The sequence below is a fragment of the Klebsiella sp. GN_Kp190 genome (assembly GCF_040061795.1).
GTDB classification, from domain to species: Bacteria; Pseudomonadota; Gammaproteobacteria; order Enterobacterales; family Enterobacteriaceae; genus Klebsiella; species Klebsiella michiganensis.
The window spans coordinates 1-57671 of record NZ_JBEAFN010000008.1 but is presented as its reverse complement, the minus strand read 5'-3'; the positions used below and the strand labels follow the sequence as shown (position 1 = coordinate 57671).

Sequence of the window (57671 nt, the reverse complement as noted above, 5' to 3'; positions counted from 1 at the left end):
AGTACCAGCGCGGCGGCCGACCCCATCCAGAACACCCACTCGGGGTTAACGCTGAACAGCATCCCCGCCGTGGTGGCGCACAGCGCCCAGCCGAGGCAGCCAAAAGTCCGCGCTTTGCCGTACTCAAACCCGCTATTGCGGCTCACGCGTTCGATATAGGCTTCCATCGCCCCGGCGCCGGCGGAGAACACAAAGCCGATGTAGGCCCCGCCGCTCAGCGCCCCGAGCCAGATATTGGTTTTCAGCAGCGGCGCAAAAACGTAAAGGAAAAAGGGCGCGATCAGCACCAGCAGCACCGTCACGATCCACATCAGATGCTTTTTCAGCCCCAGCTTATCGGAGATCACGCCCAGTATCGGCTGAAAACAGATGGCAAACAGCGACAGGCTGGAGAAAACAATGCCGGTCTCGGTTTTATTCAGGCCGATGACGTCCGATAGCCAGATCGGCAAAAACGGAAAACAGGTGGCCATGATGAAAAAGTAGAGAAAGAAGAACAGCCCGAAAATCCAGAAATTGGGGTTGTTTTTATGGGTACAGACGGTCGGGTTCATGGTGTATTCCTCAAAAAGGGCCGACGCGCGGCCCGTCGTCATCACACGCGTTGCAGGCCAATCAAAATGGCGCTTTCCGGATCGAGGATTGGCAGCGCCAGCCCCGCCTGTTGCAACCACTCACCGCTGACGGTCTGCGGCGTCGTCATCCATTCCGGCAGCTTACGCATGGTATGGCCACCCTCTCCCGTAATCTGAATATCGGGATGGTCGAGCAGCGTCACCTCGTAACGGGCGCCCGCGTCCAGCCCCGCCACGCGCAGCGGCGCCATCAGGGTGTAGTCCGGCATCGCCAGCTGGCTGACGAGGAAAATCGCCCGATGCCGATCCTCGCTCACCACGCCGTGCGCGAGGGTTGTGGCGTCCGGCATATCGATACGCCACTGCACGCCGTGATGAATGACATCGCGCCACTGCTTATGCAGCGCCGCGTATTTGCGATAGCCCGCGCGCTCCTGCTCATCGGCGGTCACCGGGTCCAGCTCAAGCCCCATATGACCGAACAGCGCCGTCAGGCCGCGAAACGCAATGCTGTGCTGGCGGAAGGTGGCGTGGCAGCGGCGGTTGCCAATGTGCGCACCCATCACTTCCGGCGGGAAGAAGTAGCTCATGCCGCGCTGGATGGTGTTGCGCTCAAGGGCATCGTTATTGTCGGAAGCCCAGAAGCGATGGCTGCGCTTCAGCACTTCATAATCGATACGGCCGCCGCCGGAGGAGCAGGATTCAAATTCAATATGCGGGAAGCGGGCCACCAGCGTATCCAGCAGGCGATAGAACTGGCGAGTTTGCGCATCGGCGGCGGCTTTGCCGTTATGGGCAGGCTGCACCAGCTCGCGATTCATATCCCACTTCACATAGTCCACCGCGTGCTCGCCCAGCAGCCAGCTCATCCGTTCCAGCAGATAATCAAAGGCTTCAGGGATATTCAGGTTCAGGACAAACTGATGACGCCCGGGGATCGGCGTATAGCCCGGCAGCGCCAGCAGCCAGTCGGGATGGGCGCGGTATAAATCGGAGTTCGGGTTAATCATCTCTGGCTCAACCCAGATGCCGAACTCCATCCCCAGCGACTTCACATGGTCGATAACCGGGGTCAGACCGTCAGGGTATTTTTCCTCATCAAGATACCAGTCGCCGAGCGCCGCCCAATCGTCGTTGCGCCCTTTAAACCAGCCGTCATCAATGATAAAGCGCTCCACGCCCAGCTCCGCCGCCTCATCCGCCATGCGCATGATGTACTGCGGGTCGTGGTCGAAATAGATCCCTTCCCAGGTATTGAGATGCACCGGGCGCGGCTTGTTGTCCGGGAAGCGAATAATCTGTTCGCGCAGATAGCGGTGGAACTGCTGGCTCATGCCGTTCAGCCCCTGCGCCGAATAGCTGGCGTAGAGGTTCGGCGTCCACAGCGTTTCCCCTTCCGCCAGCGCCATTTCTCCCGCCAGATAGAGCGCTTCCGCCTGCAGGTAGCGGCGACCGTCGGTTTTCACTTCCGCCCGCAGGCGGTGGTTACCGCTCCAGCCCAAATGCACGCCCCACACTTCGCCCTGCATCTCGCTAAAAGCGCGACTGCCGGTAATCAGCGCTGGAAAATGTTCGTGAGAAGTGCGTCCACGACGGTTTTCCAGCACAAAGCTGTCGTGTTCAAGGGTCAGACGATGGGGCTGGAATTCGCGGATCCAGCGGCCATGAAAGGCCATGACTTCGCGGGCGCGCTCGGCGACCGGCAGCGTGACCGCCAGGCGGTCCACCTGCCACGGCTGCGGGCGCAGGTTGGTTAAACCATGACGAACGCTGAGCACGCCGCTGCTATCAAGCTGAATTTCACTGCACAGCCGCAGGCCCGCCTGCGCGTCTTCGCTGAGAAGGGTTAAATTCTGCCCATCCTGCACCACCTCGGTCGTGGTAAACATCGGTGAGGCGTCCAGCCCCTGGCGGTGGCCTTCAATGCCCGGCGCGCCAAACAGACCGTGGCCCAGTTCGGCCATTAAGGTTACCGGGGAATCGACGTCGAGGCGGCCATTGGCCACCGGGCGGGCGATGCTGGCCGCATCCTGCGGCGAAAAGTGGCTTAAATGCGGCCCCCAGTAGATAATTTCGGCGAATGGACGGGTTTTGATCACCACATCGGCCGCTGCGCTTTGCAGGCGTAAAATCGAATCAGACATGAGACATCTCCACAACAAGGAATGCCTTACTGTTGATCCGAAACGTTTCGGGTGCCAACCAAAACGTTTCGGATCCGTGATCGAGTTCAGGAAATTAATCTGACGGGAGGAGAATCAGGCGGTTTCGCCGGGAATAAATTCAGGCTGCCAGAGCACCTGGAGAGAGGCGAGATCCTCGCCGGCGATTAAGCGGCGGACCATGGTGGCTATCTGGCGGCCCACGCCCTGCCGGGTGGACTGAACCACCGCGCCCACCGGGGTTTCGATGATGCTGTCCTGCGGCAAGCCGTCGTAAACCACCAGCGAGACGCGATCGGCGCCGGTGAGGCGTCCGAGCTGAGCCAGGGCCATCGCCGCGCCGTCGCCGTGGGTGTTGCAATCGGTGACAATCGCCGTTGGCGGTTCAGGCAAGCGCAGCAGCTCCATCGTTGCCTGAAACCCGCCGCGGCGGGTGGGCGGCACGCTGCGCAGCCAGGTTTCCGCCAGGCCCGCTTCGCGCAGCGCCTGCAGGTAACCGTTGCGGCGCTGGGTAATAAACGCCTGATTGTTATTTTCGCTCAGCAGCGCGATGCGCTGATGCCCCTGGCGAATCAGATGACGGGTGGCGCGGTACGTTCCCGCCTGGTTATCGAAATCAAACCAGGCGTAGGGCTGCGGCAGGCGGCTGCGCCCCAGGGCGAGAAAAGGAAAGCCGGAAGAGAGCAGCTGAATCAGGCGCGGGTCGTCGTCCAGGGTATGGGCCACGATCAGCGCATCGACGCGACGACTCTGCACCATACGCATATAGCCGTGCTTATCGGCCTGCTCATCGTCGGCAATCAGCAGTAAATCAATCTCATAGCGCGCCAGCTCGTGACTGATTTCTCCCACCATTTCAAGAAAGACGTTGTTATTCAACGGCGCGGGGCGCACGGGAAAAACGAGGCCAACGGCGTCAATTTTGCCCATTTTCAGGCGGCGGGCGAAGGTATTTGGCCGATATCCACGGCGCTGGGCTTCGGCCTCCACGCGGGCGCGCGTCTCCTGCGACACGTCATCATAGCCGTTTAGCGCGCGGCTGACGGTCGTTACCGAGATCCCAAGTTCTTTAGCAATGGCTTTCAGCGACATAAGTATCCCTGTCTTCGCGGGAGAATGCGGCTAGTGTCCCGCAATACGGGCATGGCGTCCAGCAAGAGCGACGCCGCGCGGCAATACCTGAACACCGCGGCCCTCGGCGCCTGATGATACGTCACAAAGAAATGAGAGGCAGCAAGACCGTTTATTCAATGTGGCGGTAAATTAAACGCCCCCTTCCTCATAAGAAAGAGACGAAGATACGCTGTGATTCACCAAGCTGAATATATTTGAATCCGACAGGTTTACCCTATACAAATCATATGGTTGATAGATGAATGACTTGAGCGCTCAACCCTGGAAAAATAACGCAGCGTCTGGAAAACGCACATTTAATCCCCATAAATCATTCGATTTATTTTTAATTAAAATATGAAGTATGTATCGGAATTATAATTCGCAGTTTAAACAAACATGAACACGGTCTGTTCATTGATATTTATCAACTAAGAATCACTTGATAAAAGTTTTTAAAAAGAGGGAGTGATATAAAAGCAAAATAATGGAATATGTTAATAACAGGGTTTTATGTATAACTCACTACTGCCTGTTTCTTCACGGCACGCTTTATTTTTTTGTTTATTTCTTTCAACATTCGAGCTGTTAACTTATGTCGCCAGCGATGTAGTAATGCCGGGAATGCTAACGGTTATTAAAGATTTAAATGCTCAACCGCATTACGTACCGTGGTCACTTAATGCCTATTTACTTGGCGGCGTCAGCTTTCAGTGGCTTATTGGACCGGCGTCGGATAGATTTGGCCGCAGGCCTTTATTACTCATCGGCTGTGCGCTTTTTTCTGTTTCCTGCCTGGCCACGCCATGGGTAGACAATATCCAGGTTTTTACTCTCCTGCGGTTTATTCAGGGAATAGGTTTGGGGTTTGTGGTGGTGGTGAGCTATCCGGCCCTGCAGGAAGCATTCAACGAATCGGATGCGATCCGCTTAATTGCCCTGTTTGCCAATATCGCGCTGCTGTCGCCGCTGTTTGGCCCTTTGGTCGGTAGCGTTGTGCTTGCATACCTGTCATGGCGCACGCTTTTTATTGCTATCGCGTTGATGGCGGCGCTCACCTGGTTCGGTTTGCTACGCTGGATGCCGGAGACGATCGGCGTCGTACGCGAGGATGGCAGTAAAATTGAATGTCAGCCGCTCGAGGTAAAAACCCTTGCGCGCGCTTATGGCGATTTGCTTACGAACCCACGTTGTATATCCGGCAGCGTTGCGCTTGGCCTCGTCGGGCTGCCGCTGATGGCGTGGATCGCGCTCTCCCCGCTGCTGCTGGTGCATCATCTGCAAATGAGTATGCTGGAGTACGCGCTATGGCAATTACCTGTTTTTGCGGCGTTGATTGCGGGGAATATCGTCCTTAACTTTACCGCTGAAAAATTTAAGCCGGAGCAGTTATTATACTTTTCACTCTCTCCCATATTTATCGGCATAATGCTGGCGCTGGTCATGACGCTAATATGGCAAAATATTATTGCGCTGATTATCGGCATGGCTATTTATGCTTTTGGCCTGGGCATTTGCAACGCCACGCTGTATCGCCTCACGCTATTTTCCAGCGAGCATGGAAAAGGTTCAGTATCGGCAATGATAGGCATGATTTCCGTCGCTATTTTTAGCCTCGGGGGGGCGCTAATGGCCGGATTGGGCGCCGGCGACAGCCTCAGCGCATATATTATCGCGGCCACTATTCCGATGCTGGCAGCATTATTCATTATCGTTAATATATTCACCAGGCAGAAGAGGAGTAAAACGAAAATAACAGCTTCAGGCCATTAATTACTCACGGACGACTTTTTATTAAGGATGAATAAAATGGACACTTTATCCTGCGTCGATGCCCTCTGCGCACTCGACAGCCCTTATCATGAAGATAGCGATTCACAACGGCTCTTTGATGAAGCCATGCGTGAAATCGTTGCATTTCATGTTATGAATACGCCGGGCTACCGCCAGTGGCTGGCCCGCCACAATATTCCGGCAGATGCGGCCAATATAGACTCGTGGTCGCAGCTGCCGCCGATCTTTGCCGACTATTTCAAACATAATCTGCCGATCGGCCGCTCCGGTGAGGATGCGCTTGAACTCACCTCTTCCGGTACCAGCGGGCAGAAAAGTCGAATGCGCTATGATGCGCGCAGTATCGGAGCCGCCCAAGGAATGGTCGATCGCATTTTCCGCCATTATGGCTGGGAAACGCCCGATGCGCCCTGCAACTACCTGCTCCTCAGCTACGAACCCGCCGATATCATCACGCTTGGCACCTCTTTTACCGACCAGTTCTTGTGTAAATACGCGCCGGTCAAACGCGCCGTTTACGCGCTGCGTCACACCGGGAGCGGGCATGAGTTCGACCCTTTCGGCGTGATTCGCGCTTTACAGGAGTTTGCTGAAGAGGGATTACCGGTACGAATCCTGGGTTTCCCGGCATTTATGTGGTTCATACTTGAACGGATGCGAGAAATGCAGCTACCGCCGCTCCAGCTTCATCATCAATCGCTGGCCTTTTTCGGCGGCGGCTGGAAAACGCATGCCGACCGTGAAATCCCTAAATCCGCGTTCTATGCGCGGCTGACCCAACAGCTCGGGATCCCCGATAGCCGATGCCGCGACGGCTATGGTTCCGTGGAGCACTGCGTGCCCTACATTGAATGCGCGCATCACCATTTCCATATTCCCGTTTATTCCCGCGCCTGGATCCGCGATACCGCCTCTCTGGCGGTGAAAGATTATGGGCAGCGCGGTTTTATACAGTTTGTGTCGCCTTATATCACCTCCTGCCCTGCGCACAGCGTGGTCATGAGCGATCTTGCACAATTGCACCGCGCTGAAGAGTGCGGATGCGGTGTGACAACCGATTGGTTTGAGCTGCTGGGCCGGGCCAGCCATAGCAAAGCACGTAGCTGCGCACTGGCGGCGTCAGAACTGATTAAGGGAAATTAATATGTATCTCATTCAGGGAAAAAACTATCCCTCGCTCACGCCAGAAGAGGCCATCGCCATGTTGACGAGCGGGCTGGATAGCGCGCTGAGCCAACCGCCGCGTCCGGAAACCGTGCTTGCCTGCGCCGGGCGTTTTATCGAACAGCTAAAAGACCACGCTTTCCTTCCTCAACTGGGCCCGGCTTATCGGGAAGAGGTCAGAAAGTTTTGCCAACCGGACGCGCTGCGCCAAAAACTCGAGCATGAGCTGGGCGATACCCCCTTTTCCGTGCGCCGCATTAACTACCGTGAACCGCAGTTTGAAGGCTGGCGTCCTTTGGGCGTCGTGGTGCATGTCACCCCAGCCAATGCGGAACTGCTTCCCTTCTTCGCAATAATAGAGAGCCTGCTGGTCGGGAATATTAACTGGCTGCGCCCGAGCGCCAGCGAACAAGGAATGACAATCGATCTGCTACGGGCGTTTATTCGCTGCGATTTAACGGACCAGCTGGCTAACTTCGTCGCCGTGGTTCCCGTCGAAACCACGCGCCTTTCCCTACTGCTTACCCACGCCGATGGTATATCGGCCTGGGGTGGCGATACCGCCCTCGAGGCGATTCGTCAACAGCTCCCTGGCGGGTGTCGCTGGATCCCATGGGGACATAAAATCAGCTTTGCCTGGCTACAACCGGATGCCGTTAATGAAGAAAGCCTTCTCGCGCTGGCGGATGACGTTTGCTGTTTTGACCAGCAGGCCTGTTCCAGCCCGCAAATCGTTTTTGTTGATAGCGATGATTCGGCGGTATTGCAGGATATTGGCGAAAGACTGGCGGAGGCCATGCGGCGCCGTCACGTACGGTGGCAACCGTTAATGCCCGATGAAAAGGCGGCGGCGGATATCACCCGCGCCGTCGCCTTCGCGCAGCTGGACACCGTATTTGCCGGGGCTGACAACGCTCTGCTGGCAGGAGATGGCTGGCGCATCATTCAGCAACACACCTCGGCCATAACGCCTTCACCGCTGTTCCGAACCGTCCTGCTGCGGCCGCTACCGCAAAATAAAGTGATGCAAACGCTGCGCCCCTGGCGAACCCACCTGCAAACCTGCGGGCTGGTTGCCGCCGATCGGGACAGAATCCCCCTCAGCCAACTGCTGCTGGCAGCCGGCGTCAATCGAATTACCCCCGTCGGTAAAATGCATGACGGCTATCACGGCGAACCGCATGACGGCGTTTACGCCTTAAGTCAGCTGGCTCGCCGCGTCACCGTGACGCTGGATGCCGATGTCCTGCCGCAGCAGGCCACGCTCGATCCGAACCCGCCGCCGCCGATGCTGACGGCGCAGCAGCCGATTATGGATAAAACGGCATTCTTACAGCACGCGATGCGGCCCAGCGCCCAGCTTTTCTTTCGCAGCGGCGGCAGCAGCGGCGTGCCTAAACTCGCCGGGTTTACCTATCGCGACTATCGCCGCCAGATGCAGGCCGCCGCCGCAGGCATGTTCGCCGCCGGGCTGGATCCCGCCCACGACAAAGTGCTCAATCTGATGTACGCGGGCAATCTCTACGGTGGTTTACTCAGCTTCTTCACCCTACTGGAAATGCTTGAAGTGACCCATCTTCCCATGGGCGGCCCCCATGATGATGACTACCACGAGATCGCCCGGACCATTGTGAATCAGGGCGTTACCACGCTCATTGGTATGCCAAGCACGCTGTATCAGCTCTTTACGCGAGAAGAGGCCATTCTGCGCGACTACGGCGGTATTCAGAAACTGCTGCTGGGCGGCGAACATATGGGCGTCGCCCAGCGTGACTATATTCATGGTTTCGGGGTGAAAACCATTCGCTCGGCGCTGTATGGTTCGGTTGATGCCGGGCCGCTGGGACATGCCTGTACGCATTGCCCGGATGGCGTGTTTCACCTGATGACGGATATTCAATGGCTGGAGATTGTCGACCCGCTCGACGATCGGCCCGTCGCGCCCGGCGATGCCGGCCGCCTGCTCTTTACCTCGACGGCCCGCGAAGGTCAGAAGGTGATTCGTTATGACATCGGCGATATGGGCCGTTGGCTGCCGGGCGAATGCCCCTGCGGCGCCCCCAGCCCCCGCTTTGAGCTTTTAGGCCGCCACGGCAGCCTGGTGCGTATCGGCACGATGTTTATTCAACCCCAGCGGTTGGCAACGCTCGCCGATGCCCCTGTTCAATTGATTCTTCAACATAACCCGCGCAGCGGGCTCGAATGCATCAACATCTTCACCGACGGCAATATTAATACCGTCAAACAGCGGGTCTGCACCGACCCTGAGCTCAAAATGGCATTGGACGCCCATTTGCTGGAGTTAGCCGTGACCAGCCGCCCGTTCAGCGAATTTGAACGGCATCCGCAAAGCGGCAAGACGCCGCTGGTCATTGATAAACGCCGTTGAGCGCACTCTCCGCCGATCGGCTCACAATAAGGATATTTGAATATGACAACAGCAAAGATGATGGGTCACTTTGATCCGCAATCCACCCAAACGGAAGAAGTGGCCGTAAGCCCACCGGGTCTCGAACAGCTTGTCGAGAGGGTTCGCTGCCGCTCGCCTTTCTATGCCGAACACTATCGCCATCTCGCCGCCCGCGGCTGGCAGCTGAAGGACCTGCCGCTTATCAATCCCGAACGCTACTGGGAGGGGAGCCAGGGCCTGAAAAACTGGCCCGTCCTCACCGGGCCGGTGGAGGACGGTATTGTCTTTAAGACCGGCGGTACCACCGGCGGCGGCAAGCTGTCGGTTTTTTCCCGCCAGGAGTGGCGTGCGTTCGTCACCAGTTTTGGCCGCAGCCTCTCCAGCCAGCTCAAGCCCGGCGCGCGCGTGGCAAATTTATTTTTCGCCGGTGATTTGTACGCGAGCTTCTTATTTATCCACGGCGCGCTTTCGCACATGTCGATACCGGTATGCGAGTACCCTTTCACCGGATCGCTTGAACCGCACACCCTCACCGAACAGATCGTCCAGCACGATATCAACGTACTGGTAGGCGTCCCGGCGATGCTGCTGCAATATGCGGCAGAGCTCGCTGGAAAAAACCGCCGTCTGCCCGGTATCGAGACCATCCTTTACGGCAGCGAGAGTCTTTTTACTGAACAGCTACAGCTGCTGGAATCCGCCTTTCCCAACGCCCGTATTGCTTCTATCGGCTGCGCCTGCGTGGATGCCGGGCTTATCGGACTCAGCACGCCGGATTGCCTGGCGGACGAGCATCGGGTCTTTGAACCCGAAACTATCGTGGAAATTATTGATGAAGCGACGGGCGAGCCGATCGACGAAATCAATCGTTCCGGAATGCTGGTGGTCACCAGCCTTACGCGCACGCTGATGCCGCTGATTCGCTATCCGGTAGGCGATTTGGCCGCCTGGCGTGAACCTCCGGGAAGCAAACATCGCAAGTTTATTTTGCAGGGACGCAGTAGCCTCGGGCACCGCTTGCGGGTAGGTTACGCCTCGCTATTTCCTGATGAAATAGCGGCCCTTATTACGGAAGAGATGGGGCATCAGCAGTGGCAGCTGATGCTGGAGCACGCCGATAACCGGGATCGTTTGAGCTTACGTATCGCCTTTTCCGGTACCCGGCAGCAGGCCGACAGGCTCTGCGGTCAATTACTCGCCAGGGATCACGCTCTCGCAGAACTACAGGCTGCCGGCCAGCTGTGCGTTCAGGTTCACTGGTGCAGCCAGGCGGAACTTATCCGCAATACCCGAACAGGTAAGCTGCAGCGGGTGATCGACAAACGCGCCTACCTCGCGCAGGAGGCGGTGAAATGATTGAAATCAGAGCGTTCCAGCGACAAGACGGCGAAGGTATCAGCGCCTTATTTCGCACGGTTTACGGCGATCGCTATGTCTATCCTGATATCTATATGCCCAGCCTGATTGGCTGGCGCAACGCCCGGGACGAATGGCACAGCGCGATAGCCGAACAGAATGGCATCATCATCGGGCATGCCGCCTTATGGCGGCACCACGCGGATAAGCAGACGGCCGAACTGGCCATGTTCGCGGTGCACCCCGCCTTCAGAAACCGGGGCGTAGCCACCCAACTGGGGGAATATTTGCGTCTTGCCGCAAGCAGGCTTGGCCTGGGCACGCTAACCATCAAAATGGTATCCAGCCATCCACACTCGCAGCGCCTGGCGCAGAGGCTGGGCTTTTACTCAACGGGGTTGCTCAGAGATTACGTCCCCTCCCCCTTTCAATCCGGCCTGCGTGAAAGCATTATCCTCGGCGTATTACCCTTGCAGCCACGCCCCGTCCCGCTCACCGCGGATGATAGCCGTGATGATGGTTGGATAAACTTGCTAAAGGAAAAATTTGGCGCGGCGCAGATCCCGCCCGCCAGGGAAACTTGTGCAGCCCCCGTTGAAATTGCCCTTTGTGATGATCGGGTGGACGTCACGATGAATATATCAACGCAACAGATGGTCGACGAGATTTCCCGACTGCCGGCCCGTAAACTGATTTATATCCGGGCGCGCGTGGATGGCGCGCTGATGTCGCTACGACCCAGGCTGCGGCGAGCAGGTTTTACCGATATGGGGCTGGAGCCAGCGGCCGGAGGAGAGTGGTTCTGGCTGCTGCAGCGCGGCTATCATCCCCGGCAGCTCGACCTCTCCTGCCCTATCGCTATTGCCCTGCAGAAAACGGCCGATGGCGATATCAATCATAACGCGCGCGCCTGACAATCCCTTTTATCTGACGCCTGTTTTTGGCACACCGAAGGCCCAGTGTCGGGCCTGACTAGTTCTGCTCGGCGACCAGCAGCGCCTGGGTATCCGGCTCCAGCGCCTGGAAAACGTGCTCCCGATCGGCGGGATAGCAGATGTAATCTCCCTCCCCCAGCTCTTCCGGCGCTTCCGTCAGGCCGACCCGCGCGCGCCCCTGGGTGACAATAATATGCTCCACCGAACCCGGCGGATGAGGGTGGGAAATGCGGTCCGCGCCCGGCTGGGTCAGCAGGAGATAAATATCGCGCCGCGCGCCCGGCGGGCAGGCGGCCAGTAAAATCGCCTGATAGTTTGCCTGCTCGGCGATCACTTTCGTTCCCTCGCCGCGGCGGATCACCTGGGTGGTATTCACCTGCGGCTCCAGCAGCCGGGCAAAGGGGATATCGAGGGCCACGCACAGCGCCCAGAGGGTTTCCAGGCTCGGGTTACCGTTGCCGGACTCCAGCTGCGATAACGTTGATTTGGCGATTCCCGCCCGTCGCGCAACTTCGGCAAGGGAAAGACCGGTGCGCGCGCGTTCCCGCACCAGGCTTTTGGCAATCAGGCTAATTGGCTGAGTCATACAGCCCTCCGTGTTTTTTATAACGAACGTTTCGTTCGCCTTGAAATGCGATTCTGTTACGTTCATTATAATGGAAATTCGTTCGATATGGCTAAAGAGTATGAAACAACACTTCGCTACGCTTAAAGGCGACACCCTCAGAGCAATTGTTTTAGTCTGCCTCGCGGTAGGCATCGTCGGGATGTCCTACGGCTCGCTGGCCGTCGCCTACGGCTTCCCGATTTGGGTCCCCTTTGTGCTTTCGGTTTGCGTCCTGGCGGGGGCCTCAGAGTTTATGTTTATCGGCATTGTCGCCAGCGGCGGCAACCCGCTGGCGGCAGCGGCGGCCGGTTTGCTGGTCAACGCGCGGCATATTCCCTTCGGCGTGACGGTTCGCGACCTGGTCGGCCAGCTCGCCGCCAGCTTCCTCGGCTGCCATATTATGAACGATGAAAGCGTGGTGTTTGGTCTGTCGCAGAAAACCCCCGAGCAGCGGCGGGCCGCCTACTGGCTGTGCGGCCTGGGCGTGGCGCTGATCTGGCCGTTGGGGGCGCTCCTGGGCGCGGGGGTCGGCAAACTGCTCCCGGCCCCGGAAACCATTGGCCTCGATGCGGTATTCCCGGCGATTCTGCTGGCGCTGGTGGTGCCGGCCTTTAAAAACCGCACCACGCTGATCCGCGCCTGCAGCGGAGCGGCCCTGTCGCTGGCCGCCGTTCCTTTCGCACCGGTTGGCCTGCCGGTTTTGCTGTCGCTGTTTGGCCTGCTGACGAGGAAAAAATAATGGGCAATATGACGCTATTTATCGCCGGTATTGCGATTCTTTCGCTGGGCACCTACTTAATGCGTTTAGGCGGGGCGAAGCTCGGCAGCCGGCTGGCGTTTTCCGAGCGCGCCCAGGCGCTGCTTTCCGATGCGGCGACGGTGCTGCTCTTTTCCGTGGCGCTGGCGACCACCTTTTACGAAGGCGAACATTTTGCCGGGATGGCGCGGGTGCTGGGCGTGGGCCTGGCGGTGTTCCTTGCCTGGCGTAAGATGCCGCTGATCGTGGTAATTATCGCCGCCGCCGTGGCGACGGCGCTGCTGCGGATGGCGGGCGTCGCCTGATCCGACCTACGAAACGCGAAACATCATGTTGTTATGCAATTTTTATAGGCCGTGCCAGCAAAGCGCCGCCGGGCAGCTGCCCTTAAGGGCTTACGCTATTTGTGCTTCGATCCAACGGGTAGCGGACGCCATATCCAGCGGCTTGTGCTGATCCACGGTGAACACCGGCCCCAGCCGCATCGGTTCCGCCTGCTGCGCCAGCTGCGCCAGTTCCGGAAGATACTCCTCGCCCGGGTGCCCCGGCTTACGATCCTGCAACCGGCTGGCATAGCGCGACACCGCAAGCTCAGGCGAGATGTGGTTCCAGACCTCCAGCACTTTCTCAACGCCCGCGTGTTGCAGCAGCTGCTGTAGCGTGTCGCGCGGTTGAAAGCCAAACCAGGCGTCAATAAGCCAGATACAGCCTGCCGGCGACTGGCCGACGATCGACCAGATGACTTCATACGCGGCGCAGCCCAGCTGCCGGTTGAAGGTCCGGTCGATCCCGGTAAAGCACGCCATAAACGGCTCTTTAATACCGTCGATGGTCAGCTGCGGCAGATTAAACGCTGCCGATAGCTGCCGGGTGACGGTGCTTTTACCCGATGCGGGAATACCGTTAATTAAAATCACCGTTTTGCAGCCGGGTGTGAGATGTCTGTTCATAACAACGCGACGACCTCCTCTCTGCTGCTGGCGGCCCGCAGCTTCGCCATGGTCTCGTTATTATCAAGCAGAGCGACAATCGCCCGAATCCCCTCTTCAATATGAGCATTGCTGTCCTGCGCGCCGAACATAATGACGATATCCGCCTTCTCGCTATCGGCAAATTGAATCGGCTTATTCAACACCACAAGGCTGAAGCAGTTGCGTTTGACGCCACATTCCGGCCTGGCGTGAGGGATGGCGACACCTTCATCAAACACGTAATAGGCGCCATGATGCAGGGTATTATCGATCACCGCCTGGCCGTAATCTGCCGAGATATAGCCTTTTGCAACCAGCGGGCTGGCCGCCAGCTGGATCACCTTCTGCCAGTCGGACTCCGTGACGCCGACCTGAATCGCATCGGCCTCAATCAGCAGTTCTTTTATCGTCATTATCACTTCCTATATATTATGGCGAATAATGTTACGTAACTCATCAATGCGCATAAAAAGCGCATCGATTTCCTCGCGATGCGTATGACTTTTGGCATAGACCGACAGCGCCCGGTTATATATCAGCATTAATGCTTTCTGCACTTCGCCATTAGCCGGGTTGCCCCGTAACTCGCCTTCCAGCCTGGCAATTTCCCCCGCCAGCTGGCGAGACTGTTCGTCATAATCCTGCGGGGGTTGATTCTCTTTTTTCCACAGCGTTTTCAAAGATTCAAACATAGCGAGCTCCTCCCCGACGGACAGCAGGGCAACGGAATACGGTTTAAAAATATGCGTTTATTTAAACAGGGCGATTTTTTCCATTAATACATGGGTGACCGCGTTATTCGCCGGAATTAAAAATTTGCGCACGCTGTCGTTCACTTTGCCTTTTTCAAACGTGCTTTTACATTGATCGACCCACTGCACATTCATTTCAGTGCCGACGTTCACCTTGTTGATACCTTCAGTAACGGCCAGGCGCATATCTTCATCGCTGACGCCGGTGCCGCCGTGCAGCACTAACGGCACGCCGGTCGCGGCGCTAATCTCTTTCAGCCGCTGGTGCTGGATCTGCGCCTTACCGGTATACAGGCCGTGCACCGTGCCCACGGAGACCGCCAGCATATCCACCTGCGTCTCCTCCACAAAGCGTTTGGCGTCCTCCACCGTAGTGAAGCAGATATCCTCCGCGGCCACGGCTTTGCCATCTTCCGATCCGCCGATCGCTCCCAGCTCGCCTTCTACCGTGATATTCCGCGGGCGCGCCATTTCCACCACGATGCGGGTATTGCCAATATTCTCTTCCAGATCCAGATGGGAGCCGTCGTACATCACCGATGAAAATCCGGCATCCATGGCCGTTTCAATGGCGCTGATATCAGAGCAGTGATCCAGGTGCAGGCAGGTCGGCACGTTTTCACTTTCCGCTAATGAACGAACCGCATCCACCAGTAAACGATAGCCGAGATATTCCGCCGTCCCGGTAGAGATTTGAATCATTAATGGGCTATCGCTTTGTTGCGCCGCTTTAAAAAAGGCGGGCAGCATTTCAATACAGTGCAAATTAAATGAGCCAATGGCTTTAAAATCTCTTTCCTGCGCAATTTTCAGAATAGCGTTGAAGTTATACAGACTCATGAACATTTTCCCCTTTCGGCTTCGCTGATTTACCGTTTACGAACCATGCCAGTGCGGCAACAAAAACAATGAACAAGGCGACAAAGAGCCAGTTGTTCTGGAAGGCGTGGCCTAATACCAGACCGGAACTAATAACGTCCGAATCGCTGAAGGTGACGCCGGTAAAACCGTAGCTTTCCAGCATCGGTACCAAAATGGCGGGCAGGAAGGTGATAAACAGGCCGTGAATGACGCCGCCAATCATCGCCCCGCGGCGGCCGCCCAGCGCGTTACCGAAGACGCCCGCCGTACCGCCGGCAAAAAAGTTGGTTAACAGACCGGGCAGGATCATCGCCAGGCCAAACATCGGGAACACCAGCATGCCGATGATGGAGCCGATGGTCGTCGCCAGGAAGCCGACGATCACCGCATTGGGCGCATACGGAAACAGCACCGGGCAATCCAGCGCAGGCTTAGCGTCCGGGACAATGCGCATCGCAATTCCGCGAAATGCCGGCACCAGCTCGTTGAGCAACAGGCGCACGCCGCTGTAGAGAACGAATACCCCCGCCACAAACTGAATGGACTGCATAAAGGCGTACATCAGGTAGTTAATGCCGTTGGAGAACTGAGCGATATATTCCGGGCCCGCCGCAATCGCGGGAATGAGATACATCGGCACCATCACCACCGCCATCGCGAGATAGGTGTCCTGGAGGAACTTAAAGTTATCCGGTAATTCAAGATCTTCCGTTGAGCGGGAACCTTTACCCACCACTTTAGCCACCGCCGCCTGCACCAGATAGCCGATAGTGCAGAAATGCCCCAGCGCCACGTCATCGGAACCGGTGATGCGCCTGACGACCGGCTGCGCCAGGGCGGGCATCAGTACCGCCATCACGCCGCCGAAAATACCACCGGTTAAAATCAACGGCAGTCCGGTCAACCCGGCTTTATAGCCAATCACCGCGCCGATGGTTGCCATCCACAGCAGCGCCTGGCCGGTCAGAAAGATATATTTCAGCGGCGTCAGGCGGGCGATAATGATGTTGACGGCAAAAATCACCATCAGGGTCAGCGCGACTTCGGAACCTAATTCACGGTTGGCTAATCCGGCGATGGCGGCGACATCGGTAATGTAGCCTTTCATGCCGAATCCCTGCGTGAAGATATCGTTAAGGAACGTTAGCGTGGCGACAATAATGTTGATGCCGGCCATCATAATTAAGAAACCGAGCAGCGTTTTAAACGTCCCCTCCGCCGTTTTGCCCGCTGATTTTTTTTGCAGAATCAGGCCCAGCATCGCAATAAATGCAATTAATATTGAAGCCTGGCCGAGTAAATCTTTAACGATAAACTCTACAAAGCTATTCATAGTCCGCTACCTTCAGGTTACGCTCTTTTAAGAATGCGACGATCTTAGCTTCAATTTCATCTTTATCGGTGAGCTTATGCAGTACCACCACGCGTTTAATTTCTTCCGCACTGGCATCCGCCGTTAATATATCGGCGAAGGTTTTTTGCGTCAGAATCATATCTGATTTAAACGCCCCGGCTTCGGAAATAGTGGTATGTTCAATCTGTGCGGGAATCTCCAGCTTCTTTAAAACTGCCTTCGCCGTCATTTCAATGGCAAAGCTTGAACCGAGGCCGCAGCCACATACGCATAGAATTTTCAGCATGTAGGGTCTCCTCAAATAATATTGAGTTGTTTGGCAAGTTTATAATGATGTCCTTCAGTGTCGACCAGACGTTTTTTCATACTAACTAAATCAATCGGAATAGGTTTGTTGCTTGAATTAATTATGATGGCTTTATTTTTCATCCCTGACTGAATACAGCGAACCACTTCACTGGCCATAATCGTGCCCTGGTAAATTTCTTCGCAGGTCGGATCGCCATTGCGCAAACCGTAGCCTACGATGGTTTTACGAATACGCACGCCAATTTGCGGTTCAAGCTGCTTAATCATGGTATCAATGGCCCCCTGAAAGCCGGGAGAATACTCCCTGGTGTAGCCTTCAGAGCACAGGATCACCACGCTGTTCTGCTGTGTCAGCTTATGCTTCACCCGCTCGGCCAGCGTTTCTAACGGCATCTGCGATTCCGGAATCAGGGCGATATCAGCATTCGATTTAATCGCGGATTGCAGCGTTAACTCTCCACAATAGCCTCCTAATATTTCGACCATAAAGACGCGGCCCGGTAATGCTCTTCCGGTATTTCTTAACCGGGAAATTTCCTTAATAATCTGCTCGCAGGCGGTGGAAAAACCAATGGTATAATCGCTGCCGTACACATCATTATCGATAGTCATCCCGACGCCAAAGCAGTTAATATCAAATTCGCTCAGCGTATTGAGAAACTGCAGGCTGCCGTCGCCGCCGGCCATAATCAGCACATCAATGCGCAGTGATTTAATTTTTTTAGCTATGGTTTCATATTCACTGCGCAGCAGCCTGCGGCTGGTTCGCCCGGAGGTGATGATCGGAATAGAGGCAATGGAGAAATCAACCAGATCGCGCCAGGCGACTTCGTGATGATTTTTATCCAGCAGTCCGGGTATTCCGCCATTAAAAAGGGTGATATCGGCACTCGCCAGTCTGGCTATCTGGAATATAAAATTATTAATTCCAGAAACATCGCCGCCGCTAATAACCATGCCAATTTTCATTGCCTGTCTCCGTTGCTTTGCTTGCCCACATTTTTCCCTGAGTTCAAGACCGTTATTTGCAATAGAGATCACAATATGCTGATAAATTCCTCCGAGCCTAATATTGACAGTGGGTTTATTTCCTCATTTTTTGTGATGCATATCTCTTTTATAAAATGAGATCGTCTTAACAATTATCTTTTTATTTTCTTTAAGATCATTAAGTTGCTTGAAGCGATAATTGTGCGGGTGGGCTGCCTGTTTTCTCCCATAAACTCAGCGATGATAAAAAAGCAGAAATGTGATAAATAGCGCATTTTTTTGCGTCAGGAAGGTTCACGGCTCGCGTATCACGCGGTTCGGGCAACAGCGCTCTTCTGGCGTTCGCAAGTGCGTCGCCTGCTTTTACATCCTATAAAATCTGTGGCGATCTCCATCACATTCTAATCAAAACATGGTTTCATTTTTATCTAATGCCGTAGAAAGTACTCAGTGTCTAATAAAAGCAGTAGTGTCTAGTGTCGAAATTAAATCGACGCTATTTTCTACTCTATCCGGGGCATTGAAGAATGGCGCTGTCGGCAAAAGAAAAATTATTCCAGAAAATAGTCACCCACTACGCACGGAAACCCGCAGGATTCACGGCTCAGGACTGTGCGGACTTTATGCAGGTTAAACGCAGCGTTATCAGCCATTACCTCAACAGGCTGTGCGATGACGGTTACCTGCGTAAAGAAAACACCCGTCCGGTGCGCTTCTATGTGCAGCAAAACGGTGGGGAAAAGACTCAGCCATCTCGCATAGTGTCGAAAAAGCACGACGCCTTTCAGCCGCTGATTGGCGCGCACGGGAGCCTGGCCGACGCCGTCGCGCTGTGCCGCTCGGCGGTGGACTATCCCGGTGACGGTTTGCCTGTCCTGCTCTCCGGGGAGAGCGGCGTCGGCAAAAGCCATCTGGCGATGCTGATTTATCAGTACGCTCTCGAGCGCGGGGTTATCGCAGCGGACAAACCCTTCGTTGAGCTTAACTGCGCCGATTACGCCAACAATCCGGAGCTGCTTTCGGCAACCCTTTTCGGCTATACCCGCGGCGCTTTCACCGGCGCTGACCGCGAGAAACGCGGCGCCTTTGATGACGCCGATGGCGGATTTCTGTTTCTCGATGAAGTGCATCGTCTCTCGGCAGAGAACCAGGAAAAACTGTTTCTGTATATGGATAAAGGATATTTCTACCGTCTTGGCGATAACCGTACGCGCCATCCGGCGTCGCTGCGCTTTATCTTCGCCACCACGGAAAATATCGATACCGTCCTGCTTAACACCTTCCGTCGCCGCATCCCGGTGCGCGTCACGCTGCCCAACTATATTTCGCGCCCGCTGACCGAGCGCGTCAATCAGGTCAGCCACTTTTTGCAGCAGGAAGCGCGCAGCCTGCGTCGGGATATCCATCTCGATAATCAGCTGATGCATCAGCTGGTCACCTCCCCGGTGCGCGGCAATATTGGCGAGTTAAAAAATCAGATTAAAGTGATGTGCGCCAGCGCCTGGAGCGAGAGTCGTGAGGCTGACGTCATCACGCTACGCGGCCCGGCGTCCGGCGGTGAAATAATCCGTATTGCCGCCAGCGCGCATGAAGATGCGCTGAATGTCAGCCAGCTGCTGCCCAAAGCGATGCGCGATGAGGTGATTTTTCGCGACTTTTGCCACAGCGGTAACGTGCTGTTGCTGAATCGCAAAGTAGAACAGCTGCTGACTACCGTCAGCGGCGCGGTCTCCGCCGAGTCGCTGTACAGCGGCTATATCTGGCAGAACACCATTCACGCGCTGGAGGAGCTGGAGAGCCTGACCGGCATCTCCTGTAGCCCGGAGATCCGCAAGGCGGTCTGGCTCTGCCTGAGCTATGCGCTGCATGCTCCGGAGGAGGCGCTCGACCCAGGCGAACTGCAAACCATTTCCGATTATGTTTCCGCTAAGGCACGGCTGCTGGCCGAAGAGTGCCTCGCTTTGCTGAGCAAGCATGTCACCCGGCAGCCGCTCCCCCTGCTTCAGCCGCTGCTAAGCTGCGCTTTTCACACCCTCGCCGGCGAAGACGATCCGATTCAGGGCATTATCGTGTCCCACGGTCGCGCCACGGCGTCGAGCATCGCCGGGATCGCCAACCAGCTCACCGGCGGCTACTACTTTAAAGCCTTCGACATGGCGAACGCGACGTCCACCAGAGAGATCATCGACCTGCTGATTGCCCACGTTTCCCGCCTTAAACAAGGCGCGGGGCTGATTATTCTGGTGGATATGGGGTCGCTAAAAGAGATCTACGAAGAGATTAAGCTCCACCTGCACGGCGAACTGTTGGTTATCAACAACGTCAGTACGGCCATGGCGCTGGATATTGCGGCCAAAATTCAGGATAAGCTGTCGATGGAGGCGATTATTGAGAGCGCCAAAGGCGCGTATGAGGTGGAAACGCGCTACTACGCGGGCGTGTTGCCGGGCAATAAAATCATTATCTCCTGTATCTCCGGCGAAGGGATCTCCCGCAAGCTGAAGGATATCGTTCAGCGCTTCCTGGCACAGGAGGAGATCGACATTATTACGATGGAGTATGACGACCTGAAGTGGAAAATCGCCCACGCCGACCCGGCACTGAACGGCACGCGGTTGATCATTACCACCACCGATCTGGAAGCCGGGTATATTCCGCTACTTAGCGTAGAGCAGCTGATTAAAGAAAAGACGCGGGTGTTAAAACGCGACTACTTCAACGGCCTGCTGATGGAAGGCGGCCTGGAGCCCATGATTGATGAAGTGGTCAAGCTGTTTACCGTCGAAGGCGTCGCCAGCCGCCTTAACTTCCTCAATCCGGTGGTGATTATTGATGAAGTCGAAGCGGTCATTAAGCAGTATGAAGCCTTCTACAAAATCCATTTTGAAAGCTATCTGCGCATCAATCTGTTTATGCATATCGCCCTGATGATCGAGCGGGTAATGGTCAACAACGGCGTGCGCCACCGGGAAGAGGCGGAGCTGACGCTGGCGCAGCAGGCGTTTGTCGCCGTCCACGACACCTTTTTCCAGGCCCTGAACCGCAAATATAATATCACCCTGCCGCTTACCGAAGTGCTGATGATTTATGAAATCATGGAGCCGTGGATCGCCTTTGACCCCGACCATTAACCCCCCGTTGCCAGCGTCGGCTGGCAAACCTGTCGACACTGAATAAACTGCCCATTCAACACTGCAAAAAGCGTCCAAAAATCCGTTTTTATCATTTAAAAACATACATATAAAAACATGGCACGCTGATTGCTATTTCATTTTCAGATACCTGAAAAGATGAAGGAATATGCAATGCGAGAGATGTACATCGCAACCCATGGCCGCTACGCAGAAGGGATAGTGTCGGCATTAAATCTGCTGATTGGCGACGACCATGGCGTCACGCCCGTCTGCGCCTACTGTGGTGAAATTGAGTCAACGGCTGAACTGGCCATCCGCTTTGACGCTATCGCCCGGCAGGCGGCCGGTCGCGGCAATGAGCTGGTGCTGTTTACCGATATGCCCGGCGGAAGCGTCAACAATACCGCCGTACAGATGATGGTCAAATATCCCCACGCGCACGTCATCAGCGGCGCCAGCCTGATTATGCTGATGGAGTTTTGCATGTCGGAACACGTCGAAACCGCGCAGCGGCTTCAGGATGCCGTCGCCGCCGCCAGCGGGGCGATGCAGTACATGAATCAGCTGCCGGAAATCATCGCGGCGCGCCAGGCTGCGCAGCACAAAACGCAGGACAATATTGATGATTTTTTTGCCGAAGAGGGAAACCCGTGACTATCGCACTCGAAGCGCTTGATGCGCGCTATCTCTCGCCGCAGCCGAGGTTAAATCATACCTGGCTTAACGCGGCAATCGGCGAAGTGCTGACGCAGCTCGACGCCATGCTGCCGCGCTTTACGGCAATCTTTCCCGCCGCCAGTGCGACACGGGGCCGCTATGAAAGCGTGGAGAAAGTCGACTGGACCGAGGGATTCTGGACCGGCATGCTGTGGCTCGCCTGGGAGGTCACCGGCGATGATAAATATCGGGCGGTGGCGGAAAGCCTGCTCGATAGCTTTGAAGAACGTCTCGATAAGCAGATTAAAGTGGATACCCACGACCTGGGCTTTCTCTATCTCCTCTCCTGCGTTAACGCCTGGAAGCTCACCGGCAACCTGCGCGCACGCGAACTCGCCCTGCGCGCGGCCGAGCTGCTCTATCGCCGCTTTAACGCCACGGCGGGCGTCATTCAGGCCTGGGGAGATTTAAACGACCCGGCGCGTCAGGGGCGGATGATCATCGACTGCAATCTCAATGTTCCGCTGCTATTTTGGGCCGCCAACGAAACCGGAAATCAACGGTGGCGCGAGGCCGCCAGCCTTCATCTGGCGCAGGCGGCACGCTATCTGGTGCGTGAAGACGCCTCTACTTTCCATACATTTTATATGGATGTTCATAGCGGCCAGCCGCTGCGCGGCGATACGCACCAGGGATTCAGCGACAGCTCCTGCTGGGCGCGCGGCCAGGCGTGGGGAATTTATGGTTTCGCGCTGGGATACGCCCACACCGGCGATGCCTGGCAGCCCGAGCTCTCCCGCCGCCTGGCGCACTATTTTCTTAACCGCTTACCGGAAGATTTTGTCTGCTACTGGGATCTGATTTTTACCGCCGAAGATAACCAGTACCGGGATACCTCTGCGGCAGCGATCGCGGCCTGCGGCCTGGCAGAACTGCTGAAGCTATTACCGCTCACCGACCCGCTGCGTCCGGCCTACGGCAACGCTATCGAACTGATGATGCGCAATTTACGCGAGCGCTACTTTGCCCACGCGCAGGACGGCCTGCTGCGCGAAGGCGTTTATAACTTTGGCCGCAATATGGGCATTAACGAACCTAACCTCTGGGGCGATTACTTCTATTTCGAAGCCCTGGTTCGCCTTTCCCGCGTCTGGACACCCTACTTTTGCTAACTGGAGCTACACCATGATTTCTTTAGTACGTATTGACGATCGTTTAATCCACGGACAGGTTGCCGTGGTCTGGACCAAGCATCTGGGCGTGAACCGCATCCTGGTCGCCAATGACCAGATCGTGAATAACGAAGTGCAGAAAATGTCGCTGCGCATGGCGGCTCCCGATACCGCAAAGTGCGCCATTATGGCGGTGAAGGACGCGGGCGATGTGCTTAACGACCCGCGTTCGGAAGCCATGAAAATTATGGTGATCGTTAACAATGCCGCCGACGCCCGTCGGCTCGTCGAACAGGCGCCGGGGATAAAAACGCTGAACGTCGCTAACTTCGGGCGCATCACCGACAACCTGGCGGCGAAAAAGCGCATTAACGATACCGTCTACGTGACGCCGGAAGATGTGGCGGATTTCCACGCTATCGCCGACCGCGGCGTTGCCGTTGAATATCAGGTCCTGCCATCTCATCCGGTGAAAAACCTGATTGAGATGCTGGATAACGCCGCCAGTTAAGCGAGGTCGCTATGTTAACTTCCGCAATTCTTGTTGCTGTCATTATGTTTCTGGTGAAAACCGCCGACCATACGCTGGGTCAACCGCTGATTGAACGCCCGCTCATCTGCGGCGCGCTGGTGGGGTTGGTGCTGGGAGACCTGCAACAGGGCATTATTATCGGCGCCACGCTGGAGCTGATTTTCCTTGGCACCATCACCATCGGCGGCTCGGTTCCTGCCGACCTTGCGGTGGGGTCAGTACTGGCAACCGCTTTTACGATTCTAACCCACGCTGAGCCGCCGGTGGCCGTTGCGCTGGCGCTGCCTATCAGCCTGCTGGCGGTCTTTGTTTATCAGGTGCTGAAGCTGGTCTATACCGCTCTGGTTGAAAAATACGATGCGCTACTGGAACAGGGGCGTGACCGTGCGGCGCTGGGTTTGACGCTCGGTATGACCTTCTTTTACGGCATCCCCTTCGCCCTGATCGCCTTTTTTGGCGTGCTCTTCGGCACCGAGGTCATCCGCAGTCTGGTCGAGAGCATTCCGGGTACGGTCATGCGCGGCATGACGGCGGTTGGCGGCATTCTTCCGGCGCTTGGGTTCGCTATTCTGCTGAAGGCGCTGTGGAACCGTAACATCGCCGCCTTCTTCTTTATCGGTTTCGCGATGGCGGCCTATCTGCAATTGCCGATTATGGGGATTGCGATTATTGCAGCCTCGGTAGCGGTCTATCTGTGCTTTAACGAATTCAATCAGCTTAAGGCGAATAAACAAACGGCAACGGCGGCCGCGTCCGCCTCAGTTGACGATAAGGATGGGTTCTTCAATGACTGATATCCAGACACAAAGCGTTAGCGCTTACGCCGATGATAAAAGCGAGAAAAAGCTTTTTCGTCAGCTTTTTATCCGCCAGTTTCCGCTGCTGGGGTCGATGAACTTCACCCGTATGGAGGGATTAAGCTACGGCTGGGCGCTGGCGCCAATGCTGAAGAAAATCTACGCCAACGACCCGCACCGTTATCTTGAGTCGCTTAAGCGAAACAGCCAGTTCTTCAATACCAACCAGCATCTGGCGCCCTTTATTATGGGCCTGACGCTGTCGATGGAAAAAGAGAATGCCGCCAACCCGAACTTTGATACCTCCAGTATTAACGGCATCAAAGTGGCCTTAATGGGGCCATTTGCCGGGGTCGGTGATTCCTTCTTCTACGGCGTGCTGCGTATTATCGCCACCGGGATTGCCATTGGCCTGGCGTCGCAGGGTAATCCACTGGGGCCGCTGCTGTTCTTGCTGATTTACAATATTCCCAGCTATCTGCTGCGCTATTACGGCGGCGTCATGGGCTACCGTTTAGGCTCGAAGTATATCGCCGAAGCGACGCAGTCCGGGCTGCTGAGCTGTATCACCAAAGCCTCATCAATTATGGGATTAATGATGGTGGGGGCGATGAGCGCCAGCATGGTGAAGTTTACCACCACCTTTAAAACCACCATCGCCGGGCAGCCCTTTGTACTGCAGGAGATCCTCGACAAAATTTGCGTCGGGTTAATTCCTCTGCTTTTAGTTCTGGGCTGCCTGAAGCTGCTCAATAAAAAGGTCAGCCCCAATAAGGTGTTAATTATGCTGATTGTCTTCGGCTTTGCCGCTGCGGGTATTGGCATAATTTAACCCATCTCCTGGCTCCCTTTAATAAAAGGGAGCCGTCCTCTTACTCGTGATATGTATCGACGCAAATAAAAAATAAGTCAGTGTCGAATTAATGCCCAACACAAAAAAACAACATCATGTATTTTAAGGATTTTATATTCTGGCACAGCAATTGCTATTTAATAAGTGTCTTTTATTTCTCTTCAGAAATTATGGCACTTAATAAATCCTACAGGAATTAAAATGAAAACATTACGCACGCTATTGATCGGCATCCCGCTGTCCTGTTTTACGCTAAATACGCTTGCCGCGGCAACCTGGGTTGATAATCGCTACGCGCATACTACGGCTTCTGAGAAAAATCAGTATAAAATAGGCCTGGGTCATATATTTGATAATGGCGCCGGTGTTCTGGCCTCCGCCATGTACGACCTCGGACAAGATTTTAATCAAATGAAAAGCTCCTTTCAGGAGTTTGAAGGCTGGTATCCGATCCCGCTTAATGAAAAATGGACGCTGACGCCGGGCGGATTAACCGATATTGATAGTAAAGGAACGAAGCTGGCGCCTTATATCAGCCTCGATTATAAAATCAGTAAATCTTTAAGTTTTAGCAGCCGCTACCGCTATAACCATATGACCCATAAAGATCGCGATTACAACGGCTATATGGATTACAACGACAGCCATCAGTTCGACCTGTACCTTAATTACCAGGCGACTGAGAAACTGTGGCTTCAGTTCAACCCGGAGTTCTTCGTCAACACAAACGACTTCAATGCCTCTAACGGGCAGAAAACCCACTGGGAGCCAAGCATTGTGGCGCGCTACCGCGTCGATAAACACTGGCTTCCCTATGCGGAAGTGGCCTGGCTCGATCAGGATCAGAATCATGACGATCAGGTGAGATTCCGCCTCGGCATTCGCTATTACTTCGATTAAACCCCGCAAGGGCAGCGAAGCTGCCCTTCTCATATCGCCGTCAGGCTTACTGCAAACGCACGATAAACGGTGAGAAAACGGCGCTGCCGCCGGCGTTTTCATGCGCGCCACGCGCGTAAATGCCCATACGCGCGCCGATCCATTTTCCCGCACCGGCGGAAAACGACGGCGTCACCTGCTGCCATTCACGCTGCGTAAACCGATAACGAAAGCGGACTATCCCGTCGTAGTCCACCCGGAACCCCAGCGCAATCTCGTTGCAACAGGCGATCGCCTCAAGTTCGATGGCTTCTTGATGCGTTTCACCGCGATCGTCTATCCATCCGTGGCACAGCGATAGATGAAGATTCGGCGCGCAGTACCTCACGCGCAGTGCGGCAAAGCGTTGGCCGTAAATCGCGACTCCCGCTTCATCGCCATCCTGAGAAAACATCGGATGAACCGCTGTCTGCACGTGAAAACGTTCAGCGGGAAATTTTTGTAGCAGCAATTGAGGTAAACGATACAGGCTGATATCGGAAGCGGTCGGCGCGCAGCGCAAGCGTAGCCCTTGCGCATGCGGCATTAGCCAGCGGCGCTGGGGGTTTGCCTGCCATTGCCATTGAAGGCCGGGCTGGCCGCACGGGAAATCGTCGCTGGTCTGCAAACAACATGGAGCAAGAGGCAGCGCGGGTAAGCGATGGAGGCTTACGGGCTGCCCCTTACCGTGATCGTCAAGGCGTTGCCCAATTTGCGGCCAGCCGTCAGCCCGCCAGCTCAGCGGCTGAAGATGCACTATGCGGCCGTACACGCCTTTATCCTGAAAGTGGAAAAACCAGTTTTCACCGTTCTCCAGTTCAACCCACGCCCCCTGATGAGGGCCATTTATCGGTGAATCTCCCTGATGCAGAACATCGCGACTTTGCCATGGACCAGATAGCCTCGGGGCGCGCATGACCGTTTGCCAGCCTCGCTTGACGCCTCCGGCCGGAGCGAATATCCAGTATTCGCCGTTGCGCTTATATAATTTGGGGCCTTCCAGAGTGGGATGGGAGGGCGTTCCGTCAACAACGATCCGGCCGTTATCCAACAGCCGGGATGCATCCGGCGCCATTTCAAAAATCTGGAGCTTGTTTTTCACCCCGCTGCGGCTGAAAGCGAAAGCGTGAATCAGCCAGGCCCGTCCATCATCGTCCCAGAACGGACAAGGGTCTATCCAGCCAGGGGAAGCGTTCAGGCAATAGGGTTCGCTCCACTCGCCTCGCGGATCCCGGGCGTGGGAAACAAAAATACCCTCGTCGGGCAAACTGTAGAAAACCCAGAACAGGCCCCCATGGAAACGAATGGAGGGCGCCCAAATCCCCTTTCCCGGCTGAACGCTGTCGTATTCAGGCGAAGGCAGGCGTTTAACAATATGGTTAACGATTTGCCAGTGGATGAGATCGCGAGAGTGGAGAAGCGGTAAGCCGGGCAATTGATGGAAACTGGAAGCCACCATCCAGAAATCATCGCCTGTGCGAATGACATCGGGATCGGCGTAATCGGCATGAATCACGGGGTTTTGATAGAACAGCGGCATAGTGGGGGACCTTTTATTGTCGACTGTTCATCGTGTTGCAATAAGCGGACCACCGGATAAAAACGCTTAATTAACAATGAAATAAAAATATCTTCAGACACAAAAAAAGCGCCCCTTGGGCGCTCTTTCGACAGTAGCTTTACGCTTATTTATTCAGTTCCGCAGTCATGTGCACGCGGTTACCGGTAAACGCTTCGGTAATTTTGTAAGATGAAGCGCCAGCAGCCTGGGCCTGAGCGGCGATTTTCGCTTCCGCACCGTCCATCGTTGCGGCGGTCGCGGTCACGGTTTCCGCAGCGAAAGAACCAAAAGAAGCGGCCAGAGCGATAACTGCGACAAAAGTTTTGATGCTTTTCATGATATAAACCCTTTACGTTAGTTGTTTGAATAAGGCGCCGTGCCTTGATGTGATAAATAGTAGCCCTCACATCGCCAAACAAAAAGCGGAAGGATTTGTTGTCATCATTCAAAAAAACTGACTTAAATTTAACCCGCGATTAACCGCTGCGGATGCGTGTAAACGGTCGCCCTGCCCGGCTTGCAGAATCCCACCAGCGTCAGGTTGCAGCGCCCGGCGACGTCAACCGCCAGCGTAGTCGCGGCAGAGACCGCAAAGAGGATTTCCACCCCGCACATGGCCGCCTTCTGCACCATTTCATAGCTGGCGCGGCTGGAGACCAGCGCCGCGCCGTTCTGCCAGGCGCCTTCTGATTCCGCGCGGTGTCCCAGGAGCTTGTCCAGCGCCACGTGGCGACCCACGTCTTCATGGCCGCCCGCGAGCTCGCCGGAAGGACTTACCCAGGCCGCGGCGTGAGTACAGCCGGTAAGGCGGCCTATCGGCTGAAAATCATGCAGGTGAGCCAGCGCGCGATCGAGATTCGCCAGATCGAACGTCTGGGTAAAGGGCAGCGGCTGCACGGGCTTCCCGATATCGTTGAGCTGCTCAACGCCGCATACGCCGCAGCCGGTGCGTCCGGCCAGCGCGCGACGGCGCTCTTTCAGTCCCATAAAGCGGCGGCTGGAGAGTTCGATTTGCACTTCCAGGCCGTTACAGGCCTGAACGACGTCCATACCATAAATCTCGCCCCGGTTTTCGATAATCCCTTCGGATAAGGAAAAGCCGACGGCGAACTGCATCAGGTCTTTCGGCGTCGCCATCATCACCACGTGCGAGATGCCATTATAAACCAGCGCAACGGGTACCTCTTCAGCTAACTCGTCTGGCTGAGGATGTTGCAAATTTTGGCGCTTCCAGAGCGATACCTGGCGATAACCTGTGATATCTGTCACATTTTCGATTTGTTCAAGAGGCTTCTTGTTCACTTTGTCTTAACCGTATTGGAACAGGCATACACACAATGTGGTATTCTGTTTATATCCCTTCGGGAACGAGGGAAATTACCCCCAATTCTGAACCTTTGCGGCCCTTACCGCAAAGCAAATAACTATACGTGACAATGTCGAAACAAGGAGCGAACCATGCAGGTCAGCAGAAGGCAGTTCTTTAAGATCTGCGCTGGCGGTATGGCAGGAACCACGGCAGCGGCGCTGGGCTTTGCGCCCGGTTTAGCGCTCGCGGAAACACGGCAGTACAAGCTGCTGCGCACCCGCGAAACCCGTAACACCTGCACTTACTGTTCCGTTGGCTGCGGGCTGTTAATGTACAGCCTCGGCGACGGCGCAAAAAATGCCAAAGCGTCTATCTTCCATATCGAAGGTGACCCGGACCATCCGGTCAACCGTGGCGCGCTCTGCCCTAAAGGGGCCGGTCTGGTGGACTTTATCCATTCCGAAAGTCGCCTGAAATTTCCGGAATACCGTGCGCCAGGCTCTGATAAATGGCAGAAAATCAGCTGGGATGAAGCGTTCGATCGCATCGCTAAGCTGATGAAAGAGGACCGCGACGCCAACTTTGTCGCGCAGAATAGCGAAGGCACCACCGTCAACCGCTGGCTGACCACCGGTATGCTGTGCGCCTCCGCCTCCAGTAACGAAACCGGTTATTTAACCCAGAAATTTACCCGCGCGCTCGGTATGCTCGCGGTCGACAACCAGGCGCGCGTCTGACACGGACCAACGGTAGCAAGTCTTGCTCCAACATTTGGTCGCGGTGCGATGACCAACCACTGGGTCGACATCAAGAACGCCAATCTCGTCGTGGTGATGGGCGGCAACGCCGCTGAAGCTCACCCGGTTGGATTCCGCTGGGCGATGGAAGCCAAGATTCGCAACGGCGCGAAGCTGATTGTGATCGATCCGCGCTTTACGCGTACCGCGGCGGTAGCTGATTTCTATACCCCAATTCGTTCCGGTACTGACATTACCTTCCTGTCAGGCGTCATCCTGTACCTGTTGAACAACGAAAAAATTAACCGTGAATATACCGAGGCTTACACCAACGCCAGCCTGATCGTGCGTGAGGATTACAGCTTTGAAGACGGTCTGTTCAGCGGCTACGACGCCGAAGCCCGCAAGTACGATAAAACGTCCTGGAACTATGAGCTGGATGAAAACGGCTTTGCCAAACGCGATACCACGCTGCAGCATCCGCGCTGCGTCTGGAACCTGCTGAAGCAGCACGTTTCCCGCTATACGCCAGAAGTTGTCGAAAATATCTGCGGAACGCCAAAAGCCGACTTCCTCAAAGTCTGCGAGTACATCGCGGAAACCAGCGCGCACGATAAAACCGCCTCGTTCCTCTACGCGCTGGGCTGGACGCAGCACTCCATCGGCGCGCAGAACATCCGCACCATGGCGATGATCCAGCTGCTGCTCGGCAATATGGGCATGGCGGGCGGCGGCGTAAACGCCCTGCGCGGCCACTCCAATATTCAGGGTCTTACCGACCTGGGGCTGCTGTCGCAGAGCCTGCCTGGCTATATGACGCTGCCGAGCGAGAAACAGACTGATCTGCAAACCTACCTCGCCGCCAACACGCCGAAACCGCTGTTGAAGGACCAGGTGAACTACTGGGGTAATTACCCGAAATTCTTCGTCTCTATGATGAAGGCCTTCTTTGGCGATAAAGCCACGGCGGAAAACAGCTGGGGCTTTGACTGGCTACCGAAGTGGGATAAGGGCTACGACGTCCTGCAATATTTCGAGATGATGAACCAGGGCAAAGTGAACGGCTATATCTGCCAGGGCTTCAACCCGGTAGCGTCGTTCCCGAACAAAAACAAGGTTGTCGCGTCGCTGTCGAAGCTTAAGTTCCTGGTGACCATCGACCCGCTCAACACCGAAACCTCCACCTTCTGGCAAAACCACGGGGAGTCGAACGACGTCGATCCGGCGAAAATCCAGACCGAAGTGTTCCGCCTGCCGTCCACCTGCTTCGCCGAAGAGAACGGTTCTATCGTTAACTCCGGCCGCTGGCTGCAGTGGCACTGGAAAGGCGCGGACGCCCCGGGGATTGCGACCACCGACGGTGAGATCCTCGCCGGTATCTTCTTACGCCTGCGCAAGATGTACGCCGAACAGGGCGGACCGGCGCCGGAACCGGTGCTGAACATGACGTGGAACTACGCCACGCCGCATGAACCAGCGTCGGAAGAAGTAGCGATGGAGAGCAACGGCAAGGCGCTGGCAGACATTACCGACCCGGCAACCGGGGCGGTGATCGTCAAGAAAGGCCAGCAGCTCAGCTCATTTGCGCAGCTGCGTGACGACGGCACGACTTCCAGCGGCTGCTGGATCTTCGCCGGTAGCTGGACGCCTGACGGCAACCAGATGGCGCGTCGCGATAACGCCGATCCATCGGGCCTCGGCAATACGCTGGGCTGGGCATGGGCGTGGCCGCTTAACCGCCGCATTCTGTATAACCGCGCCTCCGCGGACCCGCAGGGTAAACCGTGGGATCCGAAGCGCCAGCTCCTGAAATGGGACGGCGCGAAGTGGGGCGGCGTGGATATTCCAGACTACAGCGCCGCGGCGCCGGACAGCGATGTCGGGCCGTTTATCATGCAGCCGGAAGGGATGGGGCGTCTGTTCGCTATCGATAAGATGGCGGAAGGGCCGTTCCCGGAACACTACGAGCCGTTTGAAACGCCGCTGGGCACCAACCCGCTGCACCCGAACGTGGTCTCTAACCCGGCTGCTCGCGTCTTTAAAGGCGACCTTGAGCAGATGGGCAAAGCGGAGAAATTCCCTTACGTCGGTACCACTTACCGCCTGACCGAGCACTTCCACTACTGGACCAAGCACGCGCTGCTTAACGCCATCGCGCAGCCGGAACAGTTCGTGGAGATCGGCGAGAAGCTGGCGAACAAGCTCGGCATCGCCCATGGCGATACCGTGAAGGTCTCCTCTAACCGCGGCTATATCAAAGCCAAGGCGGTGGTGACCAAGCGTATTCGCACGCTGAAAGCGGACGGTAAGGATATCGATACTATCGGTATTCCGATTCACTGGGGCTACGAAGGCGTGGCGAAGAAAGGGTTTATCGCTAATACCCTGACGCCGTTTGTCGGTGATGCGAACACGCAAACGCCGGAGTTCAAGGCTTTCCTCGTGAACGTGGAAAAGGCGTAACGGAGACGAATTATGGCTTATCAATCGCAAGACATTATCCGTCGTTCCGCGACTAACGGCTTCACCCCCGCGCCCCGCGCGCGGGACCATCAGGAAGAGGTGGCGAAGCTTATCGACGTCACCACCTGTATCGGCTGTAAAGCCTGCCAGGTGGCCTGTTCCGAGTGGAACGACATCCGGGATGAAGTCGGTCACAACGTCGGGGTGTACGATAACCCCGCCGACCTGACCGCCAAATCCTGGACCGTGATGCGCTTCTCGGAAGTGGAGCAGAACGACAAACTGGAGTGGCTCATCCGTAAGGATGGCTGTATGCACTGCGCCGACCCGGGCTGCCTGAAGGCCTGCCCGGCGGAAGGGGCAATCATTCAGTACGCCAACGGCATCGTCGACTTCCAGTCCGAGCAGTGCATCGGCTGCGGCTACTGCATCGCCGGCTGCCCGTTCAACGTGCCGCGCCTAAACCCGGAAGATAACCGCGTCTACAAATGTACGCTGTGCGTGGACCGCGTTAACGTTGGCCAGGAGCCGGCGTGCGTGAAAACCTGCCCGACCGGCGCTATCCACTTTGGCTCCAAAGAGGATATGAAAACGCTGGCGGGCGAGCGCGTCGCCGAGCTGAAAACCCGCGGTTACGACAACGCGGGCCTGTACGATCCGGCAGGCGTTGGCGGCACGCACGTGATGTACGTGCTGCACCACGCCGACAAGCCGAATCTGTACCACGGCCTGCCGGAGAACCCGGAAATCAGCGCCACGGTTAAGTTCTGGAAAGGGATCTGGAAGCCTCTCGCGGCGGTCGGCTTTGCGGCCACCTTCGCCGCCAGCATCTTCCACTACGTCGGCGTCGGTCCGAACCGCGCGGAAGAGGAAGAGGACAATCTGGATGAAGAGAAAGACGAGGTGCGCAAATGAAAAGACGTGACACCATCGTGCGCTACACCGCGCCGGAGCGAATCAACCACTGGGTCACCGCCTTCTGCTTCGTGCTGGCGGCGGTGAGCGGGCTGGGCTTTTTCTTCCCGTCCTTCAACTGGCTGATGCAAATCATGGGCACCCCGCAGCTGGCGCGTATTCTGCACCCGTTCGTGGGCGTGATTATGTTTGCTTCATTCATCATCATGTTCTTCCGCTACTGGCACCACAACCTGATCAACCGGGACGATATTTTCTGGGCGAAAAATATTCGCAAGATTGTCGTCAACGAGGAAGTGGGCGACACCGGGCGCTATAACTTCGGCCAGAAATGCGTGTTCTGGGCGGCGATTATCTTCCTGGTTCTGCTGCTGGTGAGCGGCGTGATCATCTGGCGTCCGTACTTTGCGCCGGCCTTCTCCATCCCGGTTATCCGCTTCGCGCTGATGCTGCACTCCTTCTCTGCGGTGGCGCTGATTGTGGTGATTATGGTGCATATTTACGCTGCGCTGTGGGTGAAGGGCACCATTACCGCGATGGTGGAAGGCTGGGTCACGAAGACCTGGGCGAAGAAACATCACCCGCGCTGGTATCGTGAAGTCCGCGAAAAGCAGGATAAGCGCCAGTCATAGGCCCGAGCGCGTTGTTCGTCTCTGAAATGGCGTCGTATATCGACGCCATTTTTTTGCGGATAACGCGCTGTTTTGACAACGTTAGCCAGAGTGCGCCGCAGGCGGGAGCGGCACGTTTCCCGTTTCGCTTAGGCCATGGCGCAGGGCAGCTAATCCTAACGGTGCATAGTCGGGGGTATCGATATCAGGTATCGTAGCGCACACATTGCGATGTCGTGGCTATATCCCGTATGCCGATTGCGGTTATCATTAATGACATCACCAGAGCGGGCGCATGATGCCCGCCAAATCGCAGAGCGGACGCGACCATCGCCGAATCTGCTGAAACCAGGAAGTGACTGAATGAGCATTCGTATCATCCCGCAAGATGAGCTGGAAAAGAGCGAGAAACGCGCGACGGATATGATCCCGCCGTTGTTGTTTCCCCGGCTCAAAAATTTATATAACCGTCGCGCCGAACGCCTGCGCGAACTGGCTGAAAATAACCCGCTGGGTGATTACCTGCGCTTTGCCGCGCTTATCGCCCACGCGCAGGAAGTGGTGCTGTACGACCATCCGCTGCAGATGGATCTCACCGCGCGCATCAAAGAAGCGAACGACCAGGGTAAACCGCCGCTGGATATCCACGTTTTGCCGCGCGATAAGCACTGGCACAAGCTGCTGCATTCGCTGATTGCCGAACTGAAGCCGGAGATGAGCGGCCCGGCGCTGGCGGTCATCGAGAATCTGGAAAAAGCCTCCGAGCAGGAGCTGGAACTGATGGCAAGCGCGCTGTTTGCGTCCGATTTTGCCTCTGTCAGCAGCGATAAAGCGCCGTTTATCTGGGCCGCGCTTTCGCTCTATTGGGCGCAGATGGCCAGCCTGATCCCCGGAAAGGCCCGCGCTGAATATGGTGAACAGCGTCAGTTCTGCCCGGTTTGCGGCTCGATGCCGGTCTCCAGCATGGTGCAAATTGGTACCACACAGGGCCTGCGCTATCTGCACTGCAACCTGTGCGAAACCGAATGGCACGTGGTGCGCGTGAAGTGCAGCAACTGCGAACAGACGCGCGATCTGCACTACTGGTCACTGGATAACGAGCAGTCGGCGATTAAAGCCGAAACCTGCGGCGACTGCGGTACCTACCTGAAGATTCTCTATCAGGAAAAAGACCCAAAAGTGGAGGCCGTAGCCGACGACCTCGCCTCGCTGGTACTGGACGCACGGATGGAACAAGAGGGCTTCGCCCGCAGCTCCATCAACCCGTTCCTGTTCCCTGGCGAAGGGGAATAACGGCAGGCATCATGTCGGGCGGCGCCTGCTGCCCGGCTCACCATTGATAATGGCGTAAACACTCCCGGTATGCCGGCAAAATCTTTGGTTTTGCGAGCCGCTTTCCAGAATCACTTCCCGACGAAAATCCCCGGTTTTCTTTTGCTCACAATCAGGCTATAACACTGTATATCCAAACAGCTTAAGGGAATGAAAAATGGCGCTTGAAAAGGGTATCGCAGAGCTGGTGCGGGAATTTATCGATGCGGGCCGCCCCTCATCGCGCGAACAGAATATTGATGACCGGAGACGCGGCTATCTCGCCAGTACGGTACTAGCTGGGGAACAGGAAAAGCGCGTTCAGGTAGAAGATATCGAGCTCGACGGCATGGCATTTCGCGTTGTCTCTCCCCTTAACGCTTCCGGCGCACTGCCTGCCATTATCTATTTCCACGGTGGCTGCTTTATCAGCGGCGGTTTCGCCACGCATGACCATCAGCTCCGCCAGCTGGCATACCACAGCGGCTGCCGCGTTATCGCCGTGCAATACCGGCTGGCGCCGGAGCATACTTTCCCTGCCGCCCATGACGATGCGGAGAGAGGCGCGCTGATTATTCACCGCCGCGCGGAGCAGTTAGGCATCGACGCTTCCCGTATTACGCTGGCTGGCGACAGCGCCGGGGGACACCTGGTATTAGTGACCGCCCTGCGGCTCAAAACAGCACAGGCCTGGCAACCCGCGCAGCTGGTTTTGATTTACCCGATGCTGGACGCCACCGCCAGCATGAAGAGCTATATCGATAACGGTAAAGATTACATCATCACCGAAGATACCCTGCTCAGCGGCTATGAAATGTACCTTTCCGCGACGGCGCTCCACCATCCGGAAGCCAGCCCGCTGTGGCGTAAAGACTTTCACGGCTTACCGCCGGCGCATATTCTGACTGCGGAATACGACCCTCTGCGTGATGAAGGCGAAGCGCTTTACCAGCGCCTGCTTGAACAGGGCGTTGACTGCACCTGTCAGCGTTATCTCGGGGTGATTCACGGCTTCTTTCAGCTGGGCGGCATCAGCCCGGCGGCAGGCAGCGCGATGAGAGATATCGCCTGGCGGGTTAAAACACCAGGCCGATAGTTAAGCGTAAAGGGAGACTACTCCTCTTCGTTACCGCCCTCTTCATAGGGGCCGAACGGTTTCGCGGGAAGAACAATATAGATACCCTCAAAAACCGCGCCCAGCCGCTCGTCGCCAAATAGCTCAACCTGCAGCTGAACGCGCGCTTTGCGGCCTCGCGCCAGCCGGTCAAGATCGCCGCTTAACGAGCCAAGATCGGCAACGGCGCTGGGGCGTCCGCTAATAGGCTGACTGTAGCGGATATGCGCATCGGCAAGAATAATTGTGCCGCCAAGATGCCGCTCGCGCAGCATCAGCCAGATAAGCCCCCAGCCGGTTAACGTTGCCTGAGAAAACAGGCTGCCGGCGAACAGCGTATGGTGCGGGTTCTGGTTACCGGCTTCCGGCATGGTGGTGATAAACTTTTGCCCGGTATACTGCTGAATGCGCACGCCCATTTTCTCGCTGAGAGGGATGTGCTGATACCAGGCCTGCTGCAGCTGAGCGCACCAGTCGCCGCGATGTAAAATATCGTCCAGCGAGGCTATCGGCTTAATCATCAGAAAATGACGGATCGGCGTGGTCGTCGGCGTCGTGATTTCGCCCTGGTTCACAAAACCGAGCTTAGCGAAGAACTCCACTGCATCTTCGCGGGCGCTACAGGTCACGCGCTTAACGCCTTCCTGACGGGCGACGGACTCCAGCGTCATCGCCATCAGGGTTCCCAGCCCTTTATCCTGTACTGACGGATGGACGGCCATAAAACGGATAGAAGCTTCGTTTTCCGCATTCACATACAGCCGCCCGACGGCAACCAGATTGCCCTCTTCATCGACCACCATTTGATGGTGCGCCATCGCATCCCACGCATCGCGCTCGGACCCTTTCGGCTGATGCAGCGGCTTACGCAGCATCTCCCAGCGGAACTGGTAGTAGCTCTCTAACTCTTCTTCTGTTTGCGGTACACGAAGGTGATACATAGCTGTACTCTCTTTTGTTACCCGCAGCCTGCCCGGAAGCTGGCTCATACCTGCAACCAAAAGGTCACGGGACCATCATTCACCAGAGAAACCTGCATATCGGCAGCAAATCTCCCGGTCTGCGTATTCATTTGCTGCTGGCGGCAGCGCTCAACAAAATACTCGTACAGCGCTTCCGCTTTATCCGGTGCAGCCCCTTTCGAAAAACCAGGACGCATCCCGCGTTCGGTATCGGCTGCCAGCGTAAACTGCGAAACCACCAGCACGCTGCCGCCAGCCTGCTGCACGTTCAGATTCATTTTGCCTTCAGCATCGCTAAAAATACGGTATCCCAGCACGCGCTCGCACAGGCGGTTCGCCTTTTGCTCATCATCGTCTCTCTCGACGCCTAACAGCACCAGAAGCCCGGGGCCGATTTCGCCCGTCACTTCACCCTCCACGGTAACGCTAGCTCGGGATACGCGTTGAATTAATGCAATCATGATTGTTCTGTTTCTTCTTTTTTCAGTTTGCGGTATTCACCGAGAGTGACAGTAATTTCAGCGCCAAGCAAGACGATACACCACGTCCAGTACACCCAGACAAACAAAATAGGCACCACGGCAAGCACGCCATAAATCAGCTGATATGACGGGAACGCAGTGATATATAAAGCAAAAGCTTTCTTACCCGCCTCAAAGAGCAGCGCCGCGACCAGGGAACCGATTATCGCATCGCGGTTACGCACCTCGGCCGTCGGCACAATGCTGTAAAGCAGCCAGAATGCTACCCAGGATAAAATGAGCGGAAAAATACGCAGCACATCGTCAATCACGCTATTCAGGTCGCTGGCCCAGCGTAACGACAGGAGATAGGAGCTGATCGCCAGGCTGGCCCCCGCCAGCAGCGGCCCCAGGGTAAGGATCATCCAATAAACCGCAAAGGAGTAGGTTTTGGGCCGGGTTCGGGTACTGCGCCAGATGGTGTTCAACGCGCTATCAATCGAATACATCAGCAGCAGCGATGTCACAATCAGGCCGAAAGCGCCCACGGCGGTCATCCGGCTGGAGTTGGCGACAAACTGCTCAATATAGCCCTGAATGACATCTCCGGTTGCCGGAATGAAATTGGCGAAAATAAAGTGGCGAATCTGAATACTGACATCAGAAAACATCGGAAATGCCGCGAACAGCGCGAACACGACGGCAATCAGCGGCACAAGGGAGAGTAACGACACGTAGGCAAGATTGCCTGCCAGGGTCGTCATATTATCTTCATCAATACGCCGCCATAACAGCTTTAGCCAGGCGACCAGCGGCCGCAGATGGCGCGTTGTTTTTTGATGAACGGTTTTTAGCATAGCTGTTTAGCAAAGTAGTTGGGGATGGTTTCCTTCCCGGTCACCAGAATACTGGTTATGCCCAGCTGGTTAGCCCCGGCGATATTGTCCGCGTTATCATCGAAGAAGACCGTATCGTCAGCAGCGAAACCTTCAGCGTCGAGGACGCTCTGATAGATCCGCGCTTCCGGTTTACGCATCCCCATCTCTTGAGAAAGATAGATATGATCAGCAACGGCGCGTATCTCAGGGTACTCATCCGGCCAGAAAGTCGTATGCAAACGGTTCGTGTTGGACAGAACCACAACCCGATGCCCCTGCTCGCGTAATTTTTGCATAATCGCGATAACCTCCGGGCGCAGGGCAACGAAAACTGCCTGCCAGCCGTGGGAGAACTGCTCGTAGCTTAGCGACATGTTCATTTCATGGCACATCGCCGCCGCAAAATCTTCGTCGCTGATTTCACCGCGCTCATGCTGGTGGAACGCTTCGCCCATGGTGAAATGCTGCTGCAGCGTCGCAAGGGGAATGCGCGTTAAATCACTCCACGTCCCGAGCACCCGGTTGAAGTCAATATCGACAATCACATTACCTAAATCAAAGATATAGAGCATGGTCCTCTCCTTTTGCACCGTGGAAAATTAACTGTAGCGGGAAAGGGGGAGTTTGACTACGGGCGGCAGGGCTTTGTACAAAAAAGAAACCCTGCCATTGAGGCAGGGTTCAGATAGCAGAAAGAAGCGTTAATTAATCTTCTTTCGCACCGCGCATCGCGCGTTTACGGTCGTTCTCGGTCAGGTGACGTTTACGGATACGGACAGAAGTCGGGGTGACTTCTACCAGTTCGTCGTCATCGATGAACTCCAGAGCCTGCTCCAGGGTCATCTTAACCGGCGGAACCAGAACCGTTGCTTCGTCAGTACCGGACGCACGCATGTTGGTCAGTTTCTTACCGGTCAGGCAGTTTACCGTCAGGTCGTTAGAACGACTGTGAATACCGATAATCTGGCCTTCGTAAACTTCTGCGCCGTGGCCCAGGAACAGCTTACCGCGATCCTGCAGGCTGAACAGTGCGAACGCAACCGCTTTACCCTGGCCGTTGGAGATCAGAACACCGTTCTGACGCTGACCCACATCACCCGCACGAACGTCGTCGTAGTGGCTGAAGGTGGAGTACAGCAGACCGGTACCGGAGGTCATGGTCATGAATTCTGAACGGAAGCCGATCAGACCACGGCTTGGGATCACGTAGTCGAGACGTACGCGGCCTTTGCCATCTGGATTCATGTTTTTCAGATCGCCTTTACGCTCACCCAGCGCCTGCATCACAGAACCCTGGTGCTGCTCTTCAACGTCCAGCGTGACGTTTTCGAACGGCTCTTGCTTACGGCCATCGATTTCGCGGAAGATAACTTTCGGACGGGAAACCGCCATTTCGAAACCTTCACGACGCATGTTCTCGATAAGAACGGACAGGTGCAGTTCACCACGGCCAGAAACGCGGAATGCGTCTGCATCCGGCGTTTCTTCAACGCGCAGCGCGACGTTATGTACCAGCTCTTTGTTCAGGCGGTCAAGGATCTGACGAGAGGTAACGTACTTACCTTCTTTACCACAGAACGGCGAGGTGTTAACGCAGAAGAACATAGAGACGGTCGGCTCATCAACGGACAGCGCCGGCAGCGCTTCAACATTCTGCGTATCGCAGATGGTGTCAGAGATGTTCAGTTCGCCCAGACCGGTGATCGCGATAATATCGCCAGCTTCTGCGACGTCGCTCTCGATACGCTCAAGGCCCAGATGGGTCAGAACTTTACCGACTTTACCGTTACGGGTTTTGCCTTCGCTATCAATGATGGTGACCTGCTGGTTCGGCTTCACTTTACCGCGCTTGATGCGGCCGATGCCGATGACGCCAACGTAGTTGTTGTAGTCCAGCTGGGAGATTTGCATCTGCAGCGGGCCATCAAGGTCAACGTTCGGCGCCGGTACGCGATCGACGATGGTTTGATACAGCGGCGTCATGTCTTCAGCCATATCTTCGTGATCCAGACCCGCGATACCGTTCAGCGCAGAAGCGTAAACGATAGGGAAGTCCAGCTGCTCGTCGGTAGCGTCGAGGTTAACGAACAGGTCGAATACCTGATCGACAACCCAGTCAGGACGCGCGCCCGGACGGTCAACTTTGTTGATAACAACAATTGGCTTCAGGCCATGAGCAAAGGCTTTTTTGGTCACGAAGCGCGTTTGCGGCATCGGACCATCCATTGCATCAACGACCAACAGAACGGAATCAACCATGGACATGACACGTTCAACTTCACCACCGAAGTCGGCGTGCCCTGGGGTATCAACGATGTTGATACGGTAGTCATTCCATTTGATAGCGGTGTTTTTAGCCAGGATGGTAATCCCGCGCTCTTTCTCCAAATCGTTGGAGTCCATCACTCGCTCTTGAGTTTCGGCACGCGCGTCGAACGTACCGGATTGCTGTAGCAGCTTATCAACCAGGGTAGTTTTACCATGGTCAACGTGCGCGATGATGGCGATATTACGCAAATTTTCGATCACAACTTTGCCTCAGGCATTAGAAATAGCGCGTTATTGTACACGGATTAATCGCAGTACAAAACAGGATCACAAACATCCTCCGCAAACAAGTATTGCAGAGATTCTTTGTGATCGCTTTCACGGAGCGTTAAAAGGGTTATTAAAGGTCAATTGCACCAAATAAGTGCCCAATGTTCACACAAATGCACTATATTGGTGCAATGCATTCATTTTGGTGCAGCCCTTTTGCACGATGATGTGCATGATAACGCCTTTTGGGGGCAATTTAAAAGTTGGCACAGATTTCGCTTTATATTTTTTAAGGCAACAACGCCACTTTTCGTAGTTAAAAAGTTTTCGTTTCCACGACGACAATGACCAATCCGGGAGAGTTTAAGTATGTCCGCTGAACACGTTTTGACGATGCTGAACGAGCATGAAGTGAAGTTTGTCGATCTGCGCTTCACCGATACCAAAGGTAAAGAACAGCACGTTACTATTCCTTCTCATCAGGTAAATGCCGAATTCTTCGAAGAAGGCAAAATGTTTGATGGCTCCTCGATTGGCGGCTGGAAAGGTATTAACGAATCCGACATGGTCCTGATGCCGGATGCAACCACCGCGCTGATCGATCCGTTCTATGAAGAACCGACGCTGATCATCCGCTGCGACATCCTGGAACCCGGCACGCTGCAGGGCTATGACCGTGACCCGCGCTCCATTGCTAAGCGCGCTGAAGAGTATCTGCGCTCTACCGGCCTGGCTGACACCGTACTGTTCGGGCCAGAACCAGAATTCTTCCTGTTCGACGACATCCGTTTTGGTGCGTCCATCTCCGGTTCCCACGTTGCTATCGATGATATCGAAGGCGCATGGAACTCCTCCACCAAATACGAAGGCGGCAACAAAGGCCACCGTCCGGGCGTGAAAGGCGGTTACTTCCCGGTTCCGCCGGTAGACTCCTCTCAGGATATCCGCTCCACCATGTGTATGATCATGGAAGAGATGGGCCTGGTTGTTGAAGCTCACCACCACGAAGTGGCGACTGCGGGTCAGAACGAAATCGCTACCCGCTTTAACACCATGACCAAAAAAGCGGACGAAATTCAGATTTACAAATACGTTGTGCACAACGTCGCACACCGTTTCGGCAAAACCGCGACCTTCATGCCAAAACCGATGTTTGGCGATAACGGCTCCGGTATGCACTGCCACATGTCCCTCTCCAAGAACGGCGTAAACCTGTTCTCTGGCGACAAATACGCAGGCCTGTCTGAACAAGCGCTGTACTACATCGGCGGCGTTATCAAACACGCGAAAGCGATTAACGCCCTGGCTAACCCGACCACCAACTCCTACAAGCGTCTGGTCCCGGGTTACGAAGCGCCGGTTATGCTGGCTTACTCTGCCCGTAACCGTTCCGCGTCTATCCGTATTCCGGTTGTCACCTCTCCGAAAGCGCGCCGTATCGAAGTTCGCTTCCCGGACCCGGCGGCTAACCCGTACCTGTGCTTCGCTGCGCTGCTGATGGCTGGCCTTGACGGTATCAAGAACAAAATCCATCCGGGCGAAGCCATGGATAAAAACCTGTACGATCTGCCGCCGGAAGAAGCGAAAGAGATCCCACAGGTTGCAGGTTCTCTGGAAGAAGCACTGAACGCGCTGGACGCAGACCGTGAATTCCTGACCGCCGGTGGCGTATTCACCAACGACGCTATCGATGCTTACATCGCCCTGCGTATTGAAGAAAACGACCGCGTACGTATGACTCCGCACCCGGTTGAGTTCGAGCTGTACTACAGCGTCTAATTTTGCTGTAAATCCGCGGTATTCCGTGTTGTGGCGTGGGATACCAAGGATGTTTTGTTGCCGTGGAAACTTTCAGCCCATCTCAGGATGGGCTTTTTTCTCCACCAACACGCTGATCTCATGAGCTTTTTATACATAAAAAGCTATACTGCACTAAAATAGTGCACTCATTTTCAGGAGACTGTCGAATGGCAACAGGCACACTGCCCGATGCTGGGCAGATCCTTAACTCTTTAATCAACAGTATCTTACTGGTCGATGACGACCTGGCGGTGCATTACGCGAACCCGGCGGCGCAGCAGCTGCTGGCGCAAAGTTCGCGTAAATTATTCGGCACGCCGCTGCCGGAGCTGTTGAGCTATTTCTCGCTGAATATCGGCCTCATGCAGGAGAGCCTCGCTGCGGGTCAAGGGTTTACCGATAACGAAGTGACGCTGGTCATTGATGGCCGCTCGCACATCCTTTCCCTGACGGCGCAACGCCTGCCTGAAGGCTATATCCTGCTGGAAATGGCGCCGATGGATAATCAGCGCCGTCTGAGCCAGGAGCAGCTACAGCACGCACAGCAGATTGCCGCTCGCGACTTAGTGCGTGGCCTGGCCCACGAGATTAAAAATCCGCTGGGCGGTCTGCGCGGCGCGGCACAGCTGCTGAGCAAAGCGCTGCCCGATCCTGCGCTAATGGAATATACCAAAGTCATTATTGAACAGGCCGATCGGTTAAGAAATCTGGTTGACCGTCTGCTGGGACCACAGCATCCCGGAATGCACGTAACAGAAAGCATCCACAAGGTCGCTGAGCGGGTGGTAAAGCTTGTGTCGATGGAGCTGCCGGATAACGTCAAGCTGGTTCGCGACTATGACCCCAGCCTGCCAGAACTGCCGCACGACCCGGACCAAATTGAACAGGTGCTGCTGAATATCGTCCGTAATGCGCTGCAGGCTCTGGGACCGGAGGGCGGCGAAATCACTCTGCGCACCCGTACGGCCTTTCAGTTAACCCTGCACGGCGTGCGCTACCGCCTCGCTGCGCGTATCGACGTTGAAGATAACGGCCCGGGAATACCGTCTCACTTACAGGATACGCTGTTTTATCCGATGGTGAGCGGGCGCGAAGGCGGTACCGGACTCGGGCTGTCTATCGCCCGCAGCCTTATCGATCAGCACTCCGGCAAAATTGAATTTACCAGTTGGCCAGGGCATACCGAATTCTCGGTGTACCTGCCTATTCGGAAGTAGAGGTGTTTATGCAACGAGGGATAGCATGGATCGTTGACGACGATAGCTCCATCCGTTGGGTGCTTGAACGCGCGCTCACCGGGGCAGGCTTAAGTTGTACAACGTTTGAAAGCGGCAACGAGGTGCTTGATGCCCTCACGACCAAAACCCCGGATGTGCTGCTGTCTGATATCCGCATGCCGGGAATGGACGGACTGGCGCTGCTAAAGCAAATTAAACAGCGCCATCCAATGCTCCCGGTCATCATAATGACGGCGCATTCGGATCTTGACGCGGCGGTCAGCGCCTATCAGCAGGGCGCCTTTGATTATCTGCCGAAACCGTTTGATATCGATGAAGCGGTGGCACTGGTTGATCGTGCCATTAGCCATTACCAGGAACAGCAGCAGCCGCGTAATGCGCCGATTAATAGCCCAACGGCCGATATCATCGGCGAAGCGCCGGCCATGCAGGACGTCTTCCGCATTATCGGCCGCCTGTCGCGTTCATCAATCAGCGTACTGATCAACGGCGAGTCCGGTACCGGTAAAGAGCTGGTTGCCCACGCTCTCCACCGCCACAGCCCGCGCGCCAAGGCGCCGTTTATCGCGCTAAATATGGCGGCCATTCCGAAAGATCTGATTGAGTCAGAACTGTTTGGCCACGAGAAAGGGGCCTTTACCGGCGCCAATACCGTGCGCCAGGGGCGATTCGAGCAGGCAGACGGCGGCACGCTGTTCCTCGACGAGATCGGCGATATGCCGCTGGACGTACAGACACGTCTGCTGCGCGTACTGGCCGATGGCCAGTTTTATCGCGTGGGGGGCTATGCGCCGGTGAAGGTGGATGTACGCATTATTGCCGCCACCCACCAGAACCTTGAGCTGCGCGTCCAGGAAGGAAAATTCCGCGAGGATTTATTCCACCGCCTGAACGTGATTCGCGTCCATCTGCCGCCGCTGCGCGAGCGTCGGGAAGATATCCCGCGACTGGCGAGACATTTCCTGCAAATCGCCGCCCGTGAGCTGGGCGTCGAGGCCAAACAGCTGCATCCGGAGACGGAGATGGCGTTAACCCGACTGGCATGGCCGGGCAACGTACGTCAGCTGGAAAACACCTGTCGCTGGCTGACGGTAATGGCCGCAGGTCAGGAGGTTCTGACGCAGGATCTTCCCAGCGAGCTGTTTGAAACGGCGATACCGGATAACCCGACGCAAATGCTGCCGGATAGCTGGGCCACGCTGCTGGGGCAATGGGCCGATCGCGCTTTGCGTTCCGGTCATCAAAACCTGCTCTCGGAAGCGCAGCCGGAGATGGAGCGCACGCTGCTGACCACCGCGTTACGCCACACGCAGGGGCATAAACAAGAGGCGGCTCGCCTGCTGGGCTGGGGTCGTAATACCCTGACGCGTAAGCTAAAAGAGCTGGGAATGGAGTAGCAGCGCGGCGGCGAGTAAAAAATAGTCATCCAGCGCAAACTGCTGCTATTTTGTACTTTACTGTTGCCATGCGTTGAGTATGATCTTGCCCGGAAAGACGGGGGAGAAATCATGCTTGAATCATTTATTAATATTATATCGAGCGGTGTTGCAGCGGGTCATTCGCCGCAGACGGCGGTAGCTGCCGTTCTGTGCGCGGCGATGGTTGGGCTGTTTAGCTGATAATACCCCCGCTCCTTCCTGGAGTGGGGGTATGCTTTATATCACGCGGGAAAACTGCTGCATCCGCGCTTTCTGGCGCAGATACGTATCAAAACACATGCAGATATTGCGTATCAGCAGCCGGCCTTTCGGCGTCACCTGAATGCCCTTCTCATCCACCTCCACCAGCCCATCTTTGGCCAGCGGTGCCAGCAATTTCATATCGTCGGCAAAGTAGCTATCGAAGGTAAGATCCCACTGCGCTTCTACCGCAGCGAAGTCGAGACGGAAGTGACAAATTAGCGCCTTAATCACGTCGCGACGAATGCAGTCATCGCGCGTCAACGCAATACCGCGCCACAGCGCCGTTCCGGTTTCATCAACCTGCTGATAATACTGCTTCAGCTCTTTCTGGTTCTGCGCATAGCAATCGCCAATCATGCTGATCGCCGAGACGCCCATCCCCAGCAGATCGGTGTCTCCCTGGGTGGTATACCCCTGGAAGTTACGATGCAGGATACCTTCACGCTGGGCTATCGCCAGCTCATCATCCGGACGGGCAAAGTGGTCCATGCCGATAAACTGATATCCCGCGGCCGTCAGCGAAACAATCGTCTCCTGAAGAATGTCCAGCTTCTGTTCTGCAGAAGGCAGATCGGCGTCTTTGATTTTGCGCTGCGCAGCAAAGAGCGTTGGCAGATGCGCATAGTTGAATACGCTCAGACGATCGGGGTTGAGCTCCGCCACTTTCTGTAGCGTATACGCGAAGCTCTGCGGCGTTTGCTTCGGCAGACCGTAAATCAGGTCGATATTGGTAGAGGTAAAGCCGATATCGCGCGCGTGGTTGAGTAGCGCGAAGATAAACGCTTCATCCTGCTCGCGGTTCACCAGGCGCTGCACTTCTTTGTTGAAGTCCTGCACGCCCATACTCAGGCGATTAAAGCCTTCGAGGCGTAAATGATCCAGGACATCGAGTTCGATTTCGCGCGGATCAACCTCAATGGAGATCTCTGCATCCGCGTTAAAATTGAAATGGGTACGCAGCAGCCCCATCAGACGACTAATTTGCGCCTTGTTTAAATAGGTTGGCGTACCGCCGCCCCAGTGCAGCTGATTAACTTTGCGGCCAGCAAAAAGCGGCGCGCGATGAATAATCTCCTGCTCAAGCACATCCAGATACTGGTCGGCCTTATGCTGCTGACGGGTGACGATTTTGTTGCAGCCGCAGAAATAGCAGAGTTTATGGCAAAACGGGATATGCACGTACAGCGAGAGGGGACGCTGCGGATAGCGGGCTACCGCCGCATCAAATTCAGCGGCGCCAAATTCTGGAGAAAACTCCAGCGCGGTGGGATACGAAGTATAACGCGGCCCGGAATAGTTATATTTCTGGATCAGGGCCAGATCCCAGTCGATTAACTGCACAGACATGCTCACTCCTTCCGATGGTACCGTCGGCGGGTACGCCGCCCCGGCCCAACCGCACCTCGGGTAATGAGCCGGTTGCGCAGCCATTTCTGACGCCGCGACAACCGTCGTAGTTTAACGAATAACCACAGCAGATAACATATAACCAGAAGGGTTATAAGCAGGACCGGGAATCCGATGGGGTGCAAACGTTAGTTTCCACCCTTCAGCAGGCGCATCATATCTTCTTTGCGCTCTTCCTCTTCTTCATCTTCGTCATCATCGTATGAGAGGCCCAACTGCTGCATCAGCTCATCAATACGATCCAGCTTAGCGTCAACCCAGGCTTGCTCTTCAGCATTCAGGGTACCGCCCTCTTCCAGACGTTCCAGCAGCGCGTCCAGGCGCTCATCGTTCTCCAGCAAATCCAGCTCAGCCTGCGGTGAAAGCATAGGTTTCTCGCTCTTTGGTTTATGCTGCTTAATCGCCGGAGCATTCTCAGTTACGCCCAGCGGGATTGGTTTTTTACTGCCAATTCGGGGATCTTGCTGCTGACCTTGTTTTTTACCTGCTGAAGCGGTGTCGCCGCCGGTCGCACGACTTCCTGCCGCGTGGCCACGATGCTTCTTCTGATGCTTGCGCTCGCGGGCTTCCTGGTTCAATTCTTCACGCGTTTTGCGATTTTTTTTGCCGCGAGGTACGGATGTCGGTTTTTTCATGTTGTGTAATCTTCAGGCCGTTTTCTTCAGTATAGAATTGAGGCGGAATCTAGCAGAAAGCAAGCAAAGAAAAAAGGCGACAGATTACTCTGTCGCCTTTTTCCGCACTGACAACCCTTAATGGGCTTCTACTTTCCATGTTAGCTAACGACACACCCTGTCTTTCCTTTAGCTACCAACGATCCCTGTTACATCCATTTCCTTTTAAAACGTCTCCAGACGTTTGTCATCCTGACAATCCGTAGTCCTCGCCTCCTGGCGCTTCCTGACTCCTCATCCTGAGTCATAATCCTGTTAGCATCCTCGCCCTTGACCGCTACTTTACTGGTTTGCGGGAAACCTACAACCGACTGTACAGAAAAAAAACGAGTTTCAGAATTTTCTTTCATTTTAACGCAATGATTTATATAACTTTGTATTATTTTTAATCAGACTTTTCTCATGAATTTCTCATATAACCAATAGCCAATGTCTCACAAAGACTGTGGTTTTAACTTACAGCGATGAGGTGCGGTAAAAACAGCCTTTTTCTGTTGTTCAGGTATAATCCCCGTCAAAGCCTGATTTAACGGAGACGACCGTCTTGACCAACTGGAATTATCAACTGACGCATTTTGTCACTAGCGCGCCAGATATCCGCCATCTTCCTGCCGATACCGGTATTGAAGTGGCCTTTGCTGGCCGCTCTAACGCCGGGAAATCCAGCGCGCTGAACACGCTGACTAACCAGAAAAGCCTCGCGCGTACTTCGAAGACGCCAGGCCGTACGCAGCTTATTAACCTGTTTGAAGTCGCTGAAGGCAAGCGCCTGGTCGACCTGCCGGGCTATGGATATGCCCAGGTTCCGGAAGAGATGAAAATCAAGTGGCAGCGCGCGCTGGGTGAATATCTGGAGAAACGCCTCTGTCTGAAAGGACTGGTTGTGTTGATGGATATTCGTCATCCGCTTAAAGATCTCGATCAGCAGATGATCCAATGGGCGGTGGAAAGCGATATCCCGGTACTGGTGCTGCTAACCAAAGCCGATAAGCTGGCCAGCGGCGCGCGAAAAGCGCAGATCGCCATGGTTCGTGAAGCGGTCACCGCCTTTAACGGAGATGTGCAGGTCGAAGCGTTTTCTTCCCTGAAGAAGCAGGGCGTGGATAAACTACGGCAGAAGCTGGATAGCTGGTATAACGATATCCCTCCTCAGGAAGCCTCTGAAGAAGGCGAATAATCTCGCTAACTTCTCCGGATAGCGGCGCGTGTGGCTCTATCCGGGTAGCCCGCCTCATCAGCATCGATACGCAAAAAATTTTCTTTCGCGCAATAAAAAACGCCCCGGTCATAAATGACCGGGGCGGCTAAAATATTCAGCCAAATCCGATTACGTGAAGTAAAAGGTCTGAAAGATAGAACATCTTACCTCTGTACCCTACGTCTTTAACTCTACTCTTCTTTCGGTTACGGATAAAGCATTTTTTGTAGTTTTTTTTCACTCTTTACATAGCAAATTCAAATGATCATCACAAAATGCGATAAGTTATGTTACTCACTTACAAGAAATGACCTTCCTTACCGAATACTTAGTGCGCTTGATCCCAGTTTTCTCCACTACCCACTTCCACCAGCAGCGGAACCGCCAGCGTCGTGCTGCTTTCCATCAGTTCGTGGATCTTTTTCGCAACCGCCTCAAGGTCGTCTTTATGCACTTCAAAGACCAGTTCATCGTGTACCTGCATAATCATCCGCACGCGCGGTTTTTCGCTTAATAACCAGCTATCTACGGCGATCATCGCGCGCTTAATAATGTCGGCAGCGGTTCCCTGCATCGGCGCATTGATCGCCGCACGCTCGGCACCGGCGCGGCGCGCGCCGTTGCTGGATTTGATGTCCGGCAGGTAGAGACGACGGCCATCAAGCGTTTCAACATACCCCTGCTCTTTGGCCTGGGTGCGGGTGCGCTCCATATACTCCAGCACGCCCGGATAGCGCTCAAAGTAGAGATCCATATACTTTTGCGCTTCTTTGCGTGGAATATTGAGCTGGCGCGCAAGGCCGAATGCGCTCATGCCGTAAATCAGGCCGAAGTTGATCGCCTTCGCGCTGCGGCGCTGTTCGCTGCTGACGCTCTCCAGCGGCAAACCAAAGACCTCTGCCGCCGTCGCGCGGTGGATATCCTTCCCTTCCGCAAACGCGGTCAGCAGGCCCTTGTCGCGGGAAAGATGCGCCATGATGCGCAGTTCAATTTGCGAGTAGTCAGCAGAGACAATGAGATAATCTTCCGGAGCAATAAACGCCTGACGGATACGCCGCCCTTCTTCGTTGCGCACCGGAATGTTCTGCAGGTTCGGGTCTGTAGACGACAAACGTCCCGTTGCCGTAACCGCCTGGTGATAAGAGGTGTGAACCCGGCCCGTTTTCGGGCTGATCATCAGCGGCAGCTTATCGGTATAGGTGGATTTGAGTTTTGCCAGACCACGATACTCGAGGATGACTTTCGGCAGCGGATAGTCCAGCGCCAGCTCTTCCAGCACCTCTTCCGAGGTAGACGGCGCGCCGCCCGGGGTTTTCTTCAGCGGCTTAATACCTTGTTTTTCAAACAGGATGGTTTGCAGCTGCTTCGGCGAAGAGAGGTTAAACTCCTCACCCGCGATATCATACGCCTTCTTCTCCAGTTCAATCAGGCGTTTGGCTATCTCCTGAGAATGTGCATGCAGCACGGCCGGATCAATCTTCACCCCGTTACGCTCTACGCGGGATAGCACCGGCACCAGCGGCATTTCAATATTTTTAAAGACCTTCAGCGGGCCTTCATTTTGCTGAAGTTCAGGCCACATTTTGAGGTGCAGCTGCAGCGTGACATCGGCATCTTCCGCCGCGTAGCGGCCCGCTTCTTCCAGCGCGATCTGATTGAAGGTGAGCTGGTTTTTACCTTTACCCGCAATCTCTTCAAAGGTAATGGTTTTGTGCTTCAGCCAGCGATCGGAGAGGCTATCCATATCATGGCGGCCCGCCACGCTGTCAAGAATGTAGGATTCCAGCATGGTATCAAAGGCAATACCGCGCAGTTCAATGCCGTAGTTAGCCAGGATACCGCGGTCATATTTGAGGTTTTGCCCAACCTTCAGAACCTTGTCATCTTCCAGTAGCGGTTTCAGCAGCTCAAGGACACGGTCGCGCGGGATCTGATCCGGTGCATCCAGATAATCATGGGCAACCGGTACATAGGCCGCAACGCCAGGCTCAATGGCGAAGGATAAGCCGACCATATTGGCGGATACGTTATCGAGGCTGTCAGTTTCGGTATCAAAGGCAAAAAGCGGCGCTTTCTTCAGGCTCTCAACCCAGGTCAACAACGTTTCTTCATCAAGGATCGTGACATAATTTTCAGAAGAGAGCGCCGTCGCGGTTTCCTCCTCCGCATCGGCCACGTCAGCCACCGCTACAACCGCCTTTGCCGCAGGCTTAGCGCCTTTTGCCTGCATCCACTTGCCGGACTCTACATCGGTGATCCAGCGTTTGAATTCATATTTTTTAAACAGCGTGAGCAGTTCATCAGCGACGGGTTGCGCAACCAGCAAATCTTCACAGCCCAGCTCCAGCTCAACGTCCGTTTTGATCGTCGCCAGCTGATAAGAGAGGTACGCCACCTCTTTATTCTGTTCCAGCTTTGCGGCCATCGTTTTTGCGCCGCGGAAGGTCAGCCCAGCGATTTTTTCAGGCTCAGCGTATAACGTATCAAGGCCACCCAGCCCCTGCAATAACGCCTGCGCTGTCTTTTCTCCCACGCCAGGTACGCCTGGAATATTGTCCGATGAATCTCCCATCAGGGCCAGAAAATCGATGATCAGCTCCGGTGGTACGCCGTATTTCGTCACCACTTCATCGGGGCCAAGGATAGTGTTGGTCATGGTGTTAATCAGCGTAATACCCGGCGTAACCAGCTGGGCCATATCTTTATCGCCGGTGCTAATCAGTACCGGACGCCCGACCTTTTCAGCTTCACGCGCCAGGGTACCGATGACATCATCGGCTTCTACGCCAGGAACAGCCATTAGCGGCAGGCCCATCGCTTTTACCATGGCATGCAGCGGCTCGATCTGCGCACGCAGATCGTCCGGCATCGGCGGGCGATGAGATTTATAGTGCTCAAACAGTTCATCACGGAAAGTCTTCCCCTTGGCATCAAACACGACGACAGCGTGGGTCGGTTGATACTGCAGGATCAGGCTTCGCAGCATATTCAGCACGCCATACATTGCGCCTGTCGGTTCACCAGCGCTATTCGTCAGCGGGGGGAACGCGTGATATGCCCGATAAAGGTAAGAGGAGCCGTCAACGAGGATGAGAGGGTTTTCTGGGATCTGAACCATAATTTCCGTGCCTGTTTATCAGATTATCGGTAAAGGATGCCACAGACGGGCATTAAATCCTGAATTTTTCCCGCATTTCGTCGAAAAGATTCTGCGATCCTTTCGATCGCGTTATGGGCTATCCTGTGGATAACTTTGTGAATATTTTTATAACGACAGCCAAACAATCGTTAATTAAATCATCCATAAACAAATTATTTCATATTTATCATTAAGTTATACACGCATAATTTGCTTTAATAACACCATGACGACTCAATGTTCCATGTGGATATAAGATCCGAAAATTTTTCTGTTCTGGTAAGACCCGTTATTTACGCTATTTTCTGGTAAAATCAGCCTCTTGCGCCGTTTAAACGCGTTCTTTGTCAGCCTAACTTTCTGAATAAATTAACTATGTCGAGATTACTCGCCGCGATAACGCTCCCGCTGAGTATCGCCCTGACTATCATAGTCACCATAATCTGCTCGGTGCCAATCATCGTCGCCGGGCTGATTAAACTTCTTGTGCCTATTCCTGCGGTCTGGCGCTCGATATCCGTTTTTTGCAATTTCATGATGTACTGCTGGTGTGAAGGGCTGGCCCTGCTGCTGCGTCTGAATCCCTGGCTTAAATGGGATGTACAGGGCCTGGATGGCCTGAATAAGAAAAACTGGTATCTGCTCATCAGCAACCACCATAGCTGGGCAGATATCGTGGTGCTTTGCGTGCTGTTTCGCAAACATATCCCGATGAATAAATATTTCCTCAAGCAACAGCTCGCCTGGGTGCCGTTTATTGGGCTGGCCTGCTGGGCGCTGGATATGCCTTTTATGCGCCGCTATTCCCGAGGTTATTTACTCCGTCATCCAGAACGCCGGGGCAAAGATGTTGAAACCACTCGCCGCTCCTGCGAGAAATTCCGCGCGCATCCAACAACGATTGTTAACTTTGTCGAAGGCTCTCGTTTCACGGAAGAAAAGCAACAGCAGACCCGTTCGCCTTACCAGAATCTGTTATCGCCAAAGGCTGCGGGTATTGCCATGGCATTAAGCGTGCTCGGCTCGCAGTTTGATAAGCTTTTGAACGTCACGTTATGCTATCCGGAAAACAACCAAAAGCCGTTTTATGACATGCTGAGCGGCCGATTGACGCGGATTGTGGTGAGAGTCAGTCTTGAACCTGTGACGGAAGAGCTGCACGGCGATTATGTAAATGACAAAAACTTTAAGCGACGCTTTCAGCGCTGGCTAAACAGGCTTTGGGAAGAGAAAGATCGGCAGCTAACGGAAATAATGCAGCAGGCGGAGAAATAATTGTGGGCGCAGAAAAGAAAAACGCCGGTCAGTAACCGGCGTTTATTTTTTATTTCTTCTCAACGAGCTGCTTAACGGTATCGGCATACTGGGCAACAAATGCGTCCATGTTGCTGGTATCCATACCCTGCGGGTTAAGCTGGTATTTACCGTTAACGTACATAGCCGGCACGCCCTGCAGCTGGAAATCAGCGGCGGCTTTCTCTTGCTGAGCCACCAGGGATTTCACCACGAAGCTGTTCCAGGCTGCATCGTAATCTTCACCTTTAACGCCGGCGTCAACGAAGACCTTACGGATATCGGCCACGGTCTGGACGGTCTGATTTTTCTGTACCGCTTCAAACATCGGCACGGTGATTTTATCTTCCACGCCCAGCGCCATCGCAACGGCCCACGCCTGAGTCAGATCCTTTCCTAACGGTCCCAGGAACTCAACGTGGTATTTCGTCATTTTGACGCCTTCAGGCAGCTTTTTCTTCACGTTATCTGATACATGAAGAACTTCTTCAAACTGATAGCAATGCGGGCAGTAGAACGAGAAAAACTCGAGCACCTGCGGCTCACTGGCAACGGGCTTATCGAGGGTAATATACTGCTTACCGTCGGTGATCTGGGCAGCGGATGCACTGAAAGCCAGAATCATACCAGCCAGCGCCAGCCAAATTTTTTTCATGATTAATTCTCTCCTGGATATATCACATTAATACATTGGCGTTAACTGAAGAGGCGGTTCCTGCAGAACCTTTACCTGCTCAAGAAAAGTTGTTGTCTGCCCGCGCCAGTAATCTTCCCCGGTTAACCACGGGAAGTTTTTAGGAAAAGCGGGATCTTCCCAGCGCCTTAATAACCACGCCAGATAATAAACTAACCGCATTGCACGTAAAGGTTCGATGAGGGCAATTTCATCGGTATTGAAAGCGCTGAACTCTTCATACGCTTCAATGATCATCTCAAGCTGCATCCGTTGTTCGGCTTTATCGCCGTTCAACAACATCCACAGATCCTGGATAGCAGGTCCATTACGTGAATCATCTAAATCAACAAACAGTGGCCCATCGCGCCAGAGGATGTTTCCCGCATGGCAATCACCGTGTAACCGTAAAATATTGGCGCGTCCGTGCCATTGCGCCATTACCGCATCAATCAGCTTATCGGTAGCGCTGAGAAAAGCCTCTTTCAGACCTGCAGGTATCAGCGGGGAAAGCTCAAAGACCTGGCGTGGCTCAAGAAGATACTCATTCGTCCCTATCTCCGGACGCGCGATAAAACGCTGTTTGCGTCCAGTTTGATGCAGACGGCCAAGGTAGCGCCCAACCCATTCCATCTGATCGAGGTTATCCGCCTCAAACTGACGTCCACCCAGGCTTGGGAATACGGCGAAAAAGAATCCCTGATGCTGATGAAGGGTACTGTCGTTAAACGACAACGGCGCCGCTACAGGGACTTCGTCCTGCACGAGCTGGAGGGAAAACTGATGTTCTTCGAGGATCTGCTGGGCGGACCAGCGCTCAGGACGATAGAACTTCACCACATAGCGGCGACGATCTTCGTCCTGAAACTGGTAAACCCGGTTCTCATAGCTATTAAGCGGAGTGAGACCGGAGTCCACCCGCATTCCCAGATCAAATAAGCCATCAATGATGGTATCCGGGTGAAGCGTCTGAAAAGTGAAAGCCTTATCGTGCATCCTGACATCCGATAATCGTACGAATGATACAGGATATCATCTCATTGCCGATTCCGCGGCAGCGCTTACAACCTTTTACTCTTTAATCACGCCGCGAGCGCGTAGCAGCGCGGTTTTAAAATCTTCTTCATAATCTTTCTGAATTCCGGGAATAACGGCTTCTTTTGCCGAGTCGCGCATCTTCAGATGATAAATCAGAATATCGTCGGAGAGATCGTTCAACTCACCGGTGTATCCGGCCTCTTTCGCCAGTTTTTGCAAAAATTGCATTAAATTCAGCTCGGGTTCTTTCTGCCAGGCTGGCTGGAGGAGTTCAATGACTTCATTCAGACGTTTACATTTCATAGCAATGCTCCTTACTCTTGATAGGAATACGTTAGCAGGGACAATCCCACAATGAAAGAGGCGATATTAATATGCAGGGCAAGGTCATAACCGGCGTCGTGCTGGCGGGAGGAAGAGGCTCGCGCATGGGAGGAATAGATAAAGGATTACAGCTGCTGAAAGGTAAAGCCCTGTGGCGTCATGTCGCCGATGCGCTGCAGCCGCAGGTTACAAAGCTGGTAATTAGCGCTAACCGCAATCTTGATTGCTGGCGAAGCAGCGGCTACCCGATTATTACCGACTCTCTGAACGACTTTCCCGGGCCGTTGGCCGGCATGCTTTCCGTAATGCATCAGGTTGAGGGCGAGTGGTTTCTGTTTTGTCCCTGTGATACGCCATTTATCCCATCATTTCTGGCGACGCGCTTAACACAGCAGAGAAAATCCTCTCCAGCCGTTTGGGTACACGATGGTGAACGTGACCATCCGGCCATTGCTCTGGTGAATCGCGAGGCGATCGGCGAACTGGAAACGTATCTGGCGGCAGGAGAAAGACGGGTAATGGTATTTCTGCGCAAAATTGGCGGTCATAGCGTCGATTTTAGCGATGTAAAATCAGCATTTATTAACGTCAATACTCTCGACGATTTGCAACGTATGCAGGTGCCATCATGATCCCGCTTTTAGCCATCGCAGCCTGGAGCGGTACAGGTAAAACCACCCTACTGAAGTCGCTGATTCCGGCACTGCGCGCGGAAGGCTTACGGCCAGGGCTAATTAAACATACTCATCACGATATGGACGTGGATAAGCCCGGTAAAGACAGCTATGAACTGCGTAAAGCCGGAGCGGCTCAGACGATTGTCGCCAGCTCCCAGCGTTGGGCATTAATGACGGAAACACCCGAAGAGCCTCCGCTGGATCTGGAATGGTTGGTTAGCCGAATGGATGCATCAACGTTAGATTTAGTCCTGGTTGAGGGTTTTAAGCATGAAGCTGTGCCCAAAATCCTGCTTTTTCGGCAAAACAGCGGACATAGTATTGAAGAATTAGCTTATGACGATGATGTGATTGCCATAGCCAGCGATACGCCGGTCGAGACGTCGCTTCCATTGTTAGATTTAAATGATGTCCCGCAAATAGCCGCTTTTATTATGCAGTGGTTAACGGGGTTTAACGAGGACCGATAGTTATTGCAGAGATATAGCCATGATCGCGCCTTCTGAAGGCATCTGCTGATAGTTTCAGGCGACAAAAACGCAAAAATCCCATCCGTCAGGATGGGCTCTTCACTTGTTTGATGCCTGGCAGTTCCCTACTCTCACATGGGGAGACCCCACACTACCATCGGCGCTACGGCGTTTCACTTCTGAGTTCGGCATGGGGTCAGGTGGGACCACCGCGCTAGTGCCGCCAGGCAAATTCTTTGTGCTCAGTACGCAATTCTTTATCGCGTACTCAACTCTGAATCTAAGCTGAAATTGTTGTCTTCTCAAATCCGCCAAAACATCTTCGGCGTTGTAAGGTTAAGCCTCACGGTTCATTAGTACCGGTTAGCTCAACGCATCGCTGCGCTTACACACCCGGCCTATCAACGTCGTCGTCTTCAACGTTCCTTCAGGACTCTCAAGGAGTCAGGGAGAACTCATCTCGGGGCAAGTTTCGTGCTTAGATGCTTTCAGCACTTATCTCTTCCGCATTTAGCTACCGGGCAATGCCATTGGCATGACAACCCGAACACCAGTGATGCGTCCACTCCGGTCCTCTCGTACTAGGAGCAGCCCCCCTCAATTCTCCAGCGCCCACGGCAGATAGGGACCGAACTGTCTCACGACGTTCTAAACCCAGCTCGCGTACCACTTTAAATGGCGAACAGCCATACCCTTGGGACCTACTTCAGCCCCAGGATGTGATGAGCCGACATCGAGGTGCCAAACACCGCCGTCGATATGAACTCTTGGGCGGTATCAGCCTGTTATCCCCGGAGTACCTTTTATCCGTTGAGCGATGGCCCTTCCATTCAGAACCACCGGATCACTATGACCTGCTTTCGCACCTGCTCGCGCCGTCACGCTCGCAGTCAAGCCAGCTTATGCCATTGCACTAACCTCCTGATGTCCGACCAGGATTAGCTGACCTTCGTGCTCCTCCGTTACTCTTTAGGAGGAGACCGCCCCAGTCAAACTACCCACCAGACACTGTCCGCAACCCCGAT

The 57671-nt window shown here is 54.8% G+C and carries 52 protein-coding genes and 2 rRNA genes (1 of these 54 running past the window's edge); 27 read left to right on the top strand and 27 right to left on the bottom strand.

Going from position 1 to position 57671, the window contains the following annotated elements:
- From ABLU67_RS05855 to ABLU67_RS05845, 3 genes are all read right to left on the bottom strand, one after another.
- On the bottom strand, nt 1-554 hold the beginning of the coding sequence (locus ABLU67_RS05855; RefSeq protein ID WP_032751995.1) for an MFS transporter. 712 nt of this gene lie to the left of the window's left edge; only the first 554 of its 1266 coding nucleotides appear in the window; its start codon is at nt 552-554; its stop codon lies off the left edge, out of view.
- 41 nt (nt 555-595) lie between these two features.
- Complete coding sequence (locus ABLU67_RS05850) at nt 596-2719, bottom strand: alpha-galactosidase (RefSeq protein ID WP_348852195.1); 2124 nt, start codon at nt 2717-2719, stop codon at nt 596-598.
- Nucleotides 2720-2833: 114 nt separating this feature from the next.
- The gene (locus ABLU67_RS05845; RefSeq protein WP_025106535.1) at nt 2834-3829 is read right to left on the bottom strand and encodes a substrate-binding domain-containing protein; all 996 of its coding nucleotides are present in this window, start codon (nt 3827-3829) and stop codon (nt 2834-2836) included.
- A 534-nt stretch (nt 3830-4363) separates the two neighbouring features.
- Here ABLU67_RS05845 and ABLU67_RS05840 point away from each other — a divergent pair.
- The 5 genes from ABLU67_RS05840 to ABLU67_RS05820 are packed head-to-tail and all read left to right on the top strand — an operon-like array spanning nt 4364 to nt 11488.
- Nucleotides 4364-5623: an MFS transporter gene (locus ABLU67_RS05840; protein WP_047722768.1), complete on the top strand. Its 1260-nt coding sequence runs from the start codon at nt 4364-4366 to the stop codon at nt 5621-5623.
- A 36-nt stretch (nt 5624-5659) separates the two neighbouring features.
- Nucleotides 5660-6787, top strand: a complete 1128-nt coding sequence (locus tag ABLU67_RS05835; protein ID WP_049084524.1) for an acyl-protein synthase — start codon at nt 5660-5662, stop codon at nt 6785-6787.
- A 1-nt stretch (nt 6788) separates the two neighbouring features.
- On the top strand, nt 6789-9197 hold the full coding sequence (locus ABLU67_RS05830; RefSeq protein ID WP_348852194.1) for an acyl-CoA reductase: 2409 nt from the start codon (nt 6789-6791) through the stop codon (nt 9195-9197).
- Between the two features lie 42 nt (nt 9198-9239).
- Entirely contained in the window at nt 9240-10574 is a 1335-nt protein-coding gene (locus ABLU67_RS05825; protein WP_185219730.1) for a phenylacetate--CoA ligase family protein, read from the top strand.
- The gene (locus ABLU67_RS05820) at nt 10571-11488 is read left to right on the top strand and encodes a GNAT family N-acetyltransferase (RefSeq protein ID WP_032693306.1); all 918 of its coding nucleotides are present in this window, start codon (nt 10571-10573) and stop codon (nt 11486-11488) included. The genes ABLU67_RS05825 and ABLU67_RS05820 overlap by 4 nt, the downstream gene beginning before the upstream one ends.
- Nucleotides 11489-11546: 58 nt before the next feature.
- Here ABLU67_RS05820 and ABLU67_RS05815 read toward each other — a convergent pair whose 3' ends face one another.
- Nucleotides 11547-12095, bottom strand: a complete 549-nt coding sequence (locus tag ABLU67_RS05815; RefSeq protein WP_004855902.1) for an XRE family transcriptional regulator — start codon at nt 12093-12095, stop codon at nt 11547-11549.
- Between the two features lie 100 nt (nt 12096-12195).
- Here ABLU67_RS05815 and ABLU67_RS05810 point away from each other — a divergent pair, with 100 nt between their 5' ends.
- Together ABLU67_RS05810 and ABLU67_RS05805 are read left to right on the top strand one after the other, a co-directional pair.
- Entirely contained in the window at nt 12196-12855 is a 660-nt protein-coding gene (locus ABLU67_RS05810) for an AzlC family ABC transporter permease (RefSeq protein WP_348852193.1), read from the top strand.
- A complete protein-coding gene (locus ABLU67_RS05805) occupies nt 12855-13178 on the top strand; it encodes an AzlD domain-containing protein (protein WP_009653628.1) in 324 nt (107 codons plus the stop codon). Before ABLU67_RS05810 ends, ABLU67_RS05805 begins: the two co-directional genes overlap by 1 nt.
- Nucleotides 13179-13268: 90 nt before the next feature.
- Here the strand turns inward: ABLU67_RS05805 and ABLU67_RS05800 are convergent, their stop codons facing one another.
- The 7 genes from ABLU67_RS05800 to ABLU67_RS05770 are packed head-to-tail and all read right to left on the bottom strand — an operon-like array spanning nt 13269 to nt 18089.
- Nucleotides 13269-13823 carry an ATPase AAA gene (locus ABLU67_RS05800; protein WP_025106530.1) on the bottom strand — a complete coding sequence of 185 codons (555 nt, stop codon included), beginning with the start codon at nt 13821-13823 and terminating at the stop codon, nt 13269-13271.
- Nucleotides 13820-14257 carry a PTS sugar transporter subunit IIA gene (locus ABLU67_RS05795; protein WP_014227381.1) on the bottom strand — a complete coding sequence of 146 codons (438 nt, stop codon included), beginning with the start codon at nt 14255-14257 and terminating at the stop codon, nt 13820-13822. Before ABLU67_RS05795 ends, ABLU67_RS05800 begins: the two co-directional genes overlap by 4 nt.
- Before the next feature lie 9 nt (nt 14258-14266).
- Complete coding sequence (locus ABLU67_RS05790) at nt 14267-14536, bottom strand: hypothetical protein (protein WP_014227380.1); 270 nt, start codon at nt 14534-14536, stop codon at nt 14267-14269.
- 57 nt (nt 14537-14593) lie between these two features.
- Nucleotides 14594-15436 carry a class II fructose-bisphosphate aldolase gene (locus ABLU67_RS05785; protein ID WP_014227379.1) on the bottom strand — a complete coding sequence of 281 codons (843 nt, stop codon included), beginning with the start codon at nt 15434-15436 and terminating at the stop codon, nt 14594-14596.
- Entirely contained in the window at nt 15423-16790 is a 1368-nt protein-coding gene (locus ABLU67_RS05780; protein ID WP_224237347.1) for a PTS sugar transporter subunit IIC, read from the bottom strand. Before ABLU67_RS05780 ends, ABLU67_RS05785 begins: the two co-directional genes overlap by 14 nt.
- On the bottom strand, nt 16783-17097 hold the full coding sequence (locus ABLU67_RS05775; protein WP_004855885.1) for a PTS sugar transporter subunit IIB: 315 nt from the start codon (nt 17095-17097) through the stop codon (nt 16783-16785). Before ABLU67_RS05775 ends, ABLU67_RS05780 begins: the two co-directional genes overlap by 8 nt.
- A gap of 11 nt (nt 17098-17108) precedes the next feature.
- Nucleotides 17109-18089, bottom strand: coding sequence for a 6-phosphofructokinase (locus ABLU67_RS05770; protein ID WP_224237346.1), 981 nt, complete (start codon nt 18087-18089; stop codon nt 17109-17111).
- 548 nt (nt 18090-18637) lie between these two features.
- Between ABLU67_RS05770 and ABLU67_RS05765 the strand changes: the two genes are divergently transcribed.
- The 7 genes from ABLU67_RS05765 (at nt 18638) to ABLU67_RS05735 (ending at nt 26155) form a co-directional block, all read left to right on the top strand.
- The gene (locus ABLU67_RS05765) at nt 18638-21241 is read left to right on the top strand and encodes a sigma 54-interacting transcriptional regulator (protein ID WP_224237345.1); all 2604 of its coding nucleotides are present in this window, start codon (nt 18638-18640) and stop codon (nt 21239-21241) included.
- Between the two features lie 174 nt (nt 21242-21415).
- A complete protein-coding gene (locus ABLU67_RS05760) occupies nt 21416-21898 on the top strand; it encodes a PTS fructose transporter subunit IIA (protein WP_014837007.1) in 483 nt (160 codons plus the stop codon).
- On the top strand, nt 21895-23073 hold the full coding sequence (locus ABLU67_RS05755) for a glycoside hydrolase family 88 protein (RefSeq protein WP_224237344.1): 1179 nt from the start codon (nt 21895-21897) through the stop codon (nt 23071-23073). The genes ABLU67_RS05760 and ABLU67_RS05755 overlap by 4 nt, the downstream gene beginning before the upstream one ends.
- Nucleotides 23074-23086: 13 nt before the next feature.
- Entirely contained in the window at nt 23087-23584 is a 498-nt protein-coding gene (locus ABLU67_RS05750; protein ID WP_064406178.1) for a PTS sugar transporter subunit IIB, read from the top strand.
- 11 nt (nt 23585-23595) lie between these two features.
- On the top strand, nt 23596-24399 hold the full coding sequence (locus ABLU67_RS05745; protein ID WP_047722776.1) for a PTS sugar transporter subunit IIC: 804 nt from the start codon (nt 23596-23598) through the stop codon (nt 24397-24399).
- Nucleotides 24392-25234: a PTS system mannose/fructose/sorbose family transporter subunit IID gene (locus ABLU67_RS05740; RefSeq protein ID WP_014837003.1), complete on the top strand. Its 843-nt coding sequence runs from the start codon at nt 24392-24394 to the stop codon at nt 25232-25234. Before ABLU67_RS05745 ends, ABLU67_RS05740 begins: the two co-directional genes overlap by 8 nt.
- A 222-nt stretch (nt 25235-25456) precedes the next feature.
- Nucleotides 25457-26155: an oligogalacturonate-specific porin KdgM family protein gene (locus tag ABLU67_RS05735; RefSeq protein WP_014837002.1), complete on the top strand. Its 699-nt coding sequence runs from the start codon at nt 25457-25459 to the stop codon at nt 26153-26155.
- A 46-nt stretch (nt 26156-26201) separates the two neighbouring features.
- Here ABLU67_RS05735 and ABLU67_RS05730 read toward each other — a convergent pair whose 3' ends face one another.
- The 3 genes from ABLU67_RS05730 to fdhD all read right to left on the bottom strand — a co-directional run bounded on the left by ABLU67_RS05730 (nt 26202) and on the right by fdhD (nt 29036).
- Nucleotides 26202-27713 (bottom strand): glycoside hydrolase 43 family protein, encoded by a 1512-nt coding sequence (locus tag ABLU67_RS05730; RefSeq protein ID WP_064406173.1) that lies wholly within the window; start codon nt 27711-27713, stop codon nt 26202-26204.
- Between the two features lie 145 nt (nt 27714-27858).
- Complete coding sequence (locus ABLU67_RS05725) at nt 27859-28071, bottom strand: YdgH/BhsA/McbA-like domain containing protein (protein ID WP_004127125.1); 213 nt, start codon at nt 28069-28071, stop codon at nt 27859-27861.
- A gap of 128 nt (nt 28072-28199) precedes the next feature.
- Entirely contained in the window at nt 28200-29036 is an 837-nt protein-coding gene (fdhD, locus tag ABLU67_RS05720; protein WP_014227378.1) for a formate dehydrogenase accessory sulfurtransferase FdhD, read from the bottom strand.
- Nucleotides 29037-29192: 156 nt separating this feature from the next.
- On the opposite strand from fdhD, the gene fdnG reads away from it, so the two are divergent.
- From fdnG to ABLU67_RS05695, 5 genes are all read left to right on the top strand, one after another.
- Nucleotides 29193-32243 carry a formate dehydrogenase-N subunit alpha gene (gene fdnG / locus ABLU67_RS05715; protein WP_014837000.1) on the top strand — a complete coding sequence of 1017 codons (3051 nt, stop codon included), beginning with the start codon at nt 29193-29195 and terminating at the stop codon, nt 32241-32243.
- A 12-nt stretch (nt 32244-32255) separates the two neighbouring features.
- Nucleotides 32256-33158 (top strand): formate dehydrogenase subunit beta, encoded by a 903-nt coding sequence (gene fdxH / locus ABLU67_RS05710; RefSeq protein ID WP_014227375.1) that lies wholly within the window; start codon nt 32256-32258, stop codon nt 33156-33158.
- Complete coding sequence (gene fdoI, locus ABLU67_RS05705) at nt 33155-33790, top strand: formate dehydrogenase cytochrome b556 subunit (RefSeq protein WP_004107380.1); 636 nt, start codon at nt 33155-33157, stop codon at nt 33788-33790. Before fdxH ends, fdoI begins: the two co-directional genes overlap by 4 nt.
- A 342-nt stretch (nt 33791-34132) precedes the next feature.
- Nucleotides 34133-35062 (top strand): formate dehydrogenase accessory protein FdhE, encoded by a 930-nt coding sequence (gene fdhE / locus ABLU67_RS05700; RefSeq protein WP_004132861.1) that lies wholly within the window; start codon nt 34133-34135, stop codon nt 35060-35062.
- Between the two features lie 196 nt (nt 35063-35258).
- Nucleotides 35259-36176 (top strand): alpha/beta hydrolase, encoded by a 918-nt coding sequence (locus tag ABLU67_RS05695; protein WP_348852192.1) that lies wholly within the window; start codon nt 35259-35261, stop codon nt 36174-36176.
- 17 nt (nt 36177-36193) lie between these two features.
- On the opposite strand, the gene fabY is transcribed toward ABLU67_RS05695, so the two are convergent.
- The 5 genes from fabY to typA all read right to left on the bottom strand — a co-directional run bounded on the left by fabY (nt 36194) and on the right by typA (nt 41024).
- A complete protein-coding gene (gene fabY / locus ABLU67_RS05690) occupies nt 36194-37135 on the bottom strand; it encodes a fatty acid biosynthesis protein FabY (RefSeq protein WP_009652900.1) in 942 nt (313 codons plus the stop codon).
- Nucleotides 37136-37179: 44 nt separating this feature from the next.
- Nucleotides 37180-37617: a D-aminoacyl-tRNA deacylase gene (gene dtd / locus ABLU67_RS05685; protein WP_014227372.1), complete on the bottom strand. Its 438-nt coding sequence runs from the start codon at nt 37615-37617 to the stop codon at nt 37180-37182.
- A complete protein-coding gene (locus ABLU67_RS05680) occupies nt 37614-38474 on the bottom strand; it encodes a virulence factor BrkB family protein (RefSeq protein WP_004127107.1) in 861 nt (286 codons plus the stop codon). The genes dtd and ABLU67_RS05680 overlap by 4 nt, the downstream gene beginning before the upstream one ends.
- Entirely contained in the window at nt 38468-39067 is a 600-nt protein-coding gene (gene yihX / locus ABLU67_RS05675) for a glucose-1-phosphatase (protein ID WP_004127106.1), read from the bottom strand. Before yihX ends, ABLU67_RS05680 begins: the two co-directional genes overlap by 7 nt.
- A 133-nt stretch (nt 39068-39200) precedes the next feature.
- A complete protein-coding gene (typA, locus tag ABLU67_RS05670) occupies nt 39201-41024 on the bottom strand; it encodes a ribosome-dependent GTPase TypA (protein WP_004127103.1) in 1824 nt (607 codons plus the stop codon).
- Nucleotides 41025-41402: 378 nt separating this feature from the next.
- Here typA and glnA point away from each other — a divergent pair, with 378 nt between their 5' ends.
- The 4 genes from glnA (at nt 41403) to ABLU67_RS05650 (ending at nt 45690) form a co-directional block, all read left to right on the top strand.
- A complete protein-coding gene (gene glnA, locus ABLU67_RS05665) occupies nt 41403-42812 on the top strand; it encodes a glutamate--ammonia ligase (protein WP_004127100.1) in 1410 nt (469 codons plus the stop codon).
- 188 nt (nt 42813-43000) lie between these two features.
- A complete protein-coding gene (gene glnL / locus ABLU67_RS05660) occupies nt 43001-44050 on the top strand; it encodes a nitrogen regulation protein NR(II) (RefSeq protein ID WP_004127098.1) in 1050 nt (349 codons plus the stop codon).
- 8 nt (nt 44051-44058) lie between these two features.
- The gene (gene glnG / locus ABLU67_RS05655) at nt 44059-45468 is read left to right on the top strand and encodes a nitrogen regulation protein NR(I) (protein WP_004107350.1); all 1410 of its coding nucleotides are present in this window, start codon (nt 44059-44061) and stop codon (nt 45466-45468) included.
- A 111-nt stretch (nt 45469-45579) separates the two neighbouring features.
- Entirely contained in the window at nt 45580-45690 is a 111-nt protein-coding gene (locus tag ABLU67_RS05650; protein WP_106510771.1) for a YshB family small membrane protein, read from the top strand.
- A 36-nt stretch (nt 45691-45726) separates the two neighbouring features.
- On the opposite strand, the gene hemN is transcribed toward ABLU67_RS05650, so the two are convergent.
- Both hemN and yihI read right to left on the bottom strand, forming a co-directional pair.
- Nucleotides 45727-47100, bottom strand: coding sequence for an oxygen-independent coproporphyrinogen III oxidase (gene hemN, locus ABLU67_RS05645; RefSeq protein WP_064358695.1), 1374 nt, complete (start codon nt 47098-47100; stop codon nt 45727-45729).
- A gap of 188 nt (nt 47101-47288) precedes the next feature.
- Nucleotides 47289-47795: a Der GTPase-activating protein YihI gene (yihI, locus tag ABLU67_RS05640; protein WP_014227367.1), complete on the bottom strand. Its 507-nt coding sequence runs from the start codon at nt 47793-47795 to the stop codon at nt 47289-47291.
- A gap of 583 nt (nt 47796-48378) precedes the next feature.
- Between yihI and yihA the strand changes: the two genes are divergently transcribed.
- Nucleotides 48379-49011: a ribosome biogenesis GTP-binding protein YihA/YsxC gene (gene yihA, locus ABLU67_RS05635; protein ID WP_025106524.1), complete on the top strand. Its 633-nt coding sequence runs from the start codon at nt 48379-48381 to the stop codon at nt 49009-49011.
- A 349-nt stretch (nt 49012-49360) separates the two neighbouring features.
- Here yihA and polA read toward each other — a convergent pair whose 3' ends face one another.
- Entirely contained in the window at nt 49361-52150 is a 2790-nt protein-coding gene (gene polA, locus ABLU67_RS05630) for a DNA polymerase I (RefSeq protein ID WP_048263214.1), read from the bottom strand.
- 396 nt (nt 52151-52546) lie between these two features.
- Here polA and ABLU67_RS05625 point away from each other — a divergent pair, with 396 nt between their 5' ends.
- Nucleotides 52547-53446: an acyltransferase gene (locus tag ABLU67_RS05625; protein ID WP_048263212.1), complete on the top strand. Its 900-nt coding sequence runs from the start codon at nt 52547-52549 to the stop codon at nt 53444-53446.
- 49 nt (nt 53447-53495) lie between these two features.
- On the opposite strand, the gene dsbA is transcribed toward ABLU67_RS05625, so the two are convergent.
- The 3 genes from dsbA to ABLU67_RS05610 all read right to left on the bottom strand — a co-directional run bounded on the left by dsbA (nt 53496) and on the right by ABLU67_RS05610 (nt 55478).
- Nucleotides 53496-54119, bottom strand: a complete 624-nt coding sequence (dsbA, locus tag ABLU67_RS05620; protein WP_048263210.1) for a thiol:disulfide interchange protein DsbA — start codon at nt 54117-54119, stop codon at nt 53496-53498.
- Between the two features lie 27 nt (nt 54120-54146).
- On the bottom strand, nt 54147-55133 hold the full coding sequence (locus tag ABLU67_RS05615) for a serine/threonine protein kinase (RefSeq protein ID WP_004855813.1): 987 nt from the start codon (nt 55131-55133) through the stop codon (nt 54147-54149).
- A 75-nt stretch (nt 55134-55208) separates the two neighbouring features.
- Nucleotides 55209-55478, bottom strand: a complete 270-nt coding sequence (locus ABLU67_RS05610) for a YihD family protein (protein WP_004855810.1) — start codon at nt 55476-55478, stop codon at nt 55209-55211.
- Between the two features lie 71 nt (nt 55479-55549).
- Here ABLU67_RS05610 and mobA point away from each other — a divergent pair, with 71 nt between their 5' ends.
- Nucleotides 55550-56131 (top strand): molybdenum cofactor guanylyltransferase MobA, encoded by a 582-nt coding sequence (mobA, locus tag ABLU67_RS05605; protein ID WP_049084533.1) that lies wholly within the window; start codon nt 55550-55552, stop codon nt 56129-56131.
- Nucleotides 56128-56646 carry a molybdopterin-guanine dinucleotide biosynthesis protein MobB gene (gene mobB, locus ABLU67_RS05600; RefSeq protein WP_032751769.1) on the top strand — a complete coding sequence of 173 codons (519 nt, stop codon included), beginning with the start codon at nt 56128-56130 and terminating at the stop codon, nt 56644-56646. The genes mobA and mobB overlap by 4 nt, the downstream gene beginning before the upstream one ends.
- Nucleotides 56647-56758: 112 nt before the next feature.
- On the opposite strand, the gene rrf is transcribed toward mobB, so the two are convergent.
- Nucleotides 56759-56874, bottom strand: a 5S ribosomal RNA gene (rrf, locus tag ABLU67_RS05595).
- Between the two features lie 104 nt (nt 56875-56978).
- Nucleotides 56979-57671: ribosomal RNA gene (locus ABLU67_RS05590) — 23S ribosomal RNA — on the bottom strand; the annotation flags it as partial.

Excerpts from the sequence above, each read along its gene's own strand:
- ABLU67_RS05610 (WP_004855810.1), bottom strand. The coding sequence starts at position 55,478 with ATGAAATGTAAACGTCTGAATGAAGTCATTGAACTCCTCCAGCCAGCC.
- mobB (WP_032751769.1), top strand. The coding sequence starts at position 56,128 with ATGATCCCGCTTTTAGCCATCGCAGCCTGGAGCGGTACAGGTAAAACC.
- ABLU67_RS05795 (WP_014227381.1), bottom strand. The coding sequence starts at position 14,257 with ATGACGATAAAAGAACTGCTGATTGAGGCCGATGCGATTCAGGTCGGC.
- ABLU67_RS05625 (WP_048263212.1), top strand. The coding sequence starts at position 52,547 with ATGTCGAGATTACTCGCCGCGATAACGCTCCCGCTGAGTATCGCCCTG.
- polA (WP_048263214.1), bottom strand. The coding sequence starts at position 52,150 with ATGGTTCAGATCCCAGAAAACCCTCTCATCCTCGTTGACGGCTCCTCT.
- ABLU67_RS05680 (WP_004127107.1), bottom strand. The coding sequence starts at position 38,474 with ATGCTAAAAACCGTTCATCAAAAAACAACGCGCCATCTGCGGCCGCTG.
- ABLU67_RS05750 (WP_064406178.1), top strand. The coding sequence starts at position 23,087 with ATGATTTCTTTAGTACGTATTGACGATCGTTTAATCCACGGACAGGTT.
- ABLU67_RS05770 (WP_224237346.1), bottom strand. The coding sequence starts at position 18,089 with ATGAAAATTGGCATGGTTATTAGCGGCGGCGATGTTTCTGGAATTAAT.
- ABLU67_RS05835 (WP_049084524.1), top strand. The coding sequence starts at position 5,660 with ATGGACACTTTATCCTGCGTCGATGCCCTCTGCGCACTCGACAGCCCT.
- glnA (WP_004127100.1), top strand. The coding sequence starts at position 41,403 with ATGTCCGCTGAACACGTTTTGACGATGCTGAACGAGCATGAAGTGAAG.
- ABLU67_RS05725 (WP_004127125.1), bottom strand. The coding sequence starts at position 28,071 with ATGAAAAGCATCAAAACTTTTGTCGCAGTTATCGCTCTGGCCGCTTCT.
- ABLU67_RS05695 (WP_348852192.1), top strand. The coding sequence starts at position 35,259 with ATGGCGCTTGAAAAGGGTATCGCAGAGCTGGTGCGGGAATTTATCGAT.
- ABLU67_RS05615 (WP_004855813.1), bottom strand. The coding sequence starts at position 55,133 with ATGCACGATAAGGCTTTCACTTTTCAGACGCTTCACCCGGATACCATC.
- ABLU67_RS05730 (WP_064406173.1), bottom strand. The coding sequence starts at position 27,713 with ATGCCGCTGTTCTATCAAAACCCCGTGATTCATGCCGATTACGCCGAT.
- ABLU67_RS05805 (WP_009653628.1), top strand. The coding sequence starts at position 12,855 with ATGGGCAATATGACGCTATTTATCGCCGGTATTGCGATTCTTTCGCTG.
- yihX (WP_004127106.1), bottom strand. The coding sequence starts at position 39,067 with ATGCTCTATATCTTTGATTTAGGTAATGTGATTGTCGATATTGACTTC.
- ABLU67_RS05850 (WP_348852195.1), bottom strand. The coding sequence starts at position 2,719 with ATGTCTGATTCGATTTTACGCCTGCAAAGCGCAGCGGCCGATGTGGTG.
- fdxH (WP_014227375.1), top strand. The coding sequence starts at position 32,256 with ATGGCTTATCAATCGCAAGACATTATCCGTCGTTCCGCGACTAACGGC.
- ABLU67_RS05765 (WP_224237345.1), top strand. The coding sequence starts at position 18,638 with ATGGCGCTGTCGGCAAAAGAAAAATTATTCCAGAAAATAGTCACCCAC.
- ABLU67_RS05740 (WP_014837003.1), top strand. The coding sequence starts at position 24,392 with ATGACTGATATCCAGACACAAAGCGTTAGCGCTTACGCCGATGATAAA.
- fdoI (WP_004107380.1), top strand. The coding sequence starts at position 33,155 with ATGAAAAGACGTGACACCATCGTGCGCTACACCGCGCCGGAGCGAATC.
- ABLU67_RS05830 (WP_348852194.1), top strand. The coding sequence starts at position 6,789 with ATGTATCTCATTCAGGGAAAAAACTATCCCTCGCTCACGCCAGAAGAG.
- ABLU67_RS05780 (WP_224237347.1), bottom strand. The coding sequence starts at position 16,790 with ATGAATAGCTTTGTAGAGTTTATCGTTAAAGATTTACTCGGCCAGGCT.
- ABLU67_RS05845 (WP_025106535.1), bottom strand. The coding sequence starts at position 3,829 with ATGTCGCTGAAAGCCATTGCTAAAGAACTTGGGATCTCGGTAACGACC.
- fabY (WP_009652900.1), bottom strand. The coding sequence starts at position 37,135 with ATGTATCACCTTCGTGTACCGCAAACAGAAGAAGAGTTAGAGAGCTAC.
- ABLU67_RS05820 (WP_032693306.1), top strand. The coding sequence starts at position 10,571 with ATGATTGAAATCAGAGCGTTCCAGCGACAAGACGGCGAAGGTATCAGC.
- ABLU67_RS05785 (WP_014227379.1), bottom strand. The coding sequence starts at position 15,436 with ATGAGTCTGTATAACTTCAACGCTATTCTGAAAATTGCGCAGGAAAGA.
- ABLU67_RS05745 (WP_047722776.1), top strand. The coding sequence starts at position 23,596 with ATGTTAACTTCCGCAATTCTTGTTGCTGTCATTATGTTTCTGGTGAAA.
- dtd (WP_014227372.1), bottom strand. The coding sequence starts at position 37,617 with ATGATTGCATTAATTCAACGCGTATCCCGAGCTAGCGTTACCGTGGAG.
- glnG (WP_004107350.1), top strand. The coding sequence starts at position 44,059 with ATGCAACGAGGGATAGCATGGATCGTTGACGACGATAGCTCCATCCGT.
- ABLU67_RS05760 (WP_014837007.1), top strand. The coding sequence starts at position 21,416 with ATGCGAGAGATGTACATCGCAACCCATGGCCGCTACGCAGAAGGGATA.
- ABLU67_RS05650 (WP_106510771.1), top strand. The coding sequence starts at position 45,580 with ATGCTTGAATCATTTATTAATATTATATCGAGCGGTGTTGCAGCGGGT.
- mobA (WP_049084533.1), top strand. The coding sequence starts at position 55,550 with ATGCAGGGCAAGGTCATAACCGGCGTCGTGCTGGCGGGAGGAAGAGGC.
- ABLU67_RS05815 (WP_004855902.1), bottom strand. The coding sequence starts at position 12,095 with ATGACTCAGCCAATTAGCCTGATTGCCAAAAGCCTGGTGCGGGAACGC.
- ABLU67_RS05790 (WP_014227380.1), bottom strand. The coding sequence starts at position 14,536 with ATGTTTGAATCTTTGAAAACGCTGTGGAAAAAAGAGAATCAACCCCCG.
- dsbA (WP_048263210.1), bottom strand. The coding sequence starts at position 54,119 with ATGAAAAAAATTTGGCTGGCGCTGGCTGGTATGATTCTGGCTTTCAGT.
- ABLU67_RS05775 (WP_004855885.1), bottom strand. The coding sequence starts at position 17,097 with ATGCTGAAAATTCTATGCGTATGTGGCTGCGGCCTCGGTTCAAGCTTT.
- ABLU67_RS05810 (WP_348852193.1), top strand. The coding sequence starts at position 12,196 with ATGAAACAACACTTCGCTACGCTTAAAGGCGACACCCTCAGAGCAATT.
- yihI (WP_014227367.1), bottom strand. The coding sequence starts at position 47,795 with ATGAAAAAACCGACATCCGTACCTCGCGGCAAAAAAAATCGCAAAACG.
- hemN (WP_064358695.1), bottom strand. The coding sequence starts at position 47,100 with ATGTCTGTGCAGTTAATCGACTGGGATCTGGCCCTGATCCAGAAATAT.
- ABLU67_RS05825 (WP_185219730.1), top strand. The coding sequence starts at position 9,240 with ATGACAACAGCAAAGATGATGGGTCACTTTGATCCGCAATCCACCCAA.
- glnL (WP_004127098.1), top strand. The coding sequence starts at position 43,001 with ATGGCAACAGGCACACTGCCCGATGCTGGGCAGATCCTTAACTCTTTA.
- ABLU67_RS05840 (WP_047722768.1), top strand. The coding sequence starts at position 4,364 with ATGTATAACTCACTACTGCCTGTTTCTTCACGGCACGCTTTATTTTTT.
- ABLU67_RS05800 (WP_025106530.1), bottom strand. The coding sequence starts at position 13,823 with ATGAACAGACATCTCACACCCGGCTGCAAAACGGTGATTTTAATTAAC.
- fdhE (WP_004132861.1), top strand. The coding sequence starts at position 34,133 with ATGAGCATTCGTATCATCCCGCAAGATGAGCTGGAAAAGAGCGAGAAA.
- ABLU67_RS05735 (WP_014837002.1), top strand. The coding sequence starts at position 25,457 with ATGAAAACATTACGCACGCTATTGATCGGCATCCCGCTGTCCTGTTTT.